40 protein-coding genes, 2 tRNA genes and 1 riboswitch (1 of these 43 running past the window's edge) are annotated in these 57671 nt (G+C 34.8%); of the genes, 22 read left to right on the forward strand and 20 right to left on the reverse strand.

Annotation, left to right across the window (positions count from 1 at the left end):
* Positions 1-141: 141 nt before the first annotated feature.
* Positions 142-3432 carry a WD40/YVTN/BNR-like repeat-containing protein gene (locus A8L32_RS02485; protein ID WP_066627345.1) on the reverse strand — a complete coding sequence of 1097 codons (3291 nt, stop codon included), beginning with the start codon at positions 3430-3432 and terminating at the stop codon, positions 142-144.
* 473 nt (positions 3433-3905) lie between these two features.
* Here A8L32_RS02485 and A8L32_RS02490 point away from each other — a divergent pair, with 473 nt between their 5' ends.
* The gene (locus A8L32_RS02490; RefSeq protein ID WP_066627347.1) at positions 3906-5273 is read left to right on the forward strand and encodes an exonuclease domain-containing protein; all 1368 of its coding nucleotides are present in this window, start codon (positions 3906-3908) and stop codon (positions 5271-5273) included.
* On the opposite strand, the gene A8L32_RS02495 is transcribed toward A8L32_RS02490, so the two are convergent.
* Positions 5274-5651, reverse strand: a complete 378-nt coding sequence (locus tag A8L32_RS02495) for a thioesterase family protein (RefSeq protein ID WP_066627349.1) — start codon at positions 5649-5651, stop codon at positions 5274-5276. It abuts the gene before it with no gap.
* Between the two features lie 107 nt (positions 5652-5758).
* Complete coding sequence (locus A8L32_RS02500) at positions 5759-7336, reverse strand: peptide chain release factor 3 (RefSeq protein WP_066627351.1); 1578 nt, start codon at positions 7334-7336, stop codon at positions 5759-5761.
* Positions 7337-7535: 199 nt separating this feature from the next.
* On the opposite strand from A8L32_RS02500, the gene A8L32_RS02505 reads away from it, so the two are divergent.
* From A8L32_RS02505 to A8L32_RS02515, 3 genes are all read left to right on the forward strand, one after another.
* Complete coding sequence (locus A8L32_RS02505) at positions 7536-8393, forward strand: histidinol-phosphatase (protein WP_066627358.1); 858 nt, start codon at positions 7536-7538, stop codon at positions 8391-8393.
* A complete protein-coding gene (locus tag A8L32_RS02510; protein WP_066627363.1) occupies positions 8387-8869 on the forward strand; it encodes a GNAT family N-acetyltransferase in 483 nt (160 codons plus the stop codon). The genes A8L32_RS02505 and A8L32_RS02510 overlap by 7 nt, the downstream gene beginning before the upstream one ends.
* 417 nt (positions 8870-9286) lie before the next feature.
* Entirely contained in the window at positions 9287-10261 is a 975-nt protein-coding gene (locus A8L32_RS02515; RefSeq protein WP_066627372.1) for a M23 family metallopeptidase, read from the forward strand.
* A 115-nt stretch (positions 10262-10376) separates the two neighbouring features.
* Here A8L32_RS02515 and A8L32_RS02520 read toward each other — a convergent pair whose 3' ends face one another.
* The 4 genes from A8L32_RS02520 to A8L32_RS02535 form a co-directional block, all read right to left on the reverse strand.
* On the reverse strand, positions 10377-13652 hold the full coding sequence (locus tag A8L32_RS02520) for a chondroitinase family polysaccharide lyase (RefSeq protein ID WP_066627373.1): 3276 nt from the start codon (positions 13650-13652) through the stop codon (positions 10377-10379).
* Between the two features lie 485 nt (positions 13653-14137).
* Positions 14138-14383, reverse strand: a complete 246-nt coding sequence (locus A8L32_RS02525) for a hypothetical protein (protein ID WP_066627375.1) — start codon at positions 14381-14383, stop codon at positions 14138-14140.
* Positions 14384-14398: 15 nt separating this feature from the next.
* Positions 14399-14737: a cupin domain-containing protein gene (locus tag A8L32_RS02530; RefSeq protein ID WP_066627378.1), complete on the reverse strand. Its 339-nt coding sequence runs from the start codon at positions 14735-14737 to the stop codon at positions 14399-14401.
* A 111-nt stretch (positions 14738-14848) separates the two neighbouring features.
* Entirely contained in the window at positions 14849-15139 is a 291-nt protein-coding gene (locus A8L32_RS02535; protein ID WP_066627381.1) for a hypothetical protein, read from the reverse strand.
* Between the two features lie 513 nt (positions 15140-15652).
* On the opposite strand from A8L32_RS02535, the gene A8L32_RS02540 reads away from it, so the two are divergent.
* A complete protein-coding gene (locus tag A8L32_RS02540) occupies positions 15653-18241 on the forward strand; it encodes a WD40/YVTN/BNR-like repeat-containing protein (protein ID WP_066627384.1) in 2589 nt (862 codons plus the stop codon).
* Between the two features lie 213 nt (positions 18242-18454).
* A complete protein-coding gene (locus tag A8L32_RS02545) occupies positions 18455-21148 on the forward strand; it encodes a glycoside hydrolase family 2 protein (RefSeq protein WP_066627393.1) in 2694 nt (897 codons plus the stop codon).
* A gap of 57 nt (positions 21149-21205) precedes the next feature.
* Here the strand turns inward: A8L32_RS02545 and A8L32_RS02550 are convergent, their stop codons facing one another.
* Positions 21206-21958 carry a hypothetical protein gene (locus tag A8L32_RS02550; protein ID WP_143524999.1) on the reverse strand — a complete coding sequence of 251 codons (753 nt, stop codon included), beginning with the start codon at positions 21956-21958 and terminating at the stop codon, positions 21206-21208.
* Positions 21959-22256: 298 nt separating this feature from the next.
* On the opposite strand from A8L32_RS02550, the gene A8L32_RS02555 reads away from it, so the two are divergent.
* The 7 genes from A8L32_RS02555 (at position 22257) to A8L32_RS02585 (ending at position 34347) form a co-directional block, all read left to right on the forward strand.
* Positions 22257-23720 (forward strand): sulfatase family protein, encoded by a 1464-nt coding sequence (locus tag A8L32_RS02555; RefSeq protein WP_066627398.1) that lies wholly within the window; start codon positions 22257-22259, stop codon positions 23718-23720.
* Between the two features lie 254 nt (positions 23721-23974).
* On the forward strand, positions 23975-25489 hold the full coding sequence (locus tag A8L32_RS02560) for a sulfatase (RefSeq protein WP_066627401.1): 1515 nt from the start codon (positions 23975-23977) through the stop codon (positions 25487-25489).
* 149 nt (positions 25490-25638) lie between these two features.
* Entirely contained in the window at positions 25639-28281 is a 2643-nt protein-coding gene (locus A8L32_RS02565; protein WP_066627404.1) for a PQQ-binding-like beta-propeller repeat protein, read from the forward strand.
* Between the two features lie 540 nt (positions 28282-28821).
* Positions 28822-29847, forward strand: coding sequence for a serine hydrolase domain-containing protein (locus A8L32_RS02570; protein ID WP_066627406.1), 1026 nt, complete (start codon positions 28822-28824; stop codon positions 29845-29847).
* Positions 29848-30255: 408 nt separating this feature from the next.
* Positions 30256-31362 (forward strand): DNA polymerase III subunit gamma/tau, encoded by a 1107-nt coding sequence (locus A8L32_RS02575; protein WP_066627409.1) that lies wholly within the window; start codon positions 30256-30258, stop codon positions 31360-31362.
* Between the two features lie 98 nt (positions 31363-31460).
* Positions 31461-32000 (forward strand): hypothetical protein, encoded by a 540-nt coding sequence (locus A8L32_RS23275; RefSeq protein WP_083631148.1) that lies wholly within the window; start codon positions 31461-31463, stop codon positions 31998-32000.
* 121 nt (positions 32001-32121) lie between these two features.
* Positions 32122-34347, forward strand: coding sequence for an NADP-dependent isocitrate dehydrogenase (locus A8L32_RS02585; protein WP_066627412.1), 2226 nt, complete (start codon positions 32122-32124; stop codon positions 34345-34347).
* Between the two features lie 33 nt (positions 34348-34380).
* Here A8L32_RS02585 and A8L32_RS02590 read toward each other — a convergent pair whose 3' ends face one another.
* Positions 34381-35172: an aminotransferase class IV gene (locus A8L32_RS02590; protein ID WP_066627414.1), complete on the reverse strand. Its 792-nt coding sequence runs from the start codon at positions 35170-35172 to the stop codon at positions 34381-34383.
* Positions 35173-35347: 175 nt separating this feature from the next.
* On the opposite strand from A8L32_RS02590, the gene A8L32_RS02595 reads away from it, so the two are divergent.
* Complete coding sequence (locus A8L32_RS02595) at positions 35348-36046, forward strand: hypothetical protein (protein WP_066627416.1); 699 nt, start codon at positions 35348-35350, stop codon at positions 36044-36046.
* A gap of 87 nt (positions 36047-36133) precedes the next feature.
* Positions 36134-36751 (forward strand): IMPACT family protein, encoded by a 618-nt coding sequence (locus tag A8L32_RS02600; protein WP_066627419.1) that lies wholly within the window; start codon positions 36134-36136, stop codon positions 36749-36751.
* A 13-nt stretch (positions 36752-36764) separates the two neighbouring features.
* Here the strand turns inward: A8L32_RS02600 and A8L32_RS02605 are convergent, their stop codons facing one another.
* The 7 genes from A8L32_RS02605 to A8L32_RS02635 form a co-directional block, all read right to left on the reverse strand.
* The gene (locus A8L32_RS02605) at positions 36765-39464 is read right to left on the reverse strand and encodes a sensor histidine kinase (RefSeq protein WP_143525000.1); all 2700 of its coding nucleotides are present in this window, start codon (positions 39462-39464) and stop codon (positions 36765-36767) included.
* A 149-nt stretch (positions 39465-39613) separates the two neighbouring features.
* Positions 39614-41014 (reverse strand): COG3014 family protein, encoded by a 1401-nt coding sequence (locus A8L32_RS02610; RefSeq protein ID WP_066627423.1) that lies wholly within the window; start codon positions 41012-41014, stop codon positions 39614-39616.
* A 107-nt stretch (positions 41015-41121) separates the two neighbouring features.
* Positions 41122-41709, reverse strand: a complete 588-nt coding sequence (locus A8L32_RS02615) for a penicillin-binding protein activator LpoB (protein ID WP_066627517.1) — start codon at positions 41707-41709, stop codon at positions 41122-41124.
* 78 nt (positions 41710-41787) lie between these two features.
* Positions 41788-42333: a DUF6913 domain-containing protein gene (locus A8L32_RS02620; protein ID WP_066627426.1), complete on the reverse strand. Its 546-nt coding sequence runs from the start codon at positions 42331-42333 to the stop codon at positions 41788-41790.
* A 4-nt stretch (positions 42334-42337) separates the two neighbouring features.
* Positions 42338-44371 carry an NAD-dependent DNA ligase LigA gene (ligA, locus tag A8L32_RS02625; RefSeq protein ID WP_066627446.1) on the reverse strand — a complete coding sequence of 678 codons (2034 nt, stop codon included), beginning with the start codon at positions 44369-44371 and terminating at the stop codon, positions 42338-42340.
* Positions 44372-44504: 133 nt separating this feature from the next.
* The gene (locus tag A8L32_RS02630; protein ID WP_066627451.1) at positions 44505-45605 is read right to left on the reverse strand and encodes a DUF5074 domain-containing protein; all 1101 of its coding nucleotides are present in this window, start codon (positions 45603-45605) and stop codon (positions 44505-44507) included.
* Positions 45606-45623: 18 nt separating this feature from the next.
* Complete coding sequence (locus tag A8L32_RS02635; RefSeq protein WP_066627453.1) at positions 45624-47567, reverse strand: TonB-dependent receptor plug domain-containing protein; 1944 nt, start codon at positions 47565-47567, stop codon at positions 45624-45626.
* Between the two features lie 83 nt (positions 47568-47650).
* Positions 47651-47865: riboswitch (cobalamin riboswitch) on the reverse strand.
* A gap of 170 nt (positions 47866-48035) precedes the next feature.
* Between A8L32_RS02635 and A8L32_RS02640 the strand changes: the two genes are divergently transcribed.
* The gene (locus A8L32_RS02640) at positions 48036-49133 is read left to right on the forward strand and encodes a YncE family protein (protein ID WP_066627456.1); all 1098 of its coding nucleotides are present in this window, start codon (positions 48036-48038) and stop codon (positions 49131-49133) included.
* Positions 49134-49150: 17 nt separating this feature from the next.
* Here A8L32_RS02640 and A8L32_RS02645 read toward each other — a convergent pair whose 3' ends face one another.
* The 3 genes from A8L32_RS02645 to A8L32_RS02655 all read right to left on the reverse strand — a co-directional run bounded on the left by A8L32_RS02645 (position 49151) and on the right by A8L32_RS02655 (position 50240).
* Positions 49151-49459 (reverse strand): hypothetical protein, encoded by a 309-nt coding sequence (locus A8L32_RS02645; RefSeq protein WP_066627457.1) that lies wholly within the window; start codon positions 49457-49459, stop codon positions 49151-49153.
* Positions 49446-49820, reverse strand: a complete 375-nt coding sequence (locus A8L32_RS02650; protein WP_066627468.1) for a phage holin family protein — start codon at positions 49818-49820, stop codon at positions 49446-49448. The genes A8L32_RS02645 and A8L32_RS02650 overlap by 14 nt, the downstream gene beginning before the upstream one ends.
* Before the next feature lie 132 nt (positions 49821-49952).
* On the reverse strand, positions 49953-50240 hold the full coding sequence (locus tag A8L32_RS02655; RefSeq protein ID WP_066627471.1) for a YtxH domain-containing protein: 288 nt from the start codon (positions 50238-50240) through the stop codon (positions 49953-49955).
* Positions 50241-50429: 189 nt separating this feature from the next.
* Between A8L32_RS02655 and A8L32_RS02660 the strand changes: the two genes are divergently transcribed.
* Positions 50430-52655: a RelA/SpoT family protein gene (locus tag A8L32_RS02660; RefSeq protein ID WP_066627474.1), complete on the forward strand. Its 2226-nt coding sequence runs from the start codon at positions 50430-50432 to the stop codon at positions 52653-52655.
* A 69-nt stretch (positions 52656-52724) separates the two neighbouring features.
* Here A8L32_RS02660 and A8L32_RS02665 read toward each other — a convergent pair whose 3' ends face one another.
* Entirely contained in the window at positions 52725-54194 is a 1470-nt protein-coding gene (locus A8L32_RS02665) for a glycoside hydrolase family 16 protein (protein WP_066627484.1), read from the reverse strand.
* Positions 54195-54451: 257 nt separating this feature from the next.
* Between A8L32_RS02665 and A8L32_RS02670 the strand changes: the two genes are divergently transcribed.
* The 5 genes from A8L32_RS02670 to A8L32_RS02690 all read left to right on the forward strand — a co-directional run.
* Positions 54452-54527, forward strand: a tRNA-Gly gene (locus tag A8L32_RS02670).
* A gap of 32 nt (positions 54528-54559) precedes the next feature.
* Positions 54560-54643 (forward strand) — tRNA-Leu (locus A8L32_RS02675).
* 133 nt (positions 54644-54776) lie between these two features.
* Positions 54777-56444 carry a DUF6377 domain-containing protein gene (locus A8L32_RS02680; protein WP_066627487.1) on the forward strand — a complete coding sequence of 556 codons (1668 nt, stop codon included), beginning with the start codon at positions 54777-54779 and terminating at the stop codon, positions 56442-56444.
* 345 nt (positions 56445-56789) lie between these two features.
* Positions 56790-57461 (forward strand): T9SS type A sorting domain-containing protein, encoded by a 672-nt coding sequence (locus A8L32_RS02685; RefSeq protein WP_066627489.1) that lies wholly within the window; start codon positions 56790-56792, stop codon positions 57459-57461.
* A gap of 54 nt (positions 57462-57515) precedes the next feature.
* On the forward strand, positions 57516-57671 hold the beginning of the coding sequence (locus tag A8L32_RS02690; protein WP_066627491.1) for a SusC/RagA family TonB-linked outer membrane protein. 2802 nt of this gene lie beyond the right edge of the window; 156 of the gene's 2958 nt are visible here — the first part of the coding sequence; it begins with the start codon at positions 57516-57518; its stop codon lies off the right edge, out of view.

The raw sequence follows: 57671 nt of genomic DNA on the forward strand, positions 1-57671 counted from the left end.
GTTTAAGAATGTATTGTTTTCTCTCTTATGGTTTAAATGCTTCGAAAAAAAACAGCCGTATAAACCATTAAAGGGATATAGAGCTGTTCGTGTTCATTGTATGTTATAATGATGCGATTGCATTCTCGATCATATGCTTCATTATTTCCAAATTGGAACTCTTCCTTTAGTATATGGAGCATTCAATTGGTCCAGTTTCTTTCTAACATCAAGCATATCGTTTTCAACAATGTTTTTAAGTTTTTCCAGAACTGGAGGGAACTGTTCTTTCAGTATTTCAAAACTTTGTTGCGAGGTGCTAGTAATATCAGATGTACTATTAATTTGTGCATAAATAATGCTATTTAGTCTATTCATTAATGGCATTTCTACTGGAGGAATTTCTTCCCAACTTGCTTTGGCTTTTAAACCGTTAAATGAAAATAGTATAGCATCCAAGTCTTGATTAATACGATTAAGCTCAGTAATTAATTCTTGATGAGCTTTGTCTAAATATAAAGCAGTTTGCTTCATGCTGGCAATTTCTGCTTTTAACTCATTGCATAGTCTCAGACTACCGTTCATTGCTCTTGATAAATCGCTTATTTCTTTTTGGAAAGCAACCATTTGAGCTCTGTTTTTAGCAGGAAGGGTAGTGTTGCTTAATGCATCAATAGTAAATGTTTGTGGCCCTGCCAATGGTTTAGCTTCTCCGTTGAAAACTTGATTTATTTCTATTGTATAAGAACCTGGCAATACGAAAATACCGCCTTTGCTCTTTTTAATAGGTTCAAATTTGCTAGTATTCAAGATGGATTGAGAATTATATTTGAGATCCCAGGTAAAGCGACTAATACCTTTGCTCGGTTTTTTAGTCATTGTTCTTATTAAATTACCTTCGTTATCTTTAATGTTTAGAACTAGATATGCAGGTAGTTCTTCTTTCTCATTCTCAATAGTCTTCCAACTAGGTTGAGGTATACGTTCTCCTTTTTCAAAAAGCGTTTTTTCTTTTTCTTTCCTTATTTCTTTTTTTGTTTTTGGAACTTCTTTTTGATAGAATGAGAATGTTGCACCATATGCAGGGTTTGAGGCACCGTAATACGTAGCTCCCTGTCCATAAATTTTCCCTGTTTGAATATATAAATCAGCATTCTTTATAGGAAATAAGTGAGCTTCAGTTGTAGTTAGTTCTTCCGATAAATCGCGTAACGGAGAATAATCATCTAACACATAAAATCCTCTACCGAAAGTAGCTAACACAAGATCGTTTTCTCTTTCCTGAATAGCTAAATCCTTAACAGCAATAGTTGGAATGCCTTCTTTCAGCTGAGTCCAATTATTACCTTCATCAATAGAAAAGAAAACACCAAACTCAGTTCCTGCAAATAATAAGTTCGAAGATTTAAAATCTTGTTCTAAAGTATGTACTGTTCCATTTTCAGGAAGGTTAGAAGAAATAGATATCCATGTTTTTCCCTTATCTATACTTTTCAGAATATAAGGTTTAAAGTCATCATTTTTCATATTATCGAAGCAGGCGTATACCACATTCTCATCAAAACGTGATGCGTAAATGTCGCTTACATAGGTATATTCGGGTACTCCTTCAAAAGAAGATGTTTTTGACCATGTTTTACCATCGTCCTCAGTTACCTGAATAACACCATCGTCGGTTCCAACATAAATTAACCCTGGTTTTAAGGGTGACTCATCTAAAGATACTATCGTATTATATTGAGAAGTTGAAACATCCTTTTGAACCGCATCAGTACTCCAATATTTACCCATAACGGGCCAAGTGTTTCTGTCAATTTGCGCTGTAAGGTCATCTGATATGACTTGCCAAGTATTGCCTCTGTCTGCACTTTTAAATAATTTATTGGCAGCCATGTAAATTGTTGTGTGGCTGTGTTTACTTAAAATTAAAGGAGAGTTCCAATTCCAACGATAAGTTTTTTCTTCTTTGCCAGGCTGTGGTTTAATCATTATTTTTTCACCACTCTTTTTGTCGTATCGAACTACATTACCGTATTGCCATTCGCTGTATACAATGTCGGGATTGGTTGGGTCTACTCGTGACCAGAATCCATCACCAAAAACCGTTACAATCCATTCTCCACTAGTAACTCCAAAGGTGCTTGTGTTTTTAACGGGACCACCTAAAGTTGCATTATCTTGGGTTCCTCCGTATACATTATAAAATGGCTCAGCGTTATCAACCGTAACTCTATAAAACTGAGTAATCGGAAGGTTGCTCACTTGTCTCCAATTGTCACCATCGTCATAAGTGATATAAACTCCGCCATCGCCACCAATCATAAAATGCTTGTTGTTGGTAGGGTCAATCCAAATAGCATGATCATCCACATGGCGATCTTTATTACTGATTTTGGACCAGTTTTTACCGCCATCTGTTGTTACATGCGAGTAGGTTTCTACAGAATAGATTTTGTCAAACTCAATGGGGTCGCAATATATCTCGTTATAATATTGTCCGCTCGAATGATGGTCGCTCATTTTTTCCCATGATTCGCCTCGGTCGCTAGAGCGAAAGAAACCGCCCGCATTATTGGCGGCTTCAATAATAAGATATAATACATCAGGTTTTTGTGGAGAGATAGCAATACCCATTCCTCCCATATGTTCGCTTGGTAAGCCCTTGCTCAGTTTTGTCCAATCTTTACCAGCATTGGTCGATTTATATACTGCAGATTCTGGACCACCGCCAATTTTTGTATGTACATGTCTTCTACGTTGTTCGGTAGTGGCGTATAAAATATCAGGATTTCTGGGGTCACAGATAATATTATTGACTCCCGTATGCTCACTTATTTCAAGGACTCGATTCCAAGTTTCTCCTCCGTCTATTGTTTTATACAATCCACGTTCACCTCCAGCGCCCCAAACCGATCCTTCAGCTGCTACATAAACAACATCGGGGTTTCTTGGGTCTATTAAAATCATACCAATTTGGCGAGACTCTTTTAACCCCATGTTTTGCCAAGACTTTCCTCCATCTACTGTTTTGTAAATTCCATCGCCATAGCCTAAAGCTCTTTGGTGATTATTTTCTCCAGTACCTGCCCAAACTACATTGGTATTGGTCGGATCCATAGCTAAACAGCCAATAGAATATGATCCATAATTATCAAAAACAGGTTCGAATGTGGTTCCGTTGTTGGAAGTCTTCCAGATGTTACCGCTAGCCACACCTACGTAGAATTCAGTATGGTCATTTGGATTTACAGCAAAGTCAGCTATTCTACCTGAAGTAAAGGCGGGGCCAATGCTTCTTAATTTTAAGCCAGATACCAGAGAGCTGTTTATGGCAGGCTCTTCTTTATCTGCATTTTTCTTGTCCTTTTTTTGTCCAATAATATAATTTGGATTGAATAGTATACCAAAGACCAATAATAGGGGGGTGATCTTGTTGAAAGGGTACTTTAACATATGAGTTGATTTAAAATTGATATTAGAGTGGAAAAGATAAGGTTTTCTATCTGTATCATCAATGATAACTGGGGGTAAAAGAAAAGAGCCACCTAAAATAGGTAGCTCTTATTATGACGGCCGCATCAATCATGGACTATTTAAACTCCTGATTACAGGATTTGAGTGTATAAGATCCGCAGTAATCCTCCGTACCAAAAATGATAACCCGAAGGTGAGGCCCGCCTTTAGATCCCAAAACTTTACTCGGTTTTATTGTAGCGTTGAGTTTAACAATCTAAATAAAACTGATGCGGTGTTTCTTTGTCAATAACCTTAAAACAAATATAAGTTTAATAATTGTTCTATCCAAGAATTTGCGTGGCTTTTAGACGTTTTAAAGTGTGAAAAAATCATAATAAATGATTCATATTTTTGCTCTGCAAATTATCTATTCCTTTCTTTACAGATTATCAGAAATTTAGAACGGATTTATGTATACCATCATCGATATTGAGACTACGGGAGGAAACTTTAATAATGGAAAAATTACTGAGGTTGCTATTTATTTGCATGATGGCAATAAGGTGGTAGATGAGTTTGTGTCCTTAATAAACCCAGAACAGTTTATACCTGCATATATAACTCAATTAACGGGTATTACTAACGAGATGGTTGCCGATGCCCCTAAATTTTATGAAGTAGCACGTCAGATTGTAGACATTACGGAGGGAACCGTTTTTGTAGCGCATAATGCCAGTTTTGATTATGGATTTATAAAAGCAGAATTTGAGTCATTAGGTTATGGTTTTGATAGAGAGACTTTATGTACTGTGAAGCTAAGCAGAAAGCTGTTGCCAGGGCATAAATCATATAGTTTAGGTAATATCTGTGAAGTATTCGGTATTTCTAATGATGCCCGTCACCGTGCGGCAGGAGATGCATTAGCTACCATAGAGCTTTTTGAAATATTATTGGAGAAAAATGGTGGCGTAATCCTTCCAATGGAAGGAAATGGTTTTTTCTCGATAAAAGGTTTACATCCTAAATTAGATATTGAAAAGGTAAAACAGCTACCTGCTAGTGATGGCGTTTATTATTTATATAATGATAAAAACGACTTAGTTTATATTGGTAAGAGCAAAAATATTAAGCAACGTGTATTAACTCATCTGGGAAATCCAAAAGCACAGAAAGCAGTCCGTATGAAACAGGAAGTGGCAAGTGTCGATTTTGTAGAAACAGGTAGCGAATTATTGGCCTTGCTAAAAGAGTCGGCCGAGATTAAAAAGAACAAGCCCATATATAATGTTGCCCAGAGAAAGAATAGGTTCCACTTTGGTTTATTTAGTTTTAAAGATAGAAAAGGGTATGCTCGTTTTAATATAGCACCCAATGATGGAAGGGTTACTCCACTGGCTTCATTTGACTCTCTGAAATCGGCGAAAGATTTTTTATTTCAAAAGGTCGAGGATTTTAATTTATGTCAAAAACTAAGTGGATTAAATGATAGTACAGGAGCTTGTTTTCAGTATCAATTAAAAACGTGTGATGGAGCATGTGTAGGCCAAGAGTCTTCAGAACAATACAACAGTAGAGTAGAGACATTGATAGAGCAGTTAGCTTATCGCTATAAAGACTTTGTAATTGTAGATAAAGGTAGAGATTTAGAAGAACTGTCTGTAGTGGTTGTAAAAGATGGTAAATACCAAGGCTTTGGTTGGGTAGAAAAAGATTTGGCCTTTGATAGCATGGATGAAGTTTCTTCTAATATTACTCTATATGATGATAATCAAGATGCACGTATTATTATAAATAGATATTTAAAGGATAATCCAAAACTTAAAGTAATTCAGTTTTAGTTAGGATACATATTCCGATTTATTAACGATAAACCTTTCGTGTGCACCAATAGCTACGATATCTTCATCTGTATTAAAAATAGCAAAGTCAAAAAATAGCTTTGTATCCTCGACGAATTTTAGGTGAATAGAACATGTTGCGTGGTCGTTATGTGCCAATGGCAAAAGGTGCTTTACATTAATCTCCGCACTTACCGTGGTATATCCTTCTGGAATTTCTGGATGAATCATTTCGCAAATTACTTTTTCCATAATAATAATGAGCGAAGGGGTAGCTGCATAAGGAACTTCCCCCGTTTCTAAAGACGTGGCGAGGTCTCTTTGGTTAATGACCACCTTAGTGGATTGGTGTAAGCCTGACTTTAAAGCATGATCCATAACTATTTGTGTTGAGATTGTAGGTAATTACTTGTACCCAAATTACACAAAAAAGTTATGAATTATACCTTAAATATTCAATTCAAATTTTGGTTTATGTGTCTAGCCTAGAATTCACTGGTAAAGTGGAACTCAATATCTTCAAAATTTTGCTGAGCTAATTGAAGCATGTACGAAGAATCTGCTAAAAATACATCTCTTCCTTGTTTGTCTTTAGCCATATATTGGTTTTTACGTCTCTTAAAATCAGCCAACATCGCAACATTTTCAGAACGAATCCAACAAGCTTTGTGCAGATTAATAGGCTCGTATCTACACTTGGCGTTATACTCATTATTTAATCGATGTTCTATTACCTCAAATTGCAGAGCACCTACAGTTCCAATTATTTTTCTTCCATTAAATTGACTGGTAAATAACTGCGCCACACCTTCATCCATCAACTGGTCGATACCTTTTGCCAACTGCTTTGATTTCATTGGGTCATCGTTCTCAATATAACGGAACAACTCAGGAGAGAAGCTCGGTAAACCTTTAAAGTTGATTTTTTCCCCTTCAGTAAGCGTATCTCCAATTATAAAATTTCCAGAATCAGGCAATCCTACAATATCACCAGGGAAAGCTTCGTCGATAATCGATTTTTTTTCTGCCATAAACGCTGTTGGGCTCGAAAATTTGAAGTTTTTACCCTGGCGCACGTGGTAGTAGTTTTTATTACGCTCAAACTTACCCGAACAAATTTTAACGAAGGCAATTCTGTTTCGGTGATTAGGATCCATGTTGGCATGAATCTTAAAAACAAAACCAGAAAACTTATTTTCGTCAGGTTCTATTACCCTTTCAACAGTTGTGGCCGGTTGAGGCTTAGGAGCTATATGGATAAAACAGTTTAATAGCTCATTTACACCAAAGTTATTTAAGGCACTACCAAAAAATACGGGTGCTAATTCACCTTTTAAATATTCCTCAACTTCAAACTCAGGATATACACCTTCAACTAATTCATATTCTTCTCTCAACACAGTGGCTGGGTCGTCACCAATAATACCTTCTAATTCAGGATTACTAATATCATCGAAAGCAATGCTCTCTTCAACCGTTTGTTTGCTTGGCTCAAAAAGATTAAGATTTTGCTCAAATAAATTGTATACCCCTTGAAATGAAGGTCCATTTCCAATAGGCCAACTTAATGGTCGAACACTAATCTTTAGCTCTTCTTCAACCTCGTCTAATAAATCAAACGGATCTTTACTTGGGCGGTCCATTTTGTTAATGAAAACCATTACGGGAGTTTTTCTCATACGACAAACCTCCATTAGTTTTCTGGTTTGGTTCTCCACTCCCTTGGCAGCATCAACTACAATGATAACACTATCCACTGCAGTAAGCGTTCTAAAGGTATCTTCAGCAAAATCCTGGTGACCTGGTGTATCCAAAATATTTACTTTATGGTCCTTATAATCAAACCCCATTACAGAAGTTGCCACAGAGATACCACGTTGTTTCTCTATCTCCATAAAATCGGAGGTAGCGGTTTTCTTAATTTTATTTGACTTAACAGCACCCGCTACGTGGATAGCACCACCAAAAAGCAAAAGTTTTTCGGTTAGTGTAGTTTTACCAGCATCGGGGTGACTAATAATTGCAAATGTTCTCCTGCGTTGTATCTCTTCTATAAAGCCCATAACATCATTTTGTAAAAACGAGCGCAAATTTAAGCATTGTATATTTAATAATGCTTTATTATAAACATCTTTTTAGGCAGTAGGTTAATAATAATTAAAATTGGATATTTTCTTACAATATTCAGGTATTTCATGAGGTTTGAGTTTGAATTCTTTGAAAAATATTAGATTTTTAGTCGAAATTATAAAATGGCAAAGTATGGGTTGGACAAATTATCATGGTCATTGTAAATATTGTGATGGTCATGGCGAAATAGAAACATATATTTTACAAGCAATAGAAAACAAAATGCCAGCTATTGGTATTTCTTCGCATGCTCCAGTTCCATTTGATTGTTTTTGGACCATGAAACAAGAAAACTTGCATCAATATTTATCAGATATCGGTTGTTTAGAGGAAAAGTATGGTTCAGGCATTGATGTATTAACATCACTTGAGATAGATTATATACCTGATGTTACAGGACCGGATTTTCCCTTTCTAAAGGATATTAAGCTTGATTATAAAATTGGATCCATTCATTTTGTAGACCAGTTTCAAGATGGTGAACACTGGGCAATAGATGGAAGTTTTGATGAGTTTAAAAAAGGTTTGGATGAAATTTTCAATGGAGATATTAAAACAGTTGTTCAACGATTCTACCATTTAAATCGTGAGATGCTTAAAACGCAGAAGTTTGATATCATTGGGCATTTTGATAAAATTAAGATGCACAATGCAACGGAGCCTTTGTTTGATGAAAATGAAGAGTGGTATAAACAAGAGTTAAATGAAACTTTGGATTGTATTAAAGAAAACAATGTGATTGTGGAAATTAATACAAAATCATTTGAACGTAATGGCCTTTTATTTCCTGGGGTTGAATTATTCTCAATAATGCTTGAAAAGGGTATCGATATAACCATTAATAGTGATGCGCATTATCCCGAGAAATTACAAGTTGGATATGAGTATGTCGCTGACGAACTAATTAAGGCGGGTTATAAAACTTTAAAGGAGTATAAGAATAAGACGTGGGTTAATGTACCTTTTACAAAAGACGGACTTCAATGGTAGAGGAAAAAGAAGATTTTAATTTAGTTAAAATAGATATTCAGGATGAAACTCATCAACAAGCATTATTGAGTTTGATGAACGATTATATGTTGGATGATATGGGATTACATAGCCCATTGCCTGAGGAACTTGGAGTAGATATCATTAATGGACTAAAGGAGCAAAACAATTATTTAGGTTTCTTATTGAAATATGGTGGCGAATTCATTGCCTTGGCAAATTGCTTTATTGCATTTTCTACGTTTAAGGCAAAGCAATTAATTAATATCCACGACTATGTTGTATCACCCAAATATCGTGGGTTAGGAGCAGGGAAAGCTTTGTTGGAAAAGATATCGGATTATGTGCTAACTAACAATTATTGTAAAATAACGCTGGAAGTAAGGCATGATAACCCGAAGGCTCAAAACTTATATAATAAACTTGGGTTTGAGGAATGTGATCCACCCATGTATTTTTGGCAAAAAACCATATAGACTATTTAAATACTTAAGTTCTAAAGTTGGTTTCGTTTAGTTTAAATATGATAAGTTAAAAAAAACAAACTTAAATAGTGCCTAATATGGTAGGATTGATAAACAATGCTATATTTGTGACAAACAAGGAATAATGTTGGATTATTGGGTTCTTGTTTAAGAAGGTCTTTCAAGTCTTATGTTTAAGTGTTAATTTCTGAATTTCAATTGTAGAAAGTAGTTTTTCTATTGAATGGTGGGGGGTGTGTAACATTTTATGTTATCTGCCGTAATAAAAACCATGCCTTGAATAAAGGAATTTAAGCATGAAAAGAAGATTTGTCTCAGATTGTGTTAAATAGGTCATTTTTGTTTAGCATAAATTAGACCTTAAAAATACCTAATAACGACTGTGGAAAATATAAAGTATACTTAGAAATGGCAAAAAGTAAATATATATACGATCCTGAATCATTAACTTATATTCAAGTTGAGATTACATTTAAAGATAGAGCAAAGAAATTATTGCCATATGTCCTAGCGAGTGCCGCTTTTGGAGTATCTGCTTATTTTGCAATGGCTTTCGGAGGATTTGGAACACCAAAAGAAAAGATTCAAGCGCAACAAATTGATAATATGAAAGTCCATCAAGAACTTTTGGACGAAAGAATTAATGATGTTAATGAGACATTGAATTTATTGGTTTCGTTGGACGATAGCTTGTATAGGAGCATGTTAGGAGAACCTGTGCTAGGTGAGGATATTAGGATAGCGGGTACAGGGGGTACAGATAAATACGAAGATTTAGTAGGAGCTGAAGATTCTAAAGAAATTTTAGAGGCCTATAAAAAGTTAGATGGACTTGTAGCTAAAATGAATGTTCAACAAGGTTCGTATAAGGAGTTATTTAAAAAGAGCATTGTAAATAAAGATAGGCTTCAACACATGCCTGCTATTATACCTGTAGCCAACTGGGATTTAAAAAGAATTGGTTCAGGTTTTTCACCAAGAAGATTTCATCCAATCCTAAAGAAATGGCGTCAGCATGAAGGAATTGATTTTATTGCGCGTACTGGTACAGATGTTTATGCATCTGCTGATGGTAAAGTAAAGTCGGTTCGTTATTCAGATAGTTTTGGAAAAATGATTGAAATAGATCATGGCTTTGGTATCACCACTTTGTATGCTCACTTAAGCAAGCAAGATGTAAGAAGAGGTGATGAAGTTAAAAGAGGAGTAGTAATAGGTCATGTTGGAAATACTGGTTTATCAGCGGGAGCACACTTGCATTATGAAGTACATGTTAATGGAGTAGAAGTTGATCCTGTTAAGTATTTTTTTAGTGATCTAACATCAGAGGAATACAAGGCTGTTGTTGCTCAAGCACAAAGTGTAAAGGTTACAATGGAATAAATGATAGTTTTTAAAATAAAGATAGAAAGAGGAATCCAAATGGATTCCTCTTTTTTTTTATGCTTACTCAAAGTAGTATTTGTAACTGAATTATAGCTAGCGAAAGAATGGAGAATTATTTTCTTACTAGAGCGACCTCCGAGCTTAATCCATCTTTACATTCAAATTCAATGATGGTTTGTTTGGTGCTTTTTGAGATAATTTGAGCATACTTTTGATTAGCAGTTTCCATGGGGATTGGTTGTTCTTTGATATCCCATTTTCCTTTTAATGTTATTTGAACCTTATTGGAACGACTTGGCCAAAAGAACCATTCTCGTTCGTAAATAGAAAGTTCGCAGCGAGTTCCATCAGGTAGTAAATCATCCTGACCGTCATATATATTTAAATCGGGGTCAGCTACAGACAATAAGGCATAGTTCTCTACTTCCTTAAGGATAAATGTGGACTGTTTGTTTACCTTTTGCACAGTACCCTTTTTAAAGCTGGAACCTATAGCATTATAAACTGCATAAGCAGTTGCGCTCTCTTCGTTTAGTTTCACCACATGAGCTATCTTATCTTGTTGAACGACTTCAAAGGGCTTGTTTTTGCCTTGCATCTGTTTAGCGAAAGACTCCATTTTTTCTTCGTTGGCTTGTGCTATTAAAATGTAATTGTACGAACCATCAGTAGGTCGTTGTCCATGGTTGATATAAGCTGTCGCAAAGTTGCCAGTTACTTCCTTCTTATTGTTCCAATCAGGGTTCTTCTGCTCGTTGCGGTAAAGAGTAAAGGAGCTATTAGAACCAATATCATTGATGTAGAAGCCAGTATCTCTATGGTCAATTATCCAAATAGGAGAATCAACTGAACTTTCTTTATGATATGGAAATTGGCTCACCTTTCCATTGAAGCTTGAGTGTGTAGGTAAATTAGGCTTATCTAAATGACTTTGGAAAAGCGTTGTCTCAACATGGTAGTTTAAGTCACTTTGAATATCTGAACCTAAACAAAGTACCTTATCACCCACGAAAAAATAAGTCTTTTTGCCTGTAAAACCTTGTAGCTTAAATTTATCGTGCCCCTTAAACTGAAAAGCATAAATGCCACAACTATATGAGGTTGAAACACCTCCAGAAAACGCTTGGTCGCTAAATAGATATTCTCCAGCTTCATCTCTTACTTGGCCTGGGTCGGTTATCATTTCTGCGTAGGGGAGTTGAACAGAAGTTACGCCTGGCCAGCGATGCCAATCGAAGCCTGAATACCATTTTTTATTTGATGGAGTAGCACTATCTATACTTTTAGGATATGAAACATCAAGATAACCGTTGGCCACAAATAAAGGAAAGGCTAAAAACGACTTACCCCAACTCTCGAATGGATACACGTATTTACTATGCGCTCTTACGCTGATGAGGTAATCATTTTGCATTCGGTTAATTCCGACACAAGTATAAGGGAATATCTTGCATTGGGTATAATCGTACTTTTGGGTTTCAATACCTTTTTTATCTAACTTACTTTGCCAGAAAGCATGGTCTTCATCATCTTTATTATATTTAGATCGTAAATCTTGAAATAATGCAGCCATTTCTTGGTCAAACTTTTTCGAACTCAAGGCCATCATCGCAGGAATAGTATAATACATGCTAGGCAATTCATAGGTGTCAAATCGGATGTTAGCAAACGCTTTAGGTGCAATAACTTTATTGGTAAACATCTGGTATATATAGGATTCAACTACCTTTTTTAGTCTTTGGTAAGAATCGGTTGTGGCAGCATACTCGGTGCCCGAGAGCATATACATGGTAGCTGCTGCACCACCTATGGCTCTTCCTCCATAACCGAAAGCGTGACCAGCATGATGAAATACGGTACCATCTGGTTTAAATGTTTCATCCAAGGCATTGGCATATCCTGTAATTATATTAGAATAATAGGACGAGAAATGTCGAATGTCGCGTTCCTTTTCTCGAGAATCATCTTGCATTAAAATGCTGAGTAAGCGAGGTTTTAATATACCTTGTATTTCGTCGGCATTACCTGCTACTCGATTTTTATGACCATATACCAATTCTTCGTTATATACCATGTTAACGGCATAAAACCAACGGCAAATTTCTATAGCCTTGCTCAGTCTGTCATGCTTCTTTAATACATCGCGCATAATATACATGGCAGGCCCATATTCTCTAATGTTATATGAATAATGATGCAGCCAACCTAAACCCGCTCCGGCATCAAAGCCTTGGTCTACTCCATAGTCAAAAAGTTGAATAAACATATCTTCCAACTCTTTTTTTACGGATTCATCTTGTGTGTAGTAATGCAGGTTAGAAATATCTCGTAAGAGGTAATTGAAATCATGACGCCACCTTTTCATACCTTCAAACTTCTTTTTTTTAGTGAGTTTCAATTCAGCAAAGTGATCGTTCATTATGTGGGTATACATAAGTGGTCTCCCATATATACTATCTCCATCATTAGTAATTTCAAATTTATTGAAGGTGTCTTTTATTTTAGCGAGCTTTTCGTCCTTGTTTTTGCCGGCTAAATGCTTAGGCCAATAAATATCTTTTACATGTTCCTCTATGATTCTAAAATCTTTCAGAATATCATTGCTCATCGGCACCAACGAAAAACTAGGTGTCATTTTGCTATACTCTAAAAGTAAGTGAGGATACTGTGCTACCAGACGTGGATGCTGGTCGATATTGGGTAACTGTGGATTTGGACCGACAGTCCGTGGGTTCATGGTAACAGATGTACCTAACATATCTAAAAAGAAAATGCCAGAACCAGTAGTTGGAGCATTGAAGGTCACGCGAGTCATATCTTCGCGAGGAACACCGCGCATATCGCCTCTATCATAACCAATAGCTATGCTGCGCCATCCTTTAAAATTAAGATTGAAATCAAACTCGCAATCTACTATATCTCCTCTGCCAAATTGAATGCGCATACGTTGTTGGCTGGCTTTTAAATTATATACCCATGCAAAGAATCCTCTGGGAGGTTCTAACACTGGGTTAGTTTCGGAGCCACCATGACTATCTATTATACCCATATTATCTTTAGATATAATACCTTGTTTATGGTAACCAATGGGTGTGTCAAAAATAAGTTGGTCATTTCCTTGCCAGAGCCATCTTAACGATTGTTCTCCATGTTTCATGCGTTTGGTGTCAATACTTATGCTCCTGCCTGTTGAGCTTAGTCCTTTAGGTATACCATCCTCAAAACTTTCTAAAACATGAGCTGGATGTTTTGAGGCTTCGGTATTGTTCTGGGCTTTTATACTAGGGAGAAAAATTACTACTGCTATAACAAATAGGTAGGCTCTTATTGGTGTATAAACACATAAAGGTTTCTTTAATATAGCTTGTTGGTATTTGTGGCGATACATGTTTTTGCTCTTTTAATTATATCTAATTTTCTACATCTAAGATATACCAAATAATAAAGTGCAAAGGGTAAAAAAGTACGTATTAGTGGTACCAAAGTGCAATACCTTACTTTTTAGGGTTTGATTATTAGGTAATCATTTTTGCACTACGTGCAAAAATGAAAATGGACAGGAGGATTTTTAAAAATCATCAGGAGGAAAAATGAAAATGCACCTGACGATTTTAGAGGGTGAAATTATTATCTATATATCAGTTAGTTATAAGGGTGAGGAGAAAGTGCTATTTTATAGAAAAAAAGGATTGATTTAAATTTAGTAAGGCTGCTCTAAAAAAAGAGGCTAACGAACTTTTAAGGAAAACATAGCGACTGCTATATAATACCTATACTTATACTATATGCTGTCAATAGTAGTAACTATATACCATCAATAGTTACTACTATTAATGGTTTATAGCATGAGTAAATTAAAGACATCAATAAACCTTAACCGTTAGATTGCCTTTTCCAACTAAGATCGCAGGCTTCGTTTAAAATCTCAAAAATAGCTTCATCACTCAGGTCGGTCTGTTTTTGCAGTTGACCGCTAAAGTTATCTGCATACATATTCATATAGCTAAAATCACCACCTGAATTAAGAAGTTCGGCCGCGTAGGGGCTAAATAAATTGACTAGTATATCAATGATCTCTTCCCTTGTGGATTGTTTATTAATTGTAATTATTTCGTCCATTAAATTATAATTGTTTTATCTCACTACGCTAAATACCCTATTCACGGTATCCTTTTTAGCTAGTGTTAATCGTACTATACTATCCTCAATCGCTTTTAAGTCGTGCGGTACTTTTGCATCTAAAGTCAGCATGTCACCTTTAACTACTCGATGAATTTTACCTTCAACACCAAAATCGATAGTACCTTCAAATATTTCAACAACGATAGCGCCTGGTGCTGTATGTTCTTTCATTATCTGACCAGCCTTAAAAATAATACGTATTTCCTTACTGAAAGGGGTTTCTAACAAAGGCTGAATATTAGGCTTATCCTCTTTATATACTATTGCGTTTGTTAATGAAGCTGTTTTCATGGTTTACTTTTTTGTGTTTGTATCGTAAAGCATTAAAACAATACATGGCTATAATAGTTTCGAATTAACACAAGCCAGAGGGTTGAAGCTTATCATTATTTCAAAGAGGATTTACAAACTGACTTCATAAGCACCATCAAAAAAGCACTTGTGTTCTACATTAAAAGTTCCTTTAAAATGACCTCTGCATGGTGTTTTATCCTCATTATCTATGCAACATGTAAAGTCTGCAATTACTTCTACTTTACCATCCAATTCATCACTATGGTAAATATTTGTGCCATAAATATTATTTAACGGAGAGTTGAATAGCTCACAATTGAGTTCAACGCTATAGGGTATAATCTGTTCTTGCAAAGCATCGTGAATGATGTTTTTAATATCAAACTCTATGTATTCCATGTAAATTTTGTGTTTTGCGCAAAGATATAGTTTTAACTCAGATAATCCATTCTCAGAGTTTGATATAGGGCAATTGCATTAACATTTTAAAACCACCTCCCCACTCATTCTTCGCGGAGTTATCCTCTTAAATTTTAGGAGTGGTGCCGAAGGCGAGGTGGTATATTAGATATTTGTCTAAATGCGTTTACTGTGGGTTGCTATAAGTACCGTGCAATTATCGAACGCTGAATAAACCATTTAATACATTATAGGAAATACAAAAAAAATAGCCCATTCTATTTACCCCTTATTCTAAAATGCATTATATCCCGTTCCAATTTTTTGTCTAGTTTTTGAAATTAAATAAAGTGAAATGTTTAGTTATAGTATATCCAACTTATGGTAAACCCATCTAGTAATTATTCATCTTTAAATAAAATTTCAAATAATAGTTAAATCTATGCATTTGAGGCAAGAGAGGAAGAATTATTTGGCAAGTCTCGCATGTTATTATGAATAAAATTTGAACACATGAATTTAAAAAAGGGATTACTAGCATTATGTCTTTTAGTAGCTATTAATGCAAATAGTCAGAAAGCAAAGCAAATCAATAAAGAAGCTTTCTTTAAAGAAATAAAAACGAAGCGAGTAGAGTCGGATAAATCGATTGAATGGAAGAATTTTGGGCCAGGGATGTCAGGTTATAATGAGGAGTTCTGGTGTCATCCTACCGATGTAAACGTTATGTTTATGGGACCAGATATGCATGTTTCGTATGGTACGTGGGATAATGGCAAATCATGGCATACGATAAAGGATTATGATGGAGATGGCAAGTGCATGGAGCGTGTGCTTGATATCGTTTTCTCACGTCAAAATCCTGATTTTGGTTTAGCGCTTGAGCGTAGAGGAAAGATATTTAAAACGACGGATAGAGGTAGAACTTGGGACTTAATATATACAATTCCTAGAGACACAAAGTCAAGTTACAATGCACATACTAAGATGGCTATTCATCCTAATGATGATGATATTTGGTTTGTAGGAGCAGGTGATTTCTGGAATGTAAAAAGCAATCATCGTTCTCAGGAATTGATACATGGAAAAAAGCATAGTAGAGCAAGTTATGGTTATGTGTTAAAAACATCTGACCACGGTAAAACCTGGAAAAAAGTAGCCACTGATATATCTGAGGATTTAGATGTAGCGCGTATTGTGATTAATCCAGCTAAGCCAAGTCAAATGTATATAGCCACTAGTCATGGTTTTTTTGTAAGTAACGATACTGGTGATACTTGGAGTGAAAGCGGAAAAGGCTTACCGAATAATCTTCCTCGAGATTTAACATCATATTATAATGCTAAAACAAAAGAGTTTGTTTTGTATTTAGTAGAACAAACTGTTTATGAGGCAAATGGTAAGAGCATAAATACAAAAGGTGGTGTTTATAAAAGTACTAACGGTGGAAAGAATTGGGAGAGTATTACAGGTAATCTGGGTGTTGATTTTAATCAGATAAACGATACCTATCATCGTAGCAACTACTACAAAGTATTGAGCTATTGGTTTGGCGTAAATTCTAAAAAGGTATACCCTGAGTTTCCTGAAAATACTTATTCTATTTTTAATAGGATAGTGGTAAACCCTTTAAATAAAGATGAGATATACTTGGTAGCTAACCAACGTCATGATAAGAGTTTTGGACCCGGTGATGCATGGAAAACAGAGGATGGTGGTAAAAACTGGAAAATTTGTGCACGAGCAGGAACCTATTGGAATCAGCAAAAAGATAAAGAATATTGGGCAAGCAAAGGTATTGAAACAGGGGCCAATGTAGAGTTTGCGCATGTGGGAATTGCCAATGCGGAACTGAATGAAGTTAGATTCGGTAATAGAATGTTGGCTATTAATGCTGAAGGTGAAGCTTTTATTGGTGTGCAGCAACAAACACAACGTACCAGTGATGGCGGTAAAACATGGAAGCAGGTTGATGATTACGAAACAGCTCCAGGGAGTAATGCTTGGGTAGGCCGCGGAGATAGTAACCTTCCTGGTCGTTTTATGTTATTGGAGACAGGGAAAAAGGACAGATTTTTACTTTGTAGTGGAGAGCATGGCTTATGGGAAACAGCGCCTTTAGGTAACTATCCTGACAAAGATGCTGTGGCAGTAAAACAAATTGAAGGCCAGGTAAACGACCATAGCGGAAATCATGGTCTGCATTCAGCCTCAACAGTTGCAGTTCATCCAAACGACCCAAATATTATTTATACCATTGGTTGGAGACAAGAGCATCGTGGTAAAATGCGTCGTTCTGTGGATGGAGGTAAAACTTGGGAGAATATATCTACAATTTTTGAAGGCAATAATCCATCTTTTAGAGGTATTGCACCGCAATATTCGTTAATGGTGGACCCAAAGAATCCCGATAACATGTACTTCTGTGCTATTCGTCATACCATTCAGGAAGTGGGAGCATCTCCGAAGGAAAGTGTGATGAAAAAAGGTAAGTATGGTGTTTACCGTTCTAATGATGGTGGTTTTAATTGGACATTGAGCAATGAAGGATTGCCTGAGTTATGTAGTGTTCGTCGCTTAACCATGGACCCGAAAAATCCTAAAGTGATTTATGCTTCAGTGAACCAGCGTAACAAACATCATAAAGGAGGATTGTATAAATCAGTAGATGGTGCGTTAAATTGGGAAAAGGTAATAATTCCTGCACAAATAGCCTCAGTAAATAACTTGACTATAGATAGAAATACACATGCGATGTATATGTCAACGGGTTCCTCTTTTGGAGCTTATGAAGCAGGTGGAGTATGGAAAAGTAGGGATGATGGAAAAAGCTGGAAGAAGTTTTTTAAAGCTCCTTATGTGTGGCAAGCGGAGGTTTCTCCTATTAATTCAGATATCGTAACTATTATTGTTCCTTATCAAAAGGATTTTAAAAATCCTGGTTTATACTTAACGCATGATGGGGGAAAATCATGGATGAAAATTAATAAAGGTATTGGTCAGCCAGATAAGATGACTGATTTTAAACCTGATCCATATAATGAAAACTTCCTTTGGTGTGCAGCATGGGGAAGTGGTTGGTTTAAGGCAACTATTAAATAGGGTAAACGGAATAAGGAGTAGGCGGAATGCTTCAAAGATGGCAATTAGATAACCTACCACACACACACACACACACACACACACACACATTGCGCCTATATCTATAATAATTTAAAGTGAGTATTGGCTTAAAATAGAAAATTGATGATTGTGGTAATTTTTATAACTTTCCACAATCATCAATCATTCTTATAAGATTCAATACTCCTTTAAATGAAAAAAATCTATTTATCACTCTTATTGTGTTTATATCTACCATTTGTATTTGCACAAACTACCGATTTCGAATACTCAAAAGCGGGCTTCTTTGAACTAGAAAATAGTGGTAGGGAAGTTTATGATTTTAACTCAGGATGGCGTTTTATAAAGGGGAATGAAATTGGAGCCGAGCGTTTTGATTTTATTGATAAAGATTGGGAAATAGTAAATTGTCCTCATGGTTTAGAGTTGAATTCGGATCAAGCTAGTGGAAGTGCAAATTACCTAGGAGTAGCTTGGTATCGTAAGCACTTTACTATACCATTTAATACAAACAATAGAAGGGTAACGCTTCATTTTGAGGCCGTGATGGGTAAATGTAAGGTTTGGCTGAATGGCCATTTATTACAATCTCATTATGGTGGCTATTTGCCTTTTGAGGTTGATTTAACTAAACATTTACGAAAAGGAGAGAATGTTCTTTCTGTTTGGGCTGATAATAGTAACGACCCCTTGTTTCCTCCTGGAAAAGCACAGGAAAGATTAGATTTTTCTTATTTCGGGGGCATATATCGAGATGTGTGGTTGGTTTCAACTGCGCAAACATATATTACCAACCCTAATACTGTAGATGAATTAGCAGGTGGGGGTGTTTTTGTTCATTATGAAAATTTAACTAAGCAATCTGTACATGTTGTTGTAAAAACCCACATTAATAATATTGATAAGAACCCTAGAAATATTACCGTACAGCATACATTAAAAGATAGCAATGGTAATATTGTAGTGCAGGAGGATGAGAAGCTTTCTGTAAATAGTAATAGCAGTAAACATATTAGCAAAGTACTAAAGCTCAATAAACCTCAGTTATGGACGCCAGATAGCCCCACTTTGTATACCTTAGAAACAAGCATTTCTCATGGTAAGAAAACCTCTATTGATGGGGTAAGTTTAAAATTAGGAATTCGTAAAATTGAGTTTAAAGGTAAAGATGGTTTCTGGTTGAATAATGAACCTTTTGAGGGAAAGCTTACGGGAGTAAATCGTCATCAGGACCATGCTTATGTGGGCAATGCTTTACCTAACAATGGTTCGTTAAGAGATGCTTGGATACTAAAGAAAGCTGGTTGTATGATTATTCGTGCTGCTCATTATCCGGCTGATCCTGCCTTTATGGATGCCTGTGATGCTTTAGGTATGTTTTTTATTGTGGCTACTCCAGGGTGGCACCATTGGCATAAAGATCCTATTTTTGAACAGCGTGTTATCTCAGATATTCGCAATATGGTTCGTCGCGACCGAAATCATGCAAGTGTAATATGGTGGGAGCCTATTTTAAATGAAACTTGGTATCCAGCAAGTTTTGCAAAGAATGCTTGCGATGCGGTTCATCAGGAGTATCCTTACCAAGGAGCTTATACAGCGAGCGATCATCATGCCGAAGGTGGGGAGCATTCTGATTTAACCTATTCTCATCAGTTTAAACATGGATTTTGGAATCAGGCTTTAAGACCTACCAGTGATAATTATAAGGCTGTTGCTTTGGATTATAGTACGGATGATAGAACATTTTTTGTGCGCGAATGGGGTGATGCTGTAGATAATTGGTCGGCACATAATTCACCAAGTAGGGCTGCTCGTTCGTGGGGGGAGAAATCGCAATTGGTACAAGCACAGCATTACGAACAAATGGATATGGTTAATACCGATTGGGAGACACTATATAAAATGAATAAGCAACATATTGGTGGGACTTTATGGTGTGGGTTCGATCATCAGCGAGGTTATCATCCCGATCCCTTTTATGGTGGACTAACTGATGTATTTCGTCAAACGAAATACTCTTATCAGTTATTTCGTTCTCAGAAAAACCCTAAAATATATGAGCCTATGGTTTATATGGCACATGAAATGACTCCATTTTCAGATGCCGATATAAAAGTATTTACCAACTGTGATGAAGTACGTTTAATACGTTATGAGAAAGATACGTTTCATATTAAAATCAGTGATTTAAATAGAGCTATGCCACATCCATCGGTGGTATTTAAAGATGTTTACAGATTTATGGATGTAAAAGCGCTGCATGGAAATAAAGAGTTAAAGCACACCGCCAACATTAAAGTAGAAGGCTTGATGAATGGAAAAGTAGTGGCGATAGATAAAAAAGAAACGGCACAAGTAGCTTCTCAAATAAGGTTAGAACGGCTCACACCTGAAGTGCCTTTTGAAGCCAATGGCTCGGATTTTATTACTGTTATAGCATCAATAACAGATAAGGATGGAAATATAAAACGCCAAAATAATAGTCACATTAGGTTCGAAGTAGAAGGGGAAGGTGAGATTATAGATGATGGAAAAATATTTGCTAACCCTAGGTTAGTAGAGTGGGGGACTGCACCAATTTTAATTCGCTCGACCAATACGGCTGGAAAAATAACTATTATAGCTCATACGGCAGAATTAGGCATTAACAAAGCTAGTTTTGGCTCACTTACCGTAGAATCAAGTCCTGCAAAAACACCTGCGCTTTATTCTGAAGAAAGAAATTATCGAGCTCTTTTTAAAGAAACTAAATCTACTGTAAAATCAGATGATGCTGAGTTGATAGAAAAAATAAGAGAGTTAGAAAAGGAATTGCACCAAATAAAGTTAAAAGAAGTGGAGCAACAACAAACAGACTTTATAGGAGGAAAGAAGAAGGAGTAAGTTTTGGTTAGGAATAAAAAAGGCTGCTTTTTATGCAGCCTTAGTAATTATAATATTTTATAACTCGTTATATAAATGGATATGGTCTGTTAAATCTCTCCATTTCCCATCTGGGTATTTTTTAATGATTCCCTCGGAATCACTCCAAAATATTTTAAACTGTTTCTGATAGTCTTTCTTAGTTAACTTATAAGCAGCTTTATCAGAGTTCTTTTTTAGATAATAAGATTTTAAAATTCCACCTGCGGCATTAACTCCAGCAACGCCTACAGAAAAAGTTTCTTTAGCTCTTGGGTCATGGTATACAGAAATCTTTTCACTAAAAGTTGGATTTAATAACTGAACCAATAATTCCTCGGTTTTCTTTTTAATTTTCACATCAGTTTTTTCAAGGTATATATAGCCTTGGTTAATAAGGTCTTGCTCTAACCGTTGATTGTTCCATTTCTTGGCATCATGAATCATGTTGTATGCATTACCTATTTTATCTAAACCGCTAGGAGGTAGGTACATGTGTTTGATGTCTTCCGGTTTTAGTTTATGTTTATTTCCTTCGCCATCTTTTACTTTAACCTGCTCAATTAAACCTTTTTCTCTATCTAAATCAGTGATGTTTCCTTTTATTTCTGTTCCATCTTCTAATGTGATATAACTTAGTTTTTTATGAGAAAAGCCATAGGTTGGAGTTAATAGAAGTTCCTTTTCTACTTCACTAGCTTCACTTGTTGTTGTTTCTTCGGCTTGAGTTTGTGCATTTACACTCCCTACAAAAATGGCTAAAGAAAGTGTCATAGTTGATAATAATCTCATTATTAATTCAGTATTTGATTGGTACCTACTCTCGCGATTTTCGGTTTCCTCGTATTTATTATTTCATTTTGATATGTTAAAGTTTGTAGTACGGTATAATATAAAAAAGGTTTTAATAAAAGTATTATTACATGCTAATTAGGTATGTTTTAGCAATAGTAATGTTGATTGGCATATTTTCAAACTTCTTGACTGTTTTTTTTACCTAAAGTATTCACAAGAATAGTTTTTGTATTCCAGAGAACAAGATCTGAAGTTCAAAGTGCTAAACTTGCTTTTGAACTTTAAAATATTAATCATGTATATCAATAAATACTTTGTTCTTTGCGCTTTGCTTTTTGGCACTGTTGTAAATTCATTAAATGCCAAAGAGCCTAATAAACCCAACCTAGTTATTATTCATACCGACGAACACAGTTTTCGCACATTAAGTTGTTATCAAAAATTAATGTCGGAAGATCAGGCTTTTATTTGGGGAAAAGGAAATAACGTTCATACACCCAATATTGATAGAATTGCTGATGAGGGAGCTATTTGTACACGTTATTATGCATCCTCCCCGGTTTGTACACCATCACGGGCTTCCTTAATCACAGGTTTGTATCCGCAAGCAACAGGTGCCCCTAAAAATGGAGATCATATCCGACAAGACATTAAAACCTTTGGCCATATCTTAAAGGAGAATGGATATGCTACATCGTATGTTGGAAAATGGCATTTAGATGGTCATAGTAAATATACCTTTGGAATTAAATACAAAGCAGGGTTTAGTGATAATACCTATATGATGCGAGGAGGACATGCACCCTATTTGCGTTTAAAAAAAGATGGTACTTACGAAGGTTTAGGGGATAAAGCTGCGGCTAAACATCCTAAAGAAGAAATTATTCACATGACGGATTTCTTCACAAATAAAACCTTAGAAATTCTGGAGCGAGATAAAGACCAGCCATTCTGCTTAATGCTATCTATTCCGGATCCGCACACGCCTGATTATGCACGTCCTCCTTATAATACCATGTATAATCACATGAAGCTGAAAGCGCCTGTAACCATGTCGCCTGAGCTACAGGCCAAGAAACCAATGTGGGGAAAGTCAGCATCCGAAGATAAAAACGAAGCCTTTAAATTTAATGCAACAGCTTTGAAGCAATATTTTGGTATGGTCAAGCATATCGATGATAAGGTGGGTGAGATACTGGCTTTTTTGGATGAAAATAAACTGACGGAAAATACCATTATTGTTTTTACAGCCGATCATGGAGACATGTTTTACGAGCACAATCGTAGAAACAAAGGTGTACCGTACGAAGCATCAGCTAAAATACCTTTTGTAATTCGTTATCCTAAAAAGGTAAAAGCTGGAAAAGTAATTAAAACAGCGTATAATAATATAGATTTTGCTCCAACGGTACTAGGCCTGATGGGGGTAGATACTAAAGTGCCGTTTCATGGAATAGATACTTCGGAGGATTTCATGAATAATAAGGACGTAGTAGAAGGTGATAGAATTACCTATTTCGCTAAAACTGGTGGATGGTGGGTAGCTGCTGTGGATAATCAGTACAAATTAGTATTAGATAAAAAAGAAAAACCATGGTTGCTAGATATTAAAGAAGATCCGAATGAATTGATAAATTTTTACGGAAAAGAAGGGTATAAAGAAATTGGAGAGAAGCTGCAAAAGGAACTATTTATTCAAATGAAAAAATTTAAAGAGCCTGGTTTAGTAGGTAACAAAACACCATATGTTAGCCAATAAAAAATAGTTTGTAGAGTGAAAATAAATGCCTGCCTCTGAGTCGCACAGTTGCGGGCATTTTGTTTTTAAGTATCAACAGTTTTTAGGGTTCTTATACTTAACAATGTGTTTCATCATCTCATCCATGTATTTATTGGTATTTTTACTGTAAAGTGCTGATGTCTTATTTACAATTTATCTAATAGAGTGTAAGGTCTATAATATTGCTATGGTAAAACTTTATTTCAGTAAATTAATTTAATAATAAAAGAAAAATGAAAAGGTATATTTTATTCAGTTTAATACTGTTATGGCAGATAAATATTCATGGGCAAGCTAAGCAAGATAAACCATTAAATATTATAATGATTGCAATTGATGATATCAATGATTGGATAGCGCCATTGGGTGGACATCCGCAGGCTTTAACTCCACATATGGATAAGTTTTGTGATGAAGGTGCAATGGTGTTTAAAAATGCAGTTTGTGCAGCACCCATATGTGGGCCATCACGTTCTGCTTTACTTTCTGGCTATATGCCTAACCGAACGGGTGTTTATGGTAATGCTACCAATATGATTTATACCGATTTGGTAAAAGAAAATGCTACGCTTCCTGAGTATTTTTCCCAGCATGGATATCATACTTTGGCTAACGGAAAAATTTTTCACAAGCACGCTTCTGAGCATGGTGTAGACTTTGGTCATTGGGCGTTTGATGAGTTTGAGCGATCGCGCAGATATGTAAAAGATGGTCCGCAGACTTCGAAGGTTACATCTGCTAAACAAGGGAGTATAAAAGGTGAAAAGAGAGATGAGTTCAAAAATAAGAATTGTAAGTTAAGTTGGGGGCCTACCAAAGCTAATTTTGAGAAAACAGTTGATGGAAGAGTTGCAAATTGGGCCATAGATCAAATGGGTAGAGAGTATGATAAACCTTTTTTTATGAGTGTTGGGTTTATAAAACCCCATTTACCGTGGTTTGTACCTCAGCCATTTTTTGATATGTACGGTTTAGATTCGTTGCAAGTACCGTTAGTGCTTGAGGATGATTTAAAGGATATATTAAATCCAGATGGTTCTCAACTACATCATGCAACAAGCGAATATAAATGGATTAAAGAACATGGTTTAGAAAAGGAAGCAACACGAGCTTATTTGGCTAATATAAGTTTTGTAGATCGCTGTTTCGGTATGGTTATAGAGGCCTTGGAAAATAGTCCATATGCCGATAATACAATGGTCATTGTTTGGGGAGATCATGGATGGCATTTAGGCGAAAAACAACGTTATTTAAAAAATACCTTATGGTCGGAAGCGGCTAAAACACCTTTATTGGTGCGTATGCCTGGTATGGATAAATTTCAATATTGCTCAAGAACGATTAGTTTAATTGATATTTATCCAACTTTAGTAAGCCTTTGCAATTTGCCCGCTAAGGAATTAGATGGTCATGATTTTTCAGGTTTGTTAACAAAACCAAAGTCCAAATGGTCATATCCAGGCGTTACGGTTTCTGCTACGGGTACTTCTGTTATGGGGGAGCGTTACCACTATATTAGCAATTTATCGGGAGCAGAGGAATTGTACGATTTACAAAATGATACGATGGAGTTTACTAACCTTGCCAATAAGCCCGAATATAAAAAGGAGATTAAGGAAATGAAAAAATGGGTGCCTAAAGAACGTGCTGTTGCTCCGAGAATTCACTTTAAAAAGCCGCCAAATTATGTAGATGCTGATGCAGATCCAAGTATTAAAAAACAGCGTGATTTAAAGCAGTTAAAATAAAAATATTTGCAGGTAGGTTAATGGGTGTAACGCCGTTTTTAACCTGTTTAGTCTATCTTTAGTACAAGCGTTGAACTGGTGCGAACATAAAACTGAAGCCATAATAACAACTTAGTGCTGTTATTAATGAATAATCAAAACACAAAAACATGTTAAGATATTTTAAACTAGTTGCTCTGTTGCTATTTACAATTAGCATTTCTGCAAATAATTTTATTACGAAAGGAAATGGCATACGAAGTACAATTGTTGGTCAGGTTAACGGAAAGCAAGTATTGTATATTTCCGAAATAGATGGAGCCATTTCTTGTTATAGTATATCAGGTAAAAAGCTTTGGGGTAATTCTTCGGCTCAAAAGGCTGTAATGTTTGAGTTGAATACAGCGGATATTGATGGTGATGGTAATGATGATGTAGTGGCTGCAAGTGGAGATGGACATATATATTGTTATAAAAGCAATGGAAAGTTACTTTGGAAATTTAATCCAGGTCATAAAGTACGTTTTTCTGAGGTAGCTATTATTAAAAAGAAAGATGTTGTGCAAATTTTTGCAGGAGGTAACGATTATCAATTGTATGAAATAGACGCTAAGGGTAAGCTTGTTTCTAATACAGAAATTAAAGGTGTAGTTCGTACCATTGCGGCAGGTAACTTTTTGTCAAAAGACGATGCTTCTATTTTTTTAATGACCTATTCTCACGATAAGTTTCGTTGGGAGATGATGGCATTTATTAATCCAGATACCAAGGAGATTGAAAAATCGCAGAAATATAAAAGTAACCTACATAAGTCTTGGAGCAAGTTTATGGTAAATGATGTAGCCGTAGCTGATGTGGATAAAGATGCTAAGGATGACATTCTTTTTTTCGGGATTACGGATGTGGCAGTTTATAAAGCCTTGAATGGTGACTTTAAAGAGGTGGCTAGTTTTGTAGGCAATAAAAAAGAAAAACAGCGCTATGCTCATACGCAAGGTACTACTTTGTTGCCCTATAAAGATGAATTAGTTCTTCAGTTTGGTGGTATAATTTATGGATGTTCATTGACAGGCAAGCCTCTTTACAAGAGTGGTGAAAAATACAGAGAGATAATCTATAACGATTTAGTTTTTGATGCTGATTCAAAACAGCTGATTGCTGGTGGTCAAGTAGGTGGCGGAAATGGAATTTACTTTTACGATGTTAAAAAATCCAATTGGTATCAAACTAAACAAAAGCTACAAGGTAGAATGGTAGAAGTAGAGAAAAACCTCAATACCTTATATGAACAGGCCTTGGATTTTAAAATGCCTGCTTACCAAAAAAAGAGCGAGAAGGAATGGGTGATGATTACAGGGACTAAGGAAGATGCCAAAGTAGCCAAATTAAAGGGAGCTAACATTAAGTTTGTACTTCAAAAATCGCCAAAGGAAAATAGTGACCGTTCAAAAATGGTTGAAAAGATGGGCAAGATTGCCCTTAATAAGGACAAAAGAGGAAATTATAAAGAAACTCGCGAAGATATTATCAATACTGCCAAGGAGTTTGAAGCTACAGATACACCATTTGCTTTATGGGCTGGTCATGGTAACGACCCTTTTTATATTCAGATTGAAACATTGGAGGAAATATTAAAAGTGGCTCCTAATACCTGTTACGGTTTTATTTATGCCGAAATGGACGATACATCAGACCCTCGTGTGCAACACTATATTCACGAATATATTCCGCGATTGGCTAAAGCTATTCGTGTTAATGGAAAAGCAAAATTGTATTTCAGATATAAAAACATGTTTTGGGCTTTAAGCTCACATCAATCCTTATGGAAGGAATTGTTTTTCTCGAATGAGTATAGTGATATTCTAGTGCCAGCATCTGAAGATACTAGTTCACGAACGCAAGATGTGAACCTAGCAGGAAGAGTAGGCATGTTTTGTGGTGGATATGTAAATGACTTTGGTATGCGCTTAGTGGATGATAATCCAACCAGCTGGCGACCTTTAACGCCTGGAGGGCAACGGACTGTTTCTCCGTATTTACGACAAGGTGTTATGATGGCTGCCTATGGAGCTCGATATGGGATACTTTTTAGTAATAACTATATTGAAGGGCATGGCTTAAATATTTTGTATGCCCTCATGAAATCGGGTGCACTTCCTATCGTTGAAAAAGAAAATATTGTATCTAACGGAAGTTGGCATCTGATTAAAGATGTGGATAAACAACTGGTACATACAGTCGATAATCATCATAATATGAAACAATATACGCCTAAAGATGAGGATGCAGTGTTCTCTGTGGCCCAGATGCATTGGGCTGGAGCAAACGTGCCAAATCATGATTATTCAAAATTATTAGGAGTTGATTATCGATGGTTAAATTACATACCTCAATTACCTTATGGGATGATTCCTATAGCGGCTATTGAGTCTGAAAATGATTTAGAAGAAAAAGGCATACCCTATGCAATAAGTGATGGGAAACAGGGGTTTGTCAATGGTAAGGGAGTTAAGGCAAAGGATTTCGAAAATGAGCTTCAGCTTAAAGCAGAACAAGGTGCTGAAAAAATGCCTGTACTTGTAAAGGACGCAGCTTGGAGTGCCATCCGAATAGATGAGAATCATATTCGTGTTATCTTAATAGACCAAGGGTATATTGATCCGCAAGAAAGAGAAGCTAGTATTGTCTTTCAAGGAAAAGTGCCAAGCTCGGCAATTGATTTGTTCTCTCAAGAAAAATTAAAGATATCCGATAATAAGAGCGAGCTTACTGTTCCTGCAGGGGCTTTACGCTTTATTGAGCTGACTTATTAACTATTAATACCATAAAGGCTCCGTACATATGCAGAAGTCTTTATGGTTAGCTTTGTTGAAACTTATTTGTTATTGTAAAATCTATTACTCGTTCCTAAGCAAATATTACCGTCGTAGTTTTGGTCATTTCCCATTGTTGCATATTCAATCAATGTTCCATCGTCAACTATCCAATCCGAATCATTATATAACTTTTATAGCCATAAAAACCACGGCTCCATATGTTATCTTTCTCATCGATAAATACACCTCTAGAGTCAAGCATCTTATCATTTTTAAACACTGTTTTAGTTCTTTAATTAAAACTAAATGCGTGAGGTCTCTCTTCAGCTTGGAAAAATGAACTTGATAGAGAATAGTGCAAACCAATAACCAAGTCATTATTCTCCCTTATTTCAAGCGTACCAAATAATAAGGAGAGAAACTTGTTTAGGAATAGTATTGTTTGTTTGGCAAATGCGTATCAAACATTTCCTTTAGCCTTTTTGTTATAAATGTTGAATAAATACATATCTTCCTTAAAACGAAAATGCTATATAAATGAAGGGTAAAACAAAACTAATTGTACGAATATGCTTATTTACAGGAACCGCAATTTCTTTGTTCTTTGTGCCATGGATATTGGTTTGGGCTTGGTTTTTACCATTACCAAATACCGTTCAAGAACAATTGGATGAGGCCATCGGTCATGGGTTTGATGGAATGATTGTGTATGTGGATGAGGGAGGTAAGGAACCTGCCTTTTATGCTGGAGGTTGGAAGGATAAGGAAGCGAGAATACCTGCAGACCCGCATGCTCTATTTAAAATTGCAAGTATTAGTAAGTTATATGTGGCTGTGGCTATTACCAAATTAGTATATGAAAAACGATTGGCTTTAGATAAAATATTGGTGAATTACTTTCCTGAGCTGGAGGGTAAAATTGCTTATGCAGATGAAATAACAATTAAGATGCTGGTGCAACATCGCAGTGGAATTCCAGACTATACTTATATTCCGAGCTATTGGGAAAATCCTCCAAATACAAGTGAAGAGGCTCTGGAGCTAATATTCGATTTGCCAGCTCATTTTAAACCAGATGAAGATTATGAATATTCTAACACCAATTATTTATTGCTTGAAGAGCTAATCAGTAAAACAGTAGGGTATAGTCATCATCAATTTATAAAGGAAGAAATACTGATTCCGCTTAAACTAGAAAATACATTCAGTTCTTTAGTCGAGGTGGATATAAATGACGTGATGAGTGGCTATTATGTGGGGCACCCCCACGATTTAACGACAGTAGAATACGGAATGTTAGCAACAGCTGAAGATGTAGGCATATTTTTAAGGGCATTAAACGATGGCTCCGTTTTTAAGGAAGGAGAACAAGAAATATATTCTTCAATTTATGTATATGAACATGGCGGTTTAGTGCCAGGTTATCAGAGCCTATCAAAATATTATAGAGATATAGATGCAGTGGTTATTCAATTCATAAATACCACTGATTTTGAAGGGTATGAATGGAACTTGTCTCAAATAGTATTTAACCGTATTGAAAGGATATTAAGAAAAGGATAAGTATTCTGTAATTTTAAAATAGAATATGGGTTCAAGTGAGTATTTCTGATGTTATTCTGTAGGCAGAAAAATGCCCTGCAAACAAATAATTAAAATCTTTTGTGCGAGTCTTTTCCATCGACGAAAAATGTCCAAGCAAGTCTGTGCGACGTAATTATAAACTTTGGAAAACGCCGTGCAAGTTCGCTAGAAGCCTTTGTCAATATAATATTTTGTAAAAAAAAATGTATTGATGAGAGCGTAAAACGTTATAGCGTATAGCTCTTTCTTTATAGAGATAAACCATTCCGTTTATCTAATATTTAACGATATAATGACCCTGCATCGTAAGCGGTTGAAAAATGCTCAGCTAATTATCGCAATCATTCCATGTTAAATTTTATCTTTGCGTGAGCAAAAAAAATATTCATGGATTATATTGTTTCAGCACGTAAATACCGCCCATCTACATTTGTATCTGTAGTGGGGCAGCAGAATATCACAACCACATTAAAAAATGCCATCAAAGGCAGTCAGTTGGCGCATGCCTATCTTTTCTGTGGACCGCGAGGAGTAGGGAAAACTACCTGCGCACGTATTTTTGCTAAAACCATAAACTGTTCAAATATTTCGGCCGATTTTGAAGCCTGTAACGAGTGTGAATCTTGTGCATCTTTTAATGAAAATCGTTCTTATAATATTCATGAGCTGGATGGAGCTTCCAATAACTCAGTAGAGGATATCAGAAGCTTGATTGATAAAGTTCGTGTTCCGCCTCAAATTGGAAGTTACAGTGTGTATATCATCGATGAGGTTCATATGTTATCGCAGGCAGCCTTTAATGCTTTTCTAAAAACTTTAGAAGAACCTCCAAAGCATGCCATTTTTATATTGGCCACTACCGAAAAACATAAAATATTACCAACCATTTTATCACGTTGCCAGATTTATGATTTCAATAGAATTACGATTGAAGATGCGGTTGGACATTTAAAATATGTTTCGGAAAGTGAAGAGATTACAGTTGAAGAAGAAGGATTAACGGTAATCGCTCAAAAAGCGGACGGAGCCATGCGTGATGCACTTTCTATCTTCGACCAAATTGTAGCTTTCTCGGGTAAAAGCATAACCTATCAGCAAGTTATCGATAATTTAAATGTATTAGATTACGATTTTTATTTTAGGTTGATTGATGCATGTTTAGCAGAGGATACTGCACAAACCTTATTAATTTTTGATGAGATATTAAAACGAGGTTTCGATGCACATCATTTTATATCAGGCTTAAGTTCACACTTGCGCGATTTATTAGTTTGTAAAGATGCTGCTACTATTCAGTTAATGGATGTAGGTCCTAAAGTAAAAGAGAAATACGGGGAGCAGGCGCAAAAAAGCTCTATCGACTTTTTAATGGATGCCTTAACTGCAACCAATGATTGTGATTTACAATATAGAGTAGCCAAAAATAAACGTTTACATGTTGAGTTTGCTTTACTTAAGGTAGCTCGCGTTTTAGACGAACAAAGAAAAAAGTAGCAAAAAAGGCGAAGAAACAAAACGGTTCTGGTGGGAGTGATAAAAAAGTAAGTTCAACCGGTACTTCGTCAGCAGCACAAACAGTAGCTGCTAAATCCGTGGCAAAGGCAAGACCTACAAAACAAGCAGTAGGAGCGCAAAGAAGTTCAGTAAAAACCATATCCTTAAAGGCAGCTTTAAAAGGAGGTGGTAATTTATTGACGGATAAAACAAAAGAGGCTTCGGCTAATGCTAATAAGGAAGAGGAAATTATTGTTGACCCAAGTTGGAATAGTCCAGTGGAACAGGATAGGGTGAAGTTAGCATGGATGAGTTATGCACGTAAAATCCAAACCAAAAATCCAAGGTTGGCCAGTATTCTGAATAACCATATTCCAGAGTTAAGGTCAGGCACTATTCTGCATGTGAAGTTGAAAAACAAAACGCAGGATAATGAATTGCTGGAACAGAAGAACATCATTTTTCCGTATTTAAAGCGAGAGCTACAGAATGCATCGTTAGAGTTATCAACTGAATTAGTGATTGATAAACTAAATACCACAAAGGCCTTTACGGCTCAGGAAAAAGCTAAGTTAATGGCTAAGAAAAATCCTGCCCTTTTGCTCTTGACTCAAAAATTTGATTTAGATGTTGAGTAAGATGAACTTGTTGGACTTATTTTTGTTTTTGAAAATGGTCTGACTAAGCCTCTTATAAATAATTAATAGAAATAACGTAACCGATATAATTTGAGGGAAACCCTCATAAACATTTTTTGATATGACAGATACATCAAAAATTATTTACACCAAAACCGATGAAGCGCCAGCTTTGGCAACCTATTCATTGTTACCTATTATTAAAACGTTTACCGATGCGGCAGGAGTTGAGGTTGAATTAACCGATATTTCATTAGCAGGTAGAATTATAGCTAACTTCCCAGATAATTTAAAGGAAGAGCAGAAGCAGGTAGATGCCTTGTCTCAATTAGGTGAATTGGCTAAGCAGCCCAATGCAAACATTATCAAGCTTCCTAATATTAGTGCATCTATACCTCAGTTAGCTGTAGCCATTAAGGAATTACAAGACCATGGGTATGATATTCCTGATTTCCCGATGGAACCTAAAACGGAAGAAGAAAAAGAAATTAAAGCGAGATATGCAAAAGTATTGGGTAGTGCAGTAAACCCTGTTTTACGCGAAGGTAACTCGGATCGTAGAGTAGCGGATGCGGTTAAGCAATATGCCAAAGATAATCCACATAGTATGGGTGCTTGGAGTGCAGATTCTAAGTCGCACGTAGCACATATGACAGAAGGAGATTTTTATGCTTCGGAGAAGTCGTATGTAGCGCCTAAAGCAACTGCAGTTAAAATTGAGTTACACGCTAAGTCTGGTGAGGTGACTGTTTTAAAAGCAAATACGGAGTTATTAGAAAGTGAAGTAATTGATGGTTCTTTAATGAGCAAAAAAGCTTTACGCGCTTTCTTCGAAAAAGAAATTTCAGCAGCTAAAGAAGAGGATGTATTGTTGTCATTACACCTTAAAGCTACTATGATGAAGGTGTCTGATCCAATTATGTTTGGACATGCAGTTACTGTGTTTTATAAAGATGTATTTGAGCAATACACCGATTTATTTAATGAGTTAGGTGTGGATGCTACCAATGGTTTGGGTGATGTTTATGCTAAAATAGCGACTTTACCAGCAGATAAAAAAGCGGAAGTAGAAACAGCTATACAAGATGTATATAAAACACGCCCGGAAATGGCGATGGTAAATTCTGATAAAGGAATTACTAACCTACACGTTCCAAGTGATATTATTATTGATGCTTCTATGCCAGCTGCATTGCGTACTTCGGGTCAAATGTGGGGGCCAGACGGGAACCTAAAAGATACAAAGGCATTAATTCCAGATCGTTGTTATGCAGGAATCTACCAAGAGGTATTTACTTTCTGTAAAGCAAACGGAGCATTTGATGTTACTACGATGGGTAATGTTTCTAATGTTGGTTTGATGGCGAAGAAAGCGGAGGAGTATGGTTCGCACGATAAGACTTTCCAAATTCCTGCAGATGGTAAAATAGTGGTTACTGATACCGAAGGAAATATTGCTTTTGAGCACGCAGTGGCTGAAGGTGATATTTGGAGAATGTGCCAAACAAAAGATGTAGCCATTAAGGATTGGGTAAAGCTTGCCGTTAGTAGAGCAACGGCTACAGGTAATCCAGCTATTTTCTGGTTAGATGAGGAGAGAGCGCACGATGCCAACATTATTGCCAAAGTAAATGCATACCTAAAAGATTACGACTTAGCTGGTTTAGAGGTGAAAATAATGAGTCCAGTTGAGGCCATGAAATACACACTAGATCGCGTTAAAGCAGGTGAGGATACTATCTCGGTTACAGGTAATGTATTAAGAGATTACTTAACCGATTTATTTCCAATTCTTGAGTTAGGAACAAGTGCTAAGATGCTTTCTATCGTTCCTTTACTTGCAGGTGGTGGTTTGTACGAAACAGGAGCAGGTGGTTCTGCACCTAAGCACGTGCAACAGTTTTTACAAGAAGGGCATTTGCGTTGGGATTCATTGGGTGAGTTTTTAGCATTGGCGGTTTCTTTAGAAGATATCGGTAATAAAACTGCTAATGATAAAGCGCTTGTGTTGGCTAAAGCTTTAAATCAGGCTAACAGTCAGTTCTTAGCTAATGATAAATCTCCATCACGTAAGGTAAATGAGATTGATAATCGTGGTAGTCATTTTTATTTAGCTTTATATTGGGCTAAAGCTATTGCCGAGCAAACCGAAGATGTAGATTTGCAGCGTAAATTTGCTAAAATGGTATTGATGTTGAAGGATAACGAAACAAATATTCTTCAGGACTTAATTGATGCACAAGGAAGCGAATTAAATATTGGTGGATATTATCAACCAAATGATGAGTTAGCTGCCAAAGCCATGCGTCCAAGTGAAAAATTTAATAGTATATTAGATAGAGTTTAAAAGACTTTAATTAAGATATTACAATGCCGATGCTCAATGAGTATCGGCATTTTTTTTGTAATCTTCAATTAGCCGGTTTAACCCTTCCGTCAGTTCTATAAGTATAGGATGCTTTACGTCAAAGGTAAATGAGTCAATATTTTTGATGGGTAAAATTCTAAGTGAGGTTCCAGTAATAAAGGCAGCATCAATTGCGGCTAGTTCGGATGCTTTAGTACAAGCATAAACTAGGCTAAAGCCTTTCTTGTTTATTACTTCAATTGTTTTTCCTCGAATGATACCTTGCAAGACGGCATGATCAGGAGCTGTTATAATCTGCCTGCCTTTTATAAAAAAAACGTTCGATCTACTTCCTTCTGTAATTTCTGAAAGGTGGTTAACTAGAAGCGTTTCAAATATGTTTTGAGATTTAATTTTCGCATTTGCTGATTCTCTAACTTTTGTATGTGCAACTTTTATATTGGGTAAATTCCTTTCCGCATGGAGCAAAGCAGTTTCTATTCCTTCCTGATACATTTTTATTGAAGGGTAATTACTATTTATGGAAAATATGAAAAACCTATATTCATCATCATTAATAAAGTGAGATATCTTGATGTTTTTATTGCATATTTTTTCATCTGAGATTAATTGATAAATGCCTTTAAGTAATATCTCATGCTTGAATATGGCTTGTTCATTAAAACTCGTAAGTCCAGATAAAATACGAGAAAAGTGAGCGTGGATAAATAACGGTATTCCACTTTCAATACGAATTATATCATATATTTCTTTTTTACTATGTATGGTTTTAGTACTCGGAGCTTTTCCAATAATGACTCTCATTATAATAATTTATCTTCTTGATTTTTAAAATTTATGATCTCTTAAAATAGTAGGTCAAATTTAAAGCAATATATTTACGGTTTCAACGCAACCTTTCACAAATTTACTAGTCAATAGTAAGCATTGTAGAATTAAAGGAATAAAATAATAATAACATACATAAAATTACAGGAGAATGAAGGTTTTTAAGTTTAAGCAAGTTGGTGTTTTTGTATTGCTAATTGCTACATTAGTTGGGTGTATTAAAGAAGAGGAGCCACAACCTCAAAAATATAGTGGTTGGGGTTTTGTTAAAGAAATTAGTTCAGAATACTATATTTATCTGGATAATGATTTAATGCTAAAAGTAGCTAACTTGGATGAAGAAGGTGAGGAAAAGATAGAAGTTGATGATCGTATAATTATTGCTTTTACCATTAAGAATTCACCACAAGATCACCCTATATACAATCATGAAATTGATTTAGAGAGTTTTTTAGTAATTGATTATACAGAATCTATTGTAGAATTAAATGAAGCAAGTAGAGATACAATAGGAGATGGTATTGTACAAATAGGAGAGTTTACGCATTTATCTGGAAATTACTTGAATTTGGATATCTATTATGAAAAGGAAATAGGACAGGTTTTTTCTGTATGCTACGATGAAACTATTCAAGAAGATGATCAGCCTCTGATTTTAGAGCTAAGAAGTTATTATGAGGAAGAGGAAGATGGTGTATTACTATCAAACAAACTACAAACATTCAATGTGTCGAATATACCTGGTTTGACAGAGCCTAGTGAAGAAGGGTATTTTGAATTTAAATTAAGGATTAATAGTGGTGATTCTCAACAAAAAGAATATACATTTTTTTATACGATACCTCAATAATAGTTTTATATAACCAGAGATACAAGAGATGCTTCTAATTGAAGCATCTCTTTTTTTTGTAATTTTGCAGCCTGATTAAAATATAGTATGGCCAATATAATTGATATATATAATACGATTGAGAATCCTTCTGAGGGTATTTATAAAGAAAAGGGAAGTAAGTTTATTGCATATGCATATCCGGTGTATTCTGAAGATCAAATTAAGGAGCATGTTCGTAAATTAAAAGATGAGTATTATGATGCTCGGCACCATTGCTTTGCTTGGCAATTGGGAACGGATGGATTAAAGTATAGAGCCAATGATGATGGAGAGCCTTCTGGCTCGGCAGGAAAGCCTATATATGGCCAATTACGGTCTTTAGAATTAACCAATATTTTAGTAGTTGTTGTTAGATACTTTGGAGGTACAAAACTTGGAGTTCCTGGTTTAATTCGTGCCTACAGAGAGGCTACCGTAGACGCCATTAATAATGCAAGTATCGTTGAAAAAACGGTTAACGACTTTTATTCTGTAAAGTTTGATTACGGAGTAATGAACGACATAATGAAGGTGGTTAAAGAAGAGAACTTAAATATTACAAATCAGCAATTTGACTTGGCTTGTAATATTGAATTTTCGCTTCGACAGACAGAGGTCGATAAGGTAATAAATCGTTTATCAAAAATAGAATCTGTTAGGTGCGAATATATAATCACCAAATAATACTTAATGGTTTTTACTTAAGCACATAAGGTAATGAAAAACTAAATCTGGAACCTTCATCTAAGGTAGAGTCTACCCAAATTTTACCACCTATTATTTCCACTAGACTTTGAGATATTGATAAACCTAGTCCTGTGCCTCCATGCTGACGCATAATTTTAGGATTAGCTTGTGTAAAGCGTTCAAATATTTTCTTTTGTTCTTCCTTAGCTATACCTATGCCATTGTCTTCAACGTAGAATTCAATAAATTTCTCTTTTACAATATGGTATCCAAATTTGATATATCCGTTGTTTGTAAATTTTATTGCATTGCTAATTAGATTATTAAGTACTTGTCTAATTTTACCTTCATCGCTTATGATTACAGCATTTTCATTTGCTAAGCCTAATTCTATACTAAGGTCTATGTGGTTGCTCTCTGCTTTTTTTAAGAAGAACGATTGAATTGATTCTAATACGTGGTTTATATTAACAGGCGCCTTGTTCACCTGAATCTGTCCTGTTTCTATTTTTGAAATTTCTAATACATCATTTATGATTTCAAGCAGTTGATGGCCGCTTTTAACAATGACTGAAGTGTAATAATTTCGCTCCTCAGGATTGATAGTTTTAGAGGATAATAATTCAGAAAACCCAATGATACCATTCATAGGGGTTCTGATTTCATGGGACATATTTGCCAAAAAAGAAGATTTTAATCGATCACTCTCTTCAGCTTTTTCTTTAGCCTGAATGAGCTCTTCTTTAGCGCGCTCCTGATCCGATATATCTCTAACAATAGCCAAGGTATGATTCTCACTTAGAAAAACCATCCTTGATTCAAATGTATGTAATTTATTATCTAAATTCAGTTCGTACTTATAGGTGTCAATTGATTTTGATTCAAGAACTTTGGTAACTTTTTCTAACGTAAGTACTGCTATTTCTTTTGGCAGAACATCAAGTACATTTCTTTTTAAAAAGTCTTTTGCCTCTCGATAGAGCTTATTTCCTTCATTACTATGGTAGTCAGTAATATAACCACTCTTGTCAAAAACAAACATCATATCTGGAATTGCCGATAATAAACCATTTGTTTTATTAATGTGCTCTTCAAGTCTTTCGTTAGAATATTTTAAATGCTGAACCAGCTGTTTCTCTTTCGAGATATTTGTCAATGTACCAAAGCCTTTAAATGGTCTATTATCCTTAAAAAGCATAATTCCACTTCCCATAATAGAAATAGTTTCAGAAGCTTTAGAAGGCATCAAATCAAACTCCTCTTTCCATGCCGAATTGTTTTGTTTAGCACCTTGCCATAGCTTAATTACTTTTTCTTGATGATGAGAAATAATAAGGCTATTAAGCTGAGAAAACTTATTTATTGAACTTAATTGAGTTGATATGATATCAGGATTACCATACCAAATAAGTTCGTCATTCTGAGGGTTCCATTCATATATTACATCAGATAGCTGTGTTGCTACCATTCTGAATTGTTCTTCACTTTCGCGCAATGATATTTCGGCTAATTTGGTTTCTTCAATATCTTGTGCTATACCATGAATACCTACAAAGTTTCCATCTTCATTATAAACTGGCCTCATGGAGTTTCTAGTCCATCTATAAGTACCATTTTTATCCTTAATTTGTACTTCAGAAGCAACGGTATTCCCTTGAGCCACCTTTTTTATCGCATTATGAAAATTTACTTTATTATCTTCATGTATGAAGTTTATAAAGTGGTAGCCAATAATTTCTTCGGCGGTATATCCAATAAGTAGTTTAATTACAGGACTAACATAGGTGCAGATACCATTGGCATCTATAGAAAAGATTACATCGTTTATTTTTTCTACCAACTCCCTATATTTGTTTTCACTTGATTGTAGTGCTTTAGCAATATTGGTTCGAATAGAAATATCCTGAATGATACCAATACCACCAATGATTTTTTTATTCGCAAAAACGGGGGCTGTTTTTAATAGAATGGACACGCAAGTTCCACTTGTTGAGGTATTGTATTCACCCTCGTATTCATCCTCAACACCTAAAAGCGCATTCTGAAAAGTAGGTAAAACTCGTTTGTCGTTTATGTTATTAATATTCAAACCAAGAAGAACTTCTCGGTTTGACTTTAATATTTCAGCAAATTTTTCGTTTAAATCTGTAATTATTAAATTGTTATCGAAGTAAAACATTCCGATAGGGGAGAAGCTAAAAAACTCTCTTAATTTATTTTCATTGGAGAAGGAGGGTTGGGTAGCAATTACTTCTTTATTGTTTTCTTTTTTGGCAATAACAATATCTTCCTCTAATTGGACTCTAATTTTTTCTAATTGAATAATTTTTTCATCAGCTATAAGGCTTGCCTCTTTTGAGTACATACATAAGGCAGCAAATGTTTTGCCTTCATCATCTCGAACTGGAATTCCGTAAAAACATTTTAAACCAGCTTTCCCTTCTAATGTATCTGAAAGATCTGATTCTTGTATATTATTGATGAAATGGTTTTCTGAATTATATATTACTTTTTTACTGATGCTATTGCTAATGTTCTTATTAAAGAAAATACTGTTTTCTACAGGTTTGTTAAATGCAATGGCAGTAAGTAGGCCAGGTTTAATTTCAGTTAACAGAGTCAACGTACAATTCATTAAATCGGCATATATTCTAAACTGACTTTTCCAGCGCTTTAGATAATGATTGTAATTGTGATTAGATAATTTCACAGAAAGCAATTGTTAATAATAAAATAATTACATAATTGAAAAGCAAAATACTACTAATAATCATGTACTGTCCTATTTTATTGAACAATGCATTGTTTTCTTTGAGAAACCTGATGATTTACTTAATAAAGAAAATCAGGATTATAAGATTAACGGGTAGTTTCTAATTGGTGGTAGGTGAAAAATGTAGTTTCATTCTCTTTTATGTCAAATGAAAACGATTCTGAATTTTGAGCATTTCCAGATACTTTTAGGTTGACTTGATGATTTCCTTCAGTTAAAGGAATGCGGGTATAATGAATAGCATATGGAAGAGACTGCCAATTCCTAGTATCTGCTTTTTCGGTTACTGCATTCACAATACTTAATATTGTTCCTAAGGTTTCATCCTGTTGATTGGCCAATTCTTCTAAAGCTTTTTTAGTGGCTAAGCGAGCTATCCCTTGTGCAAGTTCACGAGCCATCCTATCTTTTAATGACTGAAAGGCAATGGCATTTATATTTTGAGATAATTCGAGCGGGTAGAATTGATCACCTGCTTGTAAACTAGCTGTGGTGAAAACAGGTTTTCGTTCTACATATTTTGGAAATGCCACTCTTAAAAAGGACATGTTTTTAAAGGCAGATTGCTGATCGCGACTTCTGCTGCCAATGTAAATAGGAAAGTTAAAACCATAATCTTCATTGGCTAAGGTAATCCAACCATCATTGTAACCTGTATTGGTAAAGTTTATACTCCATTCATCTTTAACTGGGCCAAAGCCATTCATCCATAAAAACACCAACGAGCCAGACTCTTCTAGTTGTGGATCGTAGTCAATCTTAAAACTATCTTTATAAAAGTTATATTCTTCTGTAAAACCAATTTCGTGTGAAACTCTTAAAATATCTTTTTTTAATTGAGGAGGAGCTCCCAAACTAAATAAATCTTTATATTGAGATTCATACGTTTCATACGCATTTCGATAGGCAATAAAGGCATTGTTCTTGTCACCAGATGCATCATAAATCATTCCCATTAAATTATGGGCGAATGCATCATTGGCATATTTGTTTTTATTTTTTTTGTATTTATCATTTAACTGCTGTAGTAGTATGTTTACTCTTCGGCATTCTACCAATGCTTCTTCGTAACTTTTAAGCATTAGGTAGTTTAACGATTTGTAATAGTGAACCATTACTGCTTCAAAATCTTCAGGTTTATAGGCTTTTACCATTGGATTCGAAATTAATGCAAGAGCTTCTGAGCCAACTGATTTTTTATAGTCTTCGTAATATAAATCCGCTTTATTAAAAAATGAATTACTGTTCTCATAATCACCCATCATAAAATTCACCATGCCTTTATTCATATAATAAAGAACTCGGTTATTTCCTGTTTCTCCTTTTTTATCGTTGCTTAAAAGCTTATCAGCTGAATTAAAGTCTCCACCTGTAATAAAGGATTGTAATTGGTGGTTCTTTTCGTAGTATGTTGCACATCCAGCAAAGAATATTGCAACAATAATACTGACAATTAAAATGGCTGCTTTAGTTTTTTTAATTGGCATAATAGGAGATATGAGGTAGGTGAATGATTTAATGGGAGTTTGTAGAGGTGAAGTAAGCCTTTATTCCATCATAACTAAACATGACGGAATAAAAGCAGTCTTGTTTTTTATTTATTGATGTATTTTTTAATCTCTTTATCGCCAATCCAAACCACCTCATTGGTTTCTATATTAGTAAGCTCCAGATTTGTTTTGTAGAAGTTAACTCTTTCTTTTTTATAGGTATCTACAATAGAGTTGATATCTCCATTCATCATAAAGTCAGCTCCAAGCTCTTTACCCCATTCTTTGGCTGTTGCCATAGAAGCAAATTCTTGTTGAGCAGCACGTTCTTTTCTAAGTTCTTCACGTTTATCGCCAGCTTGAACTAGACGTACTCTACCGCTATTAATAAAAGATCTTTCAACATCCTTAATAAAGGTACCTGCGTTAATATGTTCGTGTGATTTATTATAAATAAGACCAACAACAACAACTGGTTTTTTGCCTTCGTTTTCTTTGGCGAAATTAGTAATCCAAGCTGCTGAAAGAACTTGTTCTACCATAGCATCTGCTACCATTTTTGAGTCGGTGTCATTCCAGCGTCCACTTAAGTCTATTGCTTCATCAGGAGATACACGCTCTACTTTGTGAGTTGCACATGAAGACAATAATAAAGCCATAAAAAGTACTGAGGAAAGTAATTTAGTTTTCATATTTTTTCGTGTTATGGTTAGATGTTTTTTATTAAGTTTAATTTTTAACCTGTCAATCAAAATCAATTATTGTGCCAATTAACAATTCAAAACAGATAAATAATGATTTATTTGTTCGCTTAAATATACAGAGTTTCCTTTTTTGTCTCCAACATCAATCATTAAATCGTGTAAGCCCTTATCAAGATGAGCACAACCTACTTTAAATTTAGCAAGAGAAGTTTTCAATATATACTCATGTTCAAACTGTTCCTCTTGATATAAATCAATTAAAATATCGAAAGAGTTATTGGTGTATTGGGCGATGAGTTCATTTTTTGGTTTGTAAAACCAATTAAAGTCTTTAATACCAATGTAATGATGATTAGTATCTCCAATTAAGGTATCTCCGTTAGGTTTTAGTGGTGAGAAGCCCATTACTTCTACTTTAATATTTAAATCTTTTAAATCCGACTCAATTTTTTTAATCGTTTGTCTATCTTTTTCGATAGTAGAGTTAAATATTAATCCAACGGATTTTGCTTGTTTTAAATTACAAGCCATGGGTGAGCGTTTTAAGTTTTTTATTTTATGTTTTAATAAAAATGCTCCAATACGTATTCTAAGCTTTTTAAAGTAGTTCACAGAATTAGTTTTCTAGAAGATCCATAAATTCAGTTTCGCTAATAATAGTAACCTTCAGCTTTTCTGCTTTGGTTAATTTAGCTGGACCAGTTTTTTCGCCCGCTACAAGATACGATGTTTTTGCGGAAACTCCGCTAAGGTTTTTTCCACCGTTCTGCTCAATGATTTTTTTAAGTTCATCTCGTGAAAAATTACTAAAGGTGCCACTTACTACAAATGATTGGCCTGTAAACTTGCCTTCGCTAGTCAAATGCTCTTCACTTTCGAATTGAAGGCCAGCGTTTTTTAGTCGTGCAATCATCTGTTGATTTTCTTCATCAGCAAAATACTTAACAACACTTTCTGCTACTTTAGGACCAATGTCATCAACAGCAGTTAAGGCCTCTAGTGTTGCTTCGGAAAGCTTTTCAATGGTATTGAATTTTCGAGTTAAGGTTTTGGCAACAGTAGCTCCCACGTGTTTAATGCCTAAACCAAATAATACGCTAGGGAAGGGGATGGATTTTGAAGTTTGAATTCCATCTAATAAATTCTGCGTAGATTTTTCTTGAAAGCTAAACAGTTTCTTGCTTTCATCATCTCCAGATATTCGTGTTAAACCATTAAGTATTTCATAGTTTAAGTCGTAAATATCACTTACGTTTTTCACCAAACCTTTTTCAAAAAGTAAATCAACAACTTGCTCTCCAAACGAGTCTATATTTAAAGCTTTTCGGCTCACAAAATGCTCTATTTTACCTTTTAGTTGAGGAGGACACATCTTGTCATTTGGGCAAAAATGAGCTACCTCACCTTCGGGACGAATTAACGCTGTTCCGCATTCAGGGCAATTTGCAATAAAACTTATAGGACTAGCCAAAGGATGTCTTTCGGATTCGTTTACTCTTGTAATTTTAGGTATAATTTCACCACCTTTTTCTACGTAAACCATATCATGTTCATGTAGGTTAAGCTGCTCAATAATATCGGCATTATGCAGAGAAGCTCTTCTTACTGTTGTTCCAGCAAGTTGCACCGCATCTAAATTCGCAACAGGAGTAATTTTCCCTGTTCTTCCTACCTGATAATCTACACTTAATAATTTTGTACACGCTTCTTCTGCCTGAAACTTATATGAAATAGCCCAACGAGGAGATTTAGCCGTATAACCCAATTCATTTTGCAGGTTGATATCGTTTACTTTAATAACGATGCCATCAATCTCAAACGGAAGGTTAAAGCGTTCTTGATCCCAATGTTTTATAAATTGATTAATTTCTTCAAGAGAATGACATGTTTTATAATGCTCTGGGATTTTAAAACCCCAGGTACGAGCCTCTTCTAAATTGTTTGCATGAATAGTTGATGGAAGATTTTCGCCCAACATATAATATAAATAACAATCGAGTCCGCGTTTGGCTACATCACTACTTTTTTTCATTTTAAGAGAACCAGATGCTGCATTACGAGCATTGGCAAAAGTAGGATCACCTTCTTTTTCTCTTAACTCGTTAATTTTTATAAATTCTGAATTGGGAATAAATATCTCACCTCGTATTTCAAAGTTCTTAGGGTAGTTACCGCTCAACTGAAGAGGGATGCTTTTGATGGTTTTAACATTCGCAGTTACATCATCTCCTTTTTCTCCATCCCCACGTGTAACGGCATGTTTAAGTAATCCATTCTCATAGGTTAATCCTATGGCTGTACCATCATATTTTAACTCGCATACATATTCAATATCCTCGCCAATGGCCTTAACTACTCTTTGGTGAAAGTCTGCGATTTCCTCCTCATTATAGGTATTTCCTAGGGAGAGCATAGGGTATTTGTGGGTGATTTGTTGAAAGTCGTTAGATAAATCACTCCCTACTCTTTGGCTAGGACTATTAGCATCAGCAAATTCGGGATGCTCTTTTTCTAGTTTTATTAAACGATGCATCATCTGATCATAATCGAAATCAGAAATATTGGGGCTATTTAATACGTAGTATTTATAATTGTGTTGATTGAGTTCTTCTCTGAGTGAATTTATTTGTTGCTGTATTTCGCTACTCATCTTTCCTTTTGTTTCAGTATTGCTAGATGCGTAAAAATACAATTTTTAATGAATGATGAAATGGGAGGCGGATAAAAAAAACCTGCTACTTAACGAATAAATAGCAGGCTGAAGTTATATTGTGTTGTTCTTGTTATTTGTACAGAACCCAAGCAGGTGCAATTCCTGTTTGGTAACTAGTATTTAAGCTTCCTGTATTGTCGTACACTCTTAACTCTCCAGTAGAAGTAGTACTTTGTGAAATTAAAACATAAAGCTCATCTGTTTTAGGGTTAACAGATACAGCATTTAATCCATCAATTTCAGCAATTAAAGGCGTAGCTCCAAATTCTTTGGTATCAACATTAAATTCAAAAACACCTCCTTTTTGTACCCAGCTTTCATCTGGTAGTTGTACCCAGCTTGCTGCAGATACGTAAATTTTACTTGCATCCGCGTTAAACGACATAATAGAGCTATAGTTTGTACTTACGTTAGCTAAAGTATATGTTGCAGATAACTCATCAGTAGTTGTGTTAATATATCCTAATCCAGTAGTTTCGCTTGAGTTTGAATATGTACTAACTAACGAAACGTAAAGATTATCGCTAGCATCCTTTAAAAAGTATGAAGTTACAGCTGGTGTTTCTATAAAACTAACTTGTTCTGTTTCTAAATCAACTACGGCAATATTAGTGTCGTAATTTAAAGCACAATACAATTTACCATTGGCTATTTCTACGCCTTCAGGACCCCCAGGTACAGCTATTGTTTTTTCAACTTTATTGGATTTAATATTGTATTTGGCAATATAACCTAGAGTTGGAGTTTTCCAAACATCTCCACCGTAACAAGATATATATAAATAATCTCCACTCGCTACACAATATCTGGGTTTAATGATATCTGTGCTTACTCCGTTTTTAGATTGTTTCAATGTGCTATCATTCACATAAAATATCTCGTCCGTATTGTTACCCATAAAATATATCTTATCGTTGTATTGATAAGCATATTGAGGCTTTCCTGTCATAGATGGACCGTTAACTGTTTCAAAAAGATAACTATACATTTTAGACTCATCCGTATCAAGGCCAGAAATAGATCCCACAGTACTGGAGTAACTTCCGTAATTAATAACAAAAGCGTTAGATGCTTTTACAACATAAGATGGTGCCTCTGGTTTAGGATCATCATTTTCACATGAAGTGAAAATTACTCCAAGAATTAAAAATAAAAATAAGTGCTTTTTCATTTGATTGTTATTGAATTTTTAAAATTTATACTTTAATAATACACGATAATTGCTCTCAGGCATAGCGTATTGGTATTGGTTTTGATATACTTCGTTAAAAATGTTATTGACTTGAAAATCAACTAATAAATCATTGTCCTTAATGTTGAATTTATGGGAGGCCGAAATATTAATAAGTTTGTAAGCATTTAAATAATCACCTACTTGATTGTAGTATCGTTCTCCACAAAATGATCCATCAATACCAATGCTTGTTTTTCTAATTTTTCCTGATATAAATGCATTTGCTATATGTTGCGGAGTATATTCAAGTTGTCTTCCTAAAATATCTGTTTCTAAAGAAGACTCCTTTCTGGTAGCAGAATTATATGCATAATTAGCTCCTGTTTGTATTTTTATGTTTTTTATCGAAAAATTAGCATCTGTAGAAACCTCAATGCCCTTACTAATAACGCGTAATATATTTTGAGCACTCCAAAAGTTGCCATTAGGAATCCATTGAATCCAATTATCTACATCCATATAATATACATTAGATGAGAAATTGAAAATTACTTTATCAGAACATAAAGTATACTTTGCACCTGCTTCATAACTCAGCCCTTCTTCAGGAAGTATGTTCTCGTTACCTTCATACCCTTCCTGTCCCCAATATCGATCATTAAAAGTGGGTATTTTATAAGTCTTCTGAGCATTAGCTATTAAGCGGATAAGTGAATGATCATCTGTATGTAAAATATAATCTAAACCAAGAGAAGGGGTAAAAGGGGCATCGAACCTAGTGACAAACTGTTGTCGCATATTTAAACTGGCCTTTAACTTGGGAGTAATACGATATAATAACGCCGCATGTAAATCCAAATTTTCTTCGGTTACCGTTTTATCATAGGCATATACTTTGGGCTTTATATACCTGTAGTTTATATTAGCTTCATAGTTTAGCTTAAATAAGCTTCCTTTATAACCAGCATGCGATACGAAGCGTTGTGTTCCAATGGTATTTACTTCATCACCATTGTCAATAGCTTTGTCGTTTACATAACCCGCACCAATTTTTAGTTCATTTTTTTTAATCGTTTTTCTGTAATTAACCCAACTTCTAAAGTTGATATCTTCAATAGGTCTTACTTTAGAACTATTGTTTTGAGTCATATTTGGTTGAGCTTCGTGCCTGTTTTTTCCCAACCAAAAGAAAGAAGTTATTTGCTGATTATTATCAATCTTATAATTTATTTCTTGAAGAATGTTTTGATTCTTTATTGATGAGTTTTTAAGTGTATCTCGTCTATATTTTTGTTGTTCATAGTCATAGTACTCCGTATTTTCGTATGAGAAATTATTTTCCTTTTGATAATAAACCAATCGAGTTACAGACTCAAATTTACCATTTCCAACAAAAACTTTTGCCCCTCCAACATATTCTCCAAAAGAACCCATTGAAGTGAAAGCTTCACCGTGAACACCTTTTGTCCAGTTGTGATTAAATCCCAGCCTTACACTACCTCCAATTGACCCAGAGCCTGTAGATGCGGATGAACTGCCAAAGGCTAGGTTAATGTTATCGAAAAGGAAAGTGGGAATGTTACTGGTGTTTGAACTTCCTAAAGTTAAGGAGTTGATGTTAAGTTCGCCAATTAAAACTGAGGTATGTGTAGATGAAGTGCCTCGGAAACGGAACGATCCTAAACCACCAGCATCCGATTTTATATAAACGGGAGAAAACTTGGTAATTAAGTCTGTCAATGAACCACTCATTGCACCAATCTTTTGCATAGGAGTAAATTCCTGAGTTTTACTTCCTACCTGATATTTTTTTGAAACGGGAGAAACAATCTCAACTTCTAGAATATGAACAGTATCTTCAAAATTAATATTTGAAAAATCAACCACATTAGAATTCGACTGAGCATTAGCTCCAATACTCCAGATAATCACCAACAACGCACCAAATACTCGTAACATTTATCATACTAATGCAGCTTGAGGAAAAAAAGAGAAAGATGCTCTAAAACAAGAATATCTTTAACAGCCTAGCTCCCGAAGCCTTTGTTAAACTATTATTGGTAGGTGTTCTGACTTGCTCTGTTACTAAAGCCTTCCCATCATATAAAAATGACAGTGGCATTAGATTTTAGTAACTGTTTATTGAGCCTACAGCTGCGGGTACAGTTCCGGAATTTTAATTTTACTTAAGCACCGGATTCCCTTTTAATTCTTTGGATGATAATATCCTCCGAAAACCAAATTCGCCACAAAAGTAATTAATTAATTTAGAATAGGAATTACCATTGATAAAATTGTCCTATTAAAGCTTTTGGAGTTTCTTTTAAATACTACTAATGCAATAATATGTTATAAATAGAATACGATGAGCGGTTTTATTAATCGAAATCTTATATTTGCAGTTGAATTTAGAAAATAGTTAAATAAATGAAGAAGTTTTTCCAAATATTCCTAATCGCGGTGAGTGTAATTTCAATCATTTCATGTAATAGGGAATATCCAGATATTACAAGCGAAAAAGGTTTTAACGGACTTTTTGTTCGTAACTACGAAGGAACAGTGACTTATTATAGCGAAATTGATAGCTCGGTAACCTCAGATGTTTATTCAGATGTGAATGGAACTTCAATTGGTAATGACCTTTTAGCATTAACTTTATATGATGTTAGAGGATATTTATTGCAAGGCGAGGGTAGTGGGCAAGAAATTGAAATGATTAACTCAAAAACGTTTGTGTCCTTAGGTAAAATAGGAGGGTTTAACAACCTAACAGATTTAGTTTGTGTTTCAGACCAATTTGTATATGCATCCGAAACTACTACTGATGAATCAATGTCTGGTTCTGTATTAATTATGGACAGCCTGACACTGGATATAAATACCACTTTAAAAGTAGGTAAGAATCCAACGCAATTAGCTTATACCAGAGGAAAAAGAGCTTATGTGGCCAATACAGGCACTGAGGCATATCCGGATTCAACTATAATGGTAATTGATGTTACTGAAAAATCTGTTATTGATACTGTTGCTTTGGAGCAAGAATTGGATAATGGAAGTATAGCAAAACTTCAAAGGCCTGTTGAGATGGTGATTGATGGTTATCAAAATATTTGGGTTCTTTGTGAAGGAATAGATAATGTTGGAGCAGGTATTGCTAAAGTAAATTTTGTAAGCCATGAGGTAAAAGTATTTCCTTTTACTAATGAGTATGTAGGGCCAGGTAAAAATGGAATGGTTAGAGGTCGTTTAGGAACCACTATTTTATATGTAAACGATGGAACTTACTCAATGTCTATTGATGATGAGGAATTACCAACCACTAAATTTTTTAAAGGTGAGTTTGCTGATAAAGTGTTTGATGCCATTGGAGCCAACACCTTTACTACAAATTTCTATTGTTCAGAAGATGGCGAGAATGGTGAAAATGGAGTTACTTATGTTTTCGATAGACATGGATATAACACCAACGACGCTATGTTTGAAGTTGGTGAAAAACCACGTCAAATAATATTTGTAAGAGATTAATATTACCCTAGTTTATTTTAATCCTCTGAATTTTCAATGGTTTGATCCGTTGAAGTTTCAGGGGATTTTTTTTGCTTTTTCTTTGACTTTTTAGTTTTCTTTTTTTCGGAGTACCCAGAAATATAAGCTTTCACAAACTCCATAATAGGCTTGCCCATTTCTTTAAAAATAGAAGAGAAAAAACGTATAGGATTAATATACGATTTAAACTCCATTTTCTTTATCTCCAGTTTTTTTTCGGTTAACCTAATTTCGTACTGAAGTCTTACTTTTTCTTCTTTAAAGTCTTCAAAGGATTTTATATGAGAGAAACTATTTTTTGTCATAATCGGTATAGTTAGGAAAAAACAAATGAATAAAAGCCTGAATGATTGGTTTTTGAACAAACTTGCCTTTAAACAAGAAGAATAATAATCCTATTACAAAATAAAAACCTGCTACAATGAAAAATCCTAGTTCTAGGCTATCCAGATATCTGCCTATTGCATATGATATAGCAATGGATAAGAAAAACAAAACAAAAAATGCGATATAAAATAAAACCAGTCTTACAGCGATGGCTGCTGTAAATTTACTTAAGTCTTCAGCAATATGAAGTTTTGTTAAATCAATCTTATTTTGGACATAGGATTCAATTTCTTTTTTTACATCAGAAATCTCATCAGATATACTTTCTTTTTTGCTCATAATCTATCTAAATAAAAAATGCCTGTTCAATTTACAGTCAATGTAGTAAAATTGAAACAGGCAACAAAATATTGTACTCCGAAAGTCTAAAATGTGCAATAATATATAATATTTCGAATATTTATATTGCTATTAATTAGCACCGTGAGTTGGTTCTAAGGTACGTTTATACTCTTCGAGTAATTTTTCAATTTTACCTTCGATATTGTGAATTTTAGATTTAAGCTCTTCTTTTAATTCACCACCTTTAACTTTCATTTTTTCTTTAGTCGCATTCATTTCTTTTTCAAGCTCGTGAAGCTTTTCTTTTAATTGTTTGCGAGTTTCTGCTCCATTTTGAGGTGCAAAAAGCAGAGCTGTAGCAGCTCCCATTAATGCCCCTGCAAATAATCCTCCAAAAAATAAACCACTATTTTTCATAACTCTTGATTTTATAATATTAATAAATTTTAATTACTACTATAATATACCACTTTGGCAGTAAAAAGTCAACTTAAGCACAAAGCTTTTGATATATATGTTTTGATTAAACATATCTGTGAGTTAAATTTGACCGTCGGCAAATATGAACACTAATATTGTGCCAGATTTATTACGAAAGCAACAATTATGGAGAACCAGATTGAACTTGTTCAATCAGAAAAGATTGAAATACGCAATAATTATAGAAGCTTATTAAGGGCTTGTAAAAATATATTATCTAACGAAGATGTTACCGAAGTACGAAAGGCTATTGAAATGGCTCTTCAGCGTAAAAAGGAATATAGACGGCCATCTGGTAAACTTTCAGCAATACATTCTTTAGAAGTTGCGAACATTGTTGCCTCGGAAATTGGATTAGGACGTACTTCCATTATATGTGCTTTGTTATATGATGTGGTTCAACACGAAGATGTTGAAAAGCATGAGATAGCAGAGATATTTGGTAAGAATGTAGAGGATATAGTAAGTGGTCTGATAAAGGTAAAAGAATTATATACAAAAGACACGTCTATTGAATCTGAAAACTTCAGGAAACTACTTTTAACTTTTGCCCAAGATGTTAGGGTGATTTTGATAATTCTAGCGGACCGTTTGGAAACTATGCGTAGCTTAAATCTTTATGCGCCAGAGGCACAACAAAAGATTGCTTCGGAAGTGGGCTATTTATATGCGCCTATGGCACACAGGTTGGGTTTATATGCAATTAAAAGTGAGATGGAAGATGGTGTAATGAAGTACACCAATCGGGAGATGTATAGCTACATTGCAAAAAAACTTAACGAGACCAAAAGAGCGAGAGAAAAGTATATTAAGGATTTTATTGAGCCGATTAAAAACGAGCTAGACAGTATTGGTTTAAAGTTTGATATTAAGGGACGAACTAAAACAATTCATTCTATTCATAATAAAATGAAGAAGCAAAATACACCTTTTGAAAAGGTGTTTGATTTATTTGCAATTCGTGTTATTTTAGATAGTAAGGAAAAGGATGAAAAGCCAGATTGTTGGAAGGTATATTCTATTGTAACGGATAAGTATCAGCCCAACCCTTCACGATTAAGAGATTGGTTATCGATACCTAAATCTAATGGATATGAATCGTTGCATACTACGGTTCTTGGGCCGGAGAAAAAGTGGGTGGAAGTTCAGATACGTTCGCATAGGATGAATGAAGTGGCTGAAAAAGGTTTGGCAGCGCACTGGAAGTATAAAGGAGGTTCAGGTGAAAAAGGTATGGATCAATGGTTGGCTAATATCCGCGAGGTATTGGAAAATCCAGAGAGAAATGCGGTTGACTTTATTGATGATTTTAAGCTTAACCTTTACGACGAAGAGGTTTTTGTATTTACACCTAAAGGAGAGCTAAGAAGATTGCCTAAAGGTGCAACTGTGCTCGATTTTGCCTTTGATATTCATTCGGGGGTAGGTAAACAGTGTATTGGAGCTAAAGTGGATGGTAAGCATGCTTCTATCAAACAAGAATTAAAAAATGGAAACCATATTGAAGTAGTTACTTCAAAAACACAAGAGCCAAGAGCGGAATGGTTAAATGTGGTAGTCACTTCTAGAGCAAAATCAAAATTAAAGCAAGCACTCAAAGATTTACAGTATAAAGAGTCCGAATTTGGAAAAGAGACACTAGTTAGAAGGCTGAAAAACTGGAAGATTGAATTAACAGATCAGTTGGTACATCAGTTGGTTAAACATTTTAAATCTAAATCAATCAATGATTTTTTTAGAGAAATTGCTTTAGGTACGGTTGACATTTCAGGAGTTAAGGATTTTGTTCAAAGCCAAGAGAAAAAAGATACCGAGAAAAATCAGGAAGCGGTTGCCCAGTTAAAGAGTGCAACAAACTTTGTGGCTAATGTAGATGAAGAAATAGCCAATGATGACGATGTATTAAGGATTGATAAAAATCTGAGTAATGTAGATTATTCTTTGGCCAAGTGTTGTAATCCAATTTTTGGTGATGGTATTTTTGGTTTCGTTTCTGTAACAAGTGGAATAAAGATTCATAGAAACAATTGCCCTAATGCTCCAGAAATGCGTTCTAAATTTGGGTATAGAATAGTAAGTGCAGAATGGACAACAGGTAGCTCAGCTAACTTTCAAGCTACTTTAAAGGTTACAGGAAGTGATGATATTGGTATTGTAAGTAATATTAGTCAGGTTATTACCAAAGACCTTAAACTTAAAATGCGATCTATTTCAATTGACTCGCAGGAGGGAAGCTTCGAAGGCACGGTAACAGTGTTTGTGAATGACACAAGTATGCTTGACTTACTGATTAAAAAGATAAAGAATGTAAAAGGAATTTATAATGTATCTCGTATAGATTCTGCGAATTAGCTAATGATTTAAAAAGCAAAGGCCTGTTATCGAACGATAACAGGCCTTTGCTTTTTTATATGAATATTATTAATTCAGTTGATAACATCTTACCCAGTCAATATCCATTGAAACAGGCAGTTTGTCTTGTTTTGGCTCTGATGTAAAATGAGTACTTAATGAAATGTACATTGGTTCTTGTGGCACATTCTGCGTAATTGTATGCACAGTAACACCATTTATTTTCCACACCATTTTATCTTTCGCCCAATCCAAAGTATAAATAAAGAATTCCTCAGCGGAACCTGGTATTTTAAGCGATTGAGAATCTTCTGAAACTTGACCATCCTTACTCCAGAAATTTGCAGCTTCAAACTTATTTTTAGCGTTCTCAGGTGTTTTAAGAATATTCACTTGAGGAGTCATCTTTTCTGATAACAACCAGAATGTATGCGCAGCAGGAGCAACATGATTAAACTTAATTTTAGCTTCAAACCTTCCAAATTGTTGTCTAAAACTTTGCCCTGTACTTATGATACCAGAAGAGTATTCAAAATCTTTAGGAACAAAACCAAACTGTGCATCCCAAACTTTACCTTTGCAAGATTCATTTTTCGAAATTATTCTAGCACAGCTATCTCTTAGTTCAATATTTTCATGCTTAAAAAATTGCTTTTCGTTAGCTTGAACGTAATTGTCGTTCATCAATGCTTTTCCCCAATAGTAACCAGTAATCCACTTATTCTCATCCAATTTAGGACTGTCAAAGTCATCTTCGAATGTAAGATTCCACTTATCAATATTTTTAAATGGATTATGCTCTTTGGTTTTTAAGAACCAAACAACATCTTCACTTTTAAATAAAGTTTTATATTCTTCAATGAGTTGGAACTCCTTAGATTTTTTAAAACGATTTTTATCGTTCATTTCTGTTCTGATATCTTCAAATTCCGAAGATTCGACATAGCTTTTAAGTTTAAGGTAGCTTTTAATTTCACTTGTTTCTTTTAGCTCCTCAGCATGTTTGCTCTTATCTATTTTTAATAACTTAATGTATCGTTTAACATTGCCCGAGCGTTTCTTCTTTTTAAAGCTTTGCGCTTGGTTGTATGCGTCAGACTTTTTAAAAGGAACATCATTTTCATCGATAACCTTTTTAGTTTTTAGCTGATTAAACTCTTCCGACTCTACAAATTGCTTTAATTGTAAATACTCTTTAATTTCAGAGGTAGATTCTAATTTATTAATTTCTTCACTTTTGTCGTTACGTAGGCATTTAACGTACATTTTTACATTACTCGACCTTTTGGCTTCTTTATACTTTCTTAATTGTTGAAAAGCTTCAGTGTCTTTAAAGCGTTCTTTTTTAAGTTTATCAACCTTTTGTTTAAACTCGCCTGAATTAACAAGTGTATCTAGTTCTGTATATCTAGAAATTGTTTCAGAATTTTCTAATTCGTGAAATCTGGCTAAGTCTTCTCTTAGGTGTTTGTTTTTATTCTCATACTTCTCCGTACTTGGAAACTTACTTCCGAATAAACTGCTGAATATATTTGCCATGTTGATTTTAGATTTGTTAGTTTTTCAGGGCTATTGTACGACACAAAGCATAAATAGTTTTAAAAACAAGCTTAATTTGAACACTGAAATTAGTTATGTATGATTATTGCATTCTAAAGTTAATTTTATTCACTGAAAAATAAAAAGTTAGGAAGAGAAAGTACCTTAATGCTTTTGTTTTAGTATTTGTACAATGATAAATATTAATCCTTAAAATGCACTAAACACGATAATTTTTATATTTTTGCAACGCTAACGCGAAAATAGCTCAGTTGGTAGAGCACGACCTTGCCAAGGTCGGGGTCGCGGGTTCGAGTCCCGTTTTTCGCTCCAACTAAGGGCGAGTACTTTCGCTCTTTTTTTATGCCCAGGTGGTGAAATTGGTAGACACGCAGCCTTGAGGGGGCTGTGGGAGCAATCCCGTGAAAGTTCGAGTCTTTTCCTGGGCACACCAAAACTCCTAATTGATTTAATTCAGTTGGGAGTTTTTTCTATACTCCAATTAAGTCTCTCATTTTTTATTATTCTAATTCCTGTATTAATTTTGCAATTAATTACATGGATATCTATATTTGAAGTTATATGAATCGATATCAAAGGAGTAACTTTCTAGCTTTTATTTTTTTCATCTTTTTTACTTGTTCTGCATATGCTTCTTCAGAAATTGATAGTTTGTTGTTGCGGCTAGAACAAACAATGAACGATAGAGAAGTTTTTGATTTAGAAAAGAATAATAAAATTAAGCAGTTAAAAAGCTTACTAGAAAAAAAAGGAAATAATAAAGATCAAGTCTACTTTATCAATGATCAGATTATTGATGAATATTTAACTTATACATTAGATTCTGCTTTACACTATCTCAATTCCAACATAAAAATATCGAAGGCACTAAATAGTATTGGACTTATACATCAATCAAACATTAAAATGGCTGATATAATGGCTTCTACAGGTAGGGCTTTTGAGGCGTATGATATTTTAATGAAGATTAATAAGTTAAAGCTGAATAATGAATTATTGATTGAATATTATAAAGCCTTAATTAAAGTGTTCAACGAGGTCAGCTTTTATTCAACTTTATCTGACAATTATTTAAAATATTATTCAAAGGTTGAAGCATATACCGATTCCCTTGTTCCATATTTAAATCCAGAATCGGATGATTACTTAGCCATTCAAGAAAAAAAATATCGAGATGATAGGCACCTTTTAGAATGTAAAAAGATAAATACCCAAAGGTTATCTAAAACTAAAATAGGAAATAGGCATTATTCATTAATTACTTTTGAACGCTCATTGCTTTATCAATTGGAGGAGAATGAAGAAATGAGAATGAAATACCTGATTTTGTCAGCAATCTCTGATATTCAATCCTCCGTAAAGGATAATGCCTCTTTAACTGAACTTGCTTTAATATTAAATAAAAGGGGAGATGTGGACAGAGCACATGAGTATATTAAATTTTCGTTTGCAGATGCTACATTTTTTAATTCGGAATTAAGGTTTAAAGTTATTTCAGAAATATTACCCGTTATTAAAGAAGCTTACGAACTCAGAAACGAGAAACAAAGGAAAAAGCTTCGCGCATTATTATTTATAATTAGTGCTCTATTAATTTTACTATTGATATCTATCTTTTTTATAAATCGTCAATTGCTGACTTTAAGGCAAACTCAAAAAGAACTTAAAAAGATCAACGATCAATTAAATGCGCTTAATCAAGACCTAGCTGAATCGAACAAAAAGCTAAATCATATAAACGACCAATTATCGGAATCGAACCATGTTAAAGAGCATTATATTGGTAACTTTTTAAGTATTTGTTCCAATTATATTGATAAGATGGATCGGATGAATAAAATAGTGAACAAAAAAATTGCTAATCGTAAGGTAGAGGAACTATTTGCGGAAACAAAATCGAAGAAGCTAATAGATCAGGAGGTAAAGGAGTTTTACGAAAATTTTGACGATACTTTTTTACATATATTCCCAAACTTTGTGCAGGAATTAAATGCCTTGTTGTTAGCAGATGAGCAAATTCAGTTAAAGTCGGAGGAACGTTTAAATACCGAACTTAGAGTTTTTGCTTTAATTAAATTAGGCATTATTGATAGTTCAACTATTGCAAAGTTATTACGCTATTCAGTAAATACCATTTATAACTATCGTGTTAAAATAAAAAATAAAGCTAAGGGCGATAGAGATTCGTTCGAACAGCAGGTAACCCTTATTGGTGTTTCAAAGAAATAACATAATTCTTCAAGTTTTATTGATATCTATTAATTACTCCATTATCTTATTTTGTAGATGAAGGTAATAGAAGAATATTGTCAAAAAGTATACGGTTTTGAATAGATTACTTCCAATATTCAATTTATATTATCCACTTTTTTTATAAATGTTAAAAAATGTAACCAGTACAAATACAGGTCTTAGCGTATTTTTTAAGTCCTAATGTATCCACTATTTCACTACTTAGGTTCGGAATTACTCCCTTTTTCCATTCCCTTTACAATCGAGAAATAAATCAGCTCGAAATGTATAATCAATCGGATGATAATATCCTTAACCTCCGATTTTAAAATCTAATTAGTGATGAAAAAAATACTACTACTATTTATTACGGGATGGAGCCTAATTAATTTGAATGCTCAACACAATGTAACTTTAAAAGTAATCGATAATCAGGATGGTGCTTTAACCAATAAAGTGGACGATAACAATGAAACGAATGTGTTTTGTTGGGCGGGTAATGGTGCTGGAACACTTTATGCTGGTGATTGGTGGTATCCTATGTATAACGGCGAGGCAGGAAGAACAGGAGGACTTTTGGTAAAAGACAATGGTGTTTGGACATGGCAATGTACTTTCGAAAATGTTGCTCCAGGTGATTACTGGTGGAAACCTTATATGAAAACATTAGGTTGGTCGCCTCTTCGTAATTTATACAATTATGATGAAAATGGTGATTTACACTTCTCTGTAGCACAGGATGGTACTGTTTCTGGACAAACTTCATTAGAGCTTCCATTGACTGCTACTAACACACAACAAGAATTAACAGAAGAGCTTAATGTTTACACCAGAGACAAGGTTATAGTAGTAGCTAATGTTAAGCAAGGAGAAGATATATTTCTTTTTAATCTCTCAGGTAAACTTGTATCAAAAGCCTTGGGTAACTCAACAGAAGTAGAAATTACAGTTGCTCAATCTGGCATCTATTTGGTTAAATCAGGCCAATCCTCAATTAAAGTTTTTGTGAAATAAAGCAATCGCCAAAATGTTTCTAAGCGATATTTTTTAATCTATAATAAAATAAGAATGTATAAATCTGTATTAAGGGTATATCATAAGCTTATCTTATGCACAGTTATTGGACTAATGATGTCCTTAACTGCTGTAGCCCAACAATCAACAATTAAAGGAAAAGTGCTAGATAATTCTGGAGAGCCCATTCCTGGTGTATCCGTGGTATTA

This window comes from Labilibacter marinus (genome assembly GCF_001659685.2).
Lineage (GTDB): Bacteria > Bacteroidota > Bacteroidia > Bacteroidales > Marinilabiliaceae > Saccharicrinis > Saccharicrinis marinus.

Excerpts from the sequence above, each read along its gene's own strand:
- A8L32_RS02485 (WP_066627345.1), bottom strand. The coding sequence starts at position 3,432 with ATGTTAAAGTACCCTTTCAACAAGATCACCCCCCTATTATTGGTCTTT.
- A8L32_RS02490 (WP_066627347.1), top strand. The coding sequence starts at position 3,906 with ATGTATACCATCATCGATATTGAGACTACGGGAGGAAACTTTAATAAT.
- A8L32_RS02495 (WP_066627349.1), bottom strand. The coding sequence starts at position 5,651 with ATGGATCATGCTTTAAAGTCAGGCTTACACCAATCCACTAAGGTGGTC.
- A8L32_RS02500 (WP_066627351.1), bottom strand. The coding sequence starts at position 7,336 with ATGGGCTTTATAGAAGAGATACAACGCAGGAGAACATTTGCAATTATT.
- A8L32_RS02505 (WP_066627358.1), top strand. The coding sequence starts at position 7,536 with ATGGGTTGGACAAATTATCATGGTCATTGTAAATATTGTGATGGTCAT.
- A8L32_RS02510 (WP_066627363.1), top strand. The coding sequence starts at position 8,387 with ATGGTAGAGGAAAAAGAAGATTTTAATTTAGTTAAAATAGATATTCAG.
- A8L32_RS02515 (WP_066627372.1), top strand. The coding sequence starts at position 9,287 with ATGGCAAAAAGTAAATATATATACGATCCTGAATCATTAACTTATATT.
- A8L32_RS02520 (WP_066627373.1), bottom strand. The coding sequence starts at position 13,652 with ATGTATCGCCACAAATACCAACAAGCTATATTAAAGAAACCTTTATGT.
- A8L32_RS02525 (WP_066627375.1), bottom strand. The coding sequence starts at position 14,383 with ATGGACGAAATAATTACAATTAATAAACAATCCACAAGGGAAGAGATC.
- A8L32_RS02530 (WP_066627378.1), bottom strand. The coding sequence starts at position 14,737 with ATGAAAACAGCTTCATTAACAAACGCAATAGTATATAAAGAGGATAAG.
- A8L32_RS02535 (WP_066627381.1), bottom strand. The coding sequence starts at position 15,139 with ATGGAATACATAGAGTTTGATATTAAAAACATCATTCACGATGCTTTG.
- A8L32_RS02540 (WP_066627384.1), top strand. The coding sequence starts at position 15,653 with ATGAATTTAAAAAAGGGATTACTAGCATTATGTCTTTTAGTAGCTATT.
- A8L32_RS02545 (WP_066627393.1), top strand. The coding sequence starts at position 18,455 with ATGAAAAAAATCTATTTATCACTCTTATTGTGTTTATATCTACCATTT.
- A8L32_RS02550 (WP_143524999.1), bottom strand. The coding sequence starts at position 21,958 with ATGAGATTATTATCAACTATGACACTTTCTTTAGCCATTTTTGTAGGG.
- A8L32_RS02555 (WP_066627398.1), top strand. The coding sequence starts at position 22,257 with ATGTATATCAATAAATACTTTGTTCTTTGCGCTTTGCTTTTTGGCACT.
- A8L32_RS02560 (WP_066627401.1), top strand. The coding sequence starts at position 23,975 with ATGAAAAGGTATATTTTATTCAGTTTAATACTGTTATGGCAGATAAAT.
- A8L32_RS02565 (WP_066627404.1), top strand. The coding sequence starts at position 25,639 with ATGTTAAGATATTTTAAACTAGTTGCTCTGTTGCTATTTACAATTAGC.
- A8L32_RS02570 (WP_066627406.1), top strand. The coding sequence starts at position 28,822 with ATGAAGGGTAAAACAAAACTAATTGTACGAATATGCTTATTTACAGGA.
- A8L32_RS02575 (WP_066627409.1), top strand. The coding sequence starts at position 30,256 with ATGGATTATATTGTTTCAGCACGTAAATACCGCCCATCTACATTTGTA.
- A8L32_RS02585 (WP_066627412.1), top strand. The coding sequence starts at position 32,122 with ATGACAGATACATCAAAAATTATTTACACCAAAACCGATGAAGCGCCA.
- A8L32_RS02590 (WP_066627414.1), bottom strand. The coding sequence starts at position 35,172 with ATGAGAGTCATTATTGGAAAAGCTCCGAGTACTAAAACCATACATAGT.
- A8L32_RS02595 (WP_066627416.1), top strand. The coding sequence starts at position 35,348 with ATGAAGGTTTTTAAGTTTAAGCAAGTTGGTGTTTTTGTATTGCTAATT.
- A8L32_RS02600 (WP_066627419.1), top strand. The coding sequence starts at position 36,134 with ATGGCCAATATAATTGATATATATAATACGATTGAGAATCCTTCTGAG.
- A8L32_RS02610 (WP_066627423.1), bottom strand. The coding sequence starts at position 41,014 with ATGCCAATTAAAAAAACTAAAGCAGCCATTTTAATTGTCAGTATTATT.
- A8L32_RS02615 (WP_066627517.1), bottom strand. The coding sequence starts at position 41,709 with ATGAAAACTAAATTACTTTCCTCAGTACTTTTTATGGCTTTATTATTG.
- ligA (WP_066627446.1), bottom strand. The coding sequence starts at position 44,371 with ATGAGTAGCGAAATACAGCAACAAATAAATTCACTCAGAGAAGAACTC.
- A8L32_RS02630 (WP_066627451.1), bottom strand. The coding sequence starts at position 45,605 with ATGAAAAAGCACTTATTTTTATTTTTAATTCTTGGAGTAATTTTCACT.
- A8L32_RS02635 (WP_066627453.1), bottom strand. The coding sequence starts at position 47,567 with ATGTTACGAGTATTTGGTGCGTTGTTGGTGATTATCTGGAGTATTGGA.
- A8L32_RS02640 (WP_066627456.1), top strand. The coding sequence starts at position 48,036 with ATGAAGAAGTTTTTCCAAATATTCCTAATCGCGGTGAGTGTAATTTCA.
- A8L32_RS02645 (WP_066627457.1), bottom strand. The coding sequence starts at position 49,459 with ATGACAAAAAATAGTTTCTCTCATATAAAATCCTTTGAAGACTTTAAA.
- A8L32_RS02650 (WP_066627468.1), bottom strand. The coding sequence starts at position 49,820 with ATGAGCAAAAAAGAAAGTATATCTGATGAGATTTCTGATGTAAAAAAA.
- A8L32_RS02655 (WP_066627471.1), bottom strand. The coding sequence starts at position 50,240 with ATGAAAAATAGTGGTTTATTTTTTGGAGGATTATTTGCAGGGGCATTA.
- A8L32_RS02660 (WP_066627474.1), top strand. The coding sequence starts at position 50,430 with ATGGAGAACCAGATTGAACTTGTTCAATCAGAAAAGATTGAAATACGC.
- A8L32_RS02665 (WP_066627484.1), bottom strand. The coding sequence starts at position 54,194 with ATGGCAAATATATTCAGCAGTTTATTCGGAAGTAAGTTTCCAAGTACG.
- A8L32_RS02680 (WP_066627487.1), top strand. The coding sequence starts at position 54,777 with ATGAATCGATATCAAAGGAGTAACTTTCTAGCTTTTATTTTTTTCATC.
- A8L32_RS02685 (WP_066627489.1), top strand. The coding sequence starts at position 56,790 with ATGAAAAAAATACTACTACTATTTATTACGGGATGGAGCCTAATTAAT.